Genomic DNA, 46,301 nt, shown 5'->3' with positions numbered 1-46,301 from the left:
CTCGTACTGGATGTACTTGGGTCGGGGCCCGGTGCGGCGAGAGTGCGTGCATGGCGTCGCGCGGCAGACGGGAGTTTGACGACAGGGCCTAGGTGGCCAGCACCCCCTCCGGCTCCCCGCTCACACGCGGCTCCGGCATCTCCCGGTGCGCCGGGTCACGGACCTCGCCCACCAGCAGCTCCAGCACGTCCTCCAGAGCCACCAGCCCCAGCACCTTGCCGGTCGCGTCCGCCACCTGGGCCAGATGCGTGGCCGCCCGGCGCATGACCGTCAGCGCGTCGTCCAGCGGCAGCTCGGCGCGGAGCGTGGCCATCGGGCGCCACACGTGCTGCGGAACGGCCCGGTCGGAGTGCTCCAGGTCGAGGACGTCCTTCACGTGCACGTACCCCATGAAGGGGCCCTTCTCGCCGGCCGCGACCGGGAAGCGGGAGTAGCCCGTGCGGGCGGTCAGCTCCACGATCTCGCCCGGGGTGACCGCCGGGGTCACCGTGACCAGGGCCTCCCGGCGCAGCAGGACGTCCGTCACCGGGCGCGAGCCCAGCTCCAGGGCGTCCTCAAGGCGCTCCTGCTCCTCCGGGTCGAGGAGGCCGGCCTGGCCGGAGTCCTCCAGGAGCCGGTTGAGCTGTTCGGTGGTGACCACCGCCTCCACCTCGTCCTTCGGCTCGACCCGGAACAGCCGCAGGATGCCCTGGGCGCAGGCGCCGAGGGACACCGTGATCGGCTTGCAGAGGCGGGCGAACCAGACCAGGCCCGGGCTGAGCCACAGCGCGGCCTTCTCCGGCGCGGCCATGGCGAGGTTCTTCGGGACCATCTCGCCGATGACGAGGTGGAAGAAGACCACCGCGGCCAGCGCGATGACGTAGCCCAGCGGGTGGATCATGCCGTGCGGGAGGTGGATCCACTCGAACACCGGCTCCAGCAGGTGTGCCACCGTCGGCTCGGCGACCGCGCCGAGCGTCAGCGAGCAGACGGTGATGCCGAACTGGGCGGCGGCCATCATCTGCGGCAGGTGTTCCAGGCCGTACAGCACCTGCCGGGCCCGGGCGGTGCCGAGCGGATCGATCTGGCTGCGGCGGACGGAGACGAGCGCGAACTCGGCGCCGACGAAGAAGCCGTTGGCGACCACGAGCAGCGCCGCGAAGACCAGTTGCAGGACGCTCATCGGGCGGCCTCCATCACGTTCACCGCCGGGGCCGTCCTGACCAGGCGGACCCGTTCGGCGCGGTAGTGGCCGACCTGGCGGACGGAGAGCCGCCAGCCGGGCAGTTCGGCCCGGTCGCCGGGGGCCGGGATCCGGCCGAGCAGGTCGGCGACCAGGCCGGCGACGGTCTCGTACGGCCCCTCGGGCACGTCGAGGCCTATGCGCTGGAGGATGTCGACGCGGCAGCTGCCGTCCACGTCCCAGGCGGGCCTGCCGTCCTCGGGCGGGGCGGGGGCCAGCTCGGGCACGTCCTTGGCGTCGTGCTCGTCGCGGACCTCGCCGACCAGTTCCTCGACGATGTCCTCCAGGGTGACCACGCCGGCCGTGCCGCCGTACTCGTCCACGACGACCGCGATGGGCTGCTCGCTGCGCAGCCGGGCGAGCAGGGGCTGGACCGGCAGCGTCTCGGGGACCAGGAGCGCCTTGCGGGCGATCCGGCTGACCGGCGTGCGCAGCCGGTCGTGCACGGGGACCGCCAGCGCGTCCTTGAGGTGGGCCATGCCGACGATCTCGTCGATCTTCTCCCGGTAGACCGGGAAGCGGGACAGGCCGGTGGCCCGGGTGAGGTTGACGACGTCCTCGGCGGTGGCCGAGTCCTGCAGCGCGCTCACCTTCACGCGCGGGGTCATGACGTGCTGCGCGGTCAGCTCGCCCAGGGACAGGGTGCGGACGAACAGGTCGGCCGTGTCCTGTTCCAGGGCACCGGCCTGGGCGGAGTGCCGGGCCAGGGAGACGAGCTCGCCGGGGGTGCGGGCGGAGGCCAGCTCGTCGGCGGGTTCGACGCCGAGGGCGCGGACCAGCCGGTTGGCCACCGTGTTCAGCGCCGAGATCACCGGGCGGAACAGGCGGGCGAAGCGGTGCTGGGGGCCGGCGACGAAGCGCGCGACCTGCAGCGGCCGGGAGACCGCCCAGTTCTTGGGGACGAGTTCGCCGATCACCATCTGGATCGCGGAGGCCAGCAGCATGCCGACGACCACGGCGACGCCTGAGGCGGCGCCGTCGGGGACGCCGAGCGCGGCGAACGGCCCGCGCAGCAGCTCGGCCAGGGCCGGTTCGGCGAGCATGCCGACGACCAGGGAGGTGATGGTGATGCCGAGCTGGGTGCCGGAGAGCTGGAAGGACAGCTCCTTCAGCGACTCCACGACCGTACGGGCACGGGTGTCACCGTCGGCGGCGGCCTTCTCGGCCTCCGGGCGCTCGACCGTCACCAGGCCGAACTCGGCCGCCACGAAGAAGCCGTTGGCGAGAATCAGCAGGAACGCCGCTCCGAGGAGCAGCAGGGGGATGATCACGCTGCCACCGCCTTCCCGTTCTGTCGGGCAGGGGTGGCGCAGGTACTACAGGACGATCCGTCCATCGCCGGAGGGAATCACTCCTCGGGTAGCAGGAACCCCTGTGCACCGGGCGGCGCGCAGGGGCGGAGGCGCAGCGAGACGGCCTCCGCCCACCAGATTAATCAAGATCTGGGCTCATGCGGCAGGGCGGACGGCGCCGAGTGGGCCTCGGCGAGCGCGCGCAGCGCCGTGGCGTCGGCGATGGCCCGCTGCTTGGCGATGCCCGGCTGGATGCCGAGCGCGGGCAGGCTGGTGCCGTCGCTGAGGTCGAGGAACACCCAGGGGTCACCCGGCCGGAGGTTCACCCGGAGGATCTCCGCCCAGGCCAGACGGCGCTTGCTGGCGATGTTGACGACGGTGACGCCGGACTCGTCGGCGACCACCTTCACCCGGGCAAGCTGGGCCAGGACCCAGAAGATCAGCGCCCCGGTGATGATGAAGCTGAGCCGCGAGCCCGGGCCGAGGTGCTCCAGCAGCATCGCGATCCCGCTTATCACCAGGAAGATCACGACACCGGCGGTGAGCAGGATCGCCCGGGTGTGTCCCGGCCGGAAGGTGACGGGTAGACGGGGAAGAGAGGGCAGGTCGGACATCTCGGGCGTACCTCTTACAGGCGGCAGGCGTGGATGGCCGTGGTCAGGATGGCGCGGGCGCCGATGCCGTAGAGGTCGTCCATGATCCGCTGGGCCTCCTTGGCGGGGACCATGGCGCGGACCGCGACCCAGCCCTCGTTGTGCAGCGGGGAGACGGTCGGGGACTCCAGGCCGGGGGTGAGCGCGACGGCCTTCTCCAGCTGCTCGACCCGGCAGTCGTAGTCCATCATCACGTACGTCCGGGCGACCAGGACGCCCTGGAGGCGGCGCAGGAACTGCTGGACCTTCGGTTCCTCGGCGTCGGCGCCGGTGCGGCGGATGACGATCGCCTCGGACTTCATGATCGGCTCACCGAAGACCTCCAGGCCCGCGTTGCGCAGGCTGGTGCCGGTCTCCACGACGTCGGCGATGACCTCGGCGACGCCCAGCTCGATCGCGGTCTCCACGGCGCCGTCCAGGTGGACGACGGAGGCGTCGATCCCGCGGTCCGCGAGGTGCTTGTCGACGATGCCCTCGTAGGAGGTGGCGACCGTCTTGTCCTTGAGGTCCTCGATACCGCTCGCCGTGCCGGGCTTGGCGGCGAAGCGGAAGGTGGAGCGGGCGAAGCCGAGCGGCAGGATCTCCTCGGCGTCGGCGCCGGAGTCGATCAGCAGGTCACGGCCGGTGATGCCGATGTCGAGGCGGCCGGAGGAGACGTAGATCGCGATGTCGCGGGGGCGGAGGTAGAAGAACTCGACCTCGTTCTCCGGGTCGACGATGCGCAGCTCCTTGGACTCGCGGCGCTGCTGGTAGCCGGCCTCATGCAGCATCTCCGCCGCAGGGCCGGACAGTGAACCCTTGTTGGGGACGGCGATGCGCAGCATGAGGTCGGCTTCCTTTGCGTGAAGGGGTTTTCTACGGCTGTGTGCGGCGGGCGGGTCACAGGTGGGCGTAGACGTCGTCCAGGGAGATGCCGCGGGCGACCATCATCACCTGGACGTGGTACAGCAGCTGCGAGATCTCCTCGGCCGCCGCCTCCTTGCCCTCGTACTCGGCGGCCATCCAGACCTCGGCGGCCTCCTCGACGACCTTCTTGCCGATGGCATGGACACCCTTGCCTACCAGCTCCGCTGTGCGGGAGGTGGCGGGATCGCCGTGGGCGGCCTTCTGCTGGAGCTCGGTGAAGAGCTCCTCGAACGTCTTCTTGGACATGGTGCTGCCCACCCTACGCGGTCTGCCCCACTCCTCAGTGCCAGGGTTCGGATACCGAGCGGAGCGTGGCCGCGGTCGCGACGGCGGCGGTCACCGCCTCGTGGCCCTTGTCCTCGTTGGAGCCCTCCAGGCCGGCCCGGTCCAGGGCCTGCTCCTCGGTGTCGCAGGTGAGCACGCCGAAGCCGACGGGGACGCCGGTCTCGACGGCCACCTGGGTGAGGCCCTGGGTGACGCCCTGGCACACGTAGTCGAAGTGGGGGGTGCCGCCCCGGATGACGACGCCGAGGGCGACCACGGCGTCGTAGCCACGGCCCGCGAGGACCTTGGCGGCGACCGGCAGCTCGAAGGTGCCGGGGACCCTGATCAGGGTCGGCTCGTCGATGCCCAGCTCGCGCAGGGCGCGCAGGGCGCCGTTCACCAGACCGTCCATCACCTGCTCGTGCCACTGCGCCGCGATGACGGCGACCCGGAGGTCGCTCACATTGCGTACGGACAGTTCCGGTGCACCCTTGCCGCTCACGTTTCTCCTCAGTGCTTTCGTGCTTACTGGTTGCCGCAGGTGGCCGCGGACGCGGCCGGGGAAGCCGACACGGCGGGCGTGTCGAGCCAGGGCAGGTCGTGCCCCATCCGGTCCCGCTTGGTGCGCAGGTACCGGAGGTTGTGTTCGCCGGCCTGGACGGGCATCGGCTCCCGGCCGGTGACCTTCAGGCCGTGGCGCAGCAGCGCCTCGGTCTTGTCGGGGTTGTTGGTCATCAGCCGGACGCCGCGCACGCCAAGGTCGGCGAGGATCTGCGCTCCTGCGCCGTAGTCGCGGGCGTCGGCGGGCAGGCCGAGTTCCAGGTTGGCGTCCAGGGTGTCGTGGCCCTGCTCCTGGAGTTCGTAGGCGCGCAGTTTGGACAGCAGACCGATGCCGCGTCCCTCGTGTCCGCGCAGGTAGACGACGACGCCCCGGCCCTCGGCCTGGATGCGTCGCAGGGCGGTGTCCAGCTGGGGGCCGCAGTCGCAGCGCAGGGAGCCGAAGACGTCGCCGGTGAGGCATTCGGAGTGGACGCGGACGAGGACGTCCTCGCCGTCGCCGATCTCGCCGTGGACGAGGGCGACGTGTTCGACGCCGTCGACGGTGGACCGGTAGCCGTAGGCCGTGAAGGTGCCGTGCCGGGTGGGCAGCCGGGTCTCGGCCTCGCGGCGGACGGTGGGCTCGCTGCCGCGGCGGTAGGCGATCAGGTCCGCGATGGAGATGATCGTCAGGCCGTGCTTGCGGGCGAACGGGACCAGCTCGGGCAGCCGGAGCATCCGGCCGTCCTCACCGGCGATCTCCACGATGGCGCCGGCCGGGCGGAGGCCCGCGAGCCGGGCGAGGTCGACGGCGGCCTCGGTGTGGCCGTTGCGCACGAGGACGCCGCCGGTCCGGGCACGCAGCGGGAAGACGTGGCCGGGGCGGACGAAGTCGGTGGGTTCCGCCGCGCCGCCCGCGAGCAGCTGGAGCGTCGTCGCGCGGTCGGCGGCCGAGATGCCGGTGCTCACGCCGTGGGCGGCGGAGGCGTCCACCGAGATGGTGAACGCGGTCTTCATCGACTCGGTGTTGTCCTGGACCATCTGCGGCAGTTGCAGCCGGTCCAGTTCCTCGCCCTCCATGGGGGCGCAGATCAGGCCCCGGCACTCGCTCATCATGAAGGCGACGATCTCGGGGGTCGCCTTCTCGGCGGCGATGACGAGGTCGCCCTCGTTCTCCCGGTCCTCGTCGTCCACGACGACCACCGGGCGGCCCGCCGCGATGTCGGCGATGGCCTGCTCGACCGGGTCGAGGGCGAAGTTCTCGATGTCGTCGGTGCCGTACAGCAGCGGTGCCGAGGTCATGCCGGCGCTCCTTCCAGTGCGGGCTGCGGGCCCCGGCGGGAACGCAGCCACCAGTCGCGCATGCCCCACAGGACGAGTGCGCCGTAGATGACGTAGACGAAGCCGGAGAAGGCGTAGCCGTTGGCGAAGTTGAGGGGGACGCCGACGAGGTCGACGAGCAGCCAGGCGATCCAGAACTCGACCATGCCCTTGGCCTGGGCGTACATCGCGACGATGGTGCCGACGAAGATGTAGGCGTCGGGCCAGGGGTCCCAGGAGAGCTTCGGGTAGGCCGTGAAGAGCAGGGCGACGGCGACCGTGCCGGCGGCGGCCGCGGCGAGCATGACCGCGCGCTCCGGCCAGGTGGCGAAGCGGGGGGCGATGTGGCCGTCGTCGGACCGGTCCTTGGTGCGCTGCCACTGCCACCAGCCGTACAGCGCGACGGCCATGACGACGACCTGCTTGCCGGCGCTGCCGGTCAGGTGGCCGTAGAAGGCGGCGAACAGGACCAGGCCGGACAGGAACTGCACGGGCCAGGTCCACAGGGAACGGCGCCAGCCGAGGGCGAGGGTGATCAGGCCCAGGATGTTGCCGGTCATGTCGGACCAGATGATGTGCTGGCCGAAGAGGGTGAACGCCTCGGAGTTCATCCAGTTCACTTGCCGGCCCCCTGCCCGGCCGCGAGCAGCCGCTCCACGTACTTGGCGAGGACGTCCACTTCGAGGTTGACCGGGTCGCCGGGCTGCTTCACGCCGAGCGTGGTGAGGGCGAGGGTCGTCGGGATGAGGCTGACGCTGAAGTGGTCGGGGCCGGCCTCCACGACGGTGAGGCTGATGCCGTCGACGGTGATGGAGCCCTTCTCCACGACGTAACGGGAGAGGTCCGCGGGGAGGGAGATCTTCACGATCTCCCAGTGCTCGGAGGGCGTGCGCGCGAGGATCTCACCGGTGCCGTCCACGTGTCCCTGCACGATGTGTCCGCCGAGGCGGGCGCCGACGGCGGTGGGGCGCTCGAGATTGACGCGGGAGCCGACGGTGAGCGCGCCCAGGCTGGAGCGCTTCAGGGTCTCGGCCATGACGTCGGCGGTGAACTCGTCGCCCTCGTGCTCGACGACCGTGAGGCAGACCCCGTTCACGGCGATGGAGTCACCGTGGCGTGCGCCCTCGGTCACGACGGGGCCGCGGAGCCGGAAGCGGGAGGAGTCGCCGAGATTCTCGACGGCGGTGACCTCACCCAGTTCTTCGACGATTCCGGTGAACACTTCCCGGGTCCTCCTGCCTCTTCGGGCACGGACTCCGGGGCCTGTCGATGACGACAGAAAGGTACGGATGAGCACACACCGGGAGCGTCGCCGAAAGGACACGCCCGCGCACGGACGCCTCCAGATACGGCGGCGCGCACACGGAGAACGCATGCCCGCCCGCCGCGCACTGCCTCCCATCCGGACTTTAACCGTCGGTCCAGGAATTTCACCTGGTCAACCGGCCGCTGGAGGCGACCGGGTCGCGGACTGTAACCGCCGGTTCGGAGTTTCACCGACCCCGGAGTGCGCTGCTTCTGGTACACGGCCAGTGTGCCACGCCCGGTACGCGTCCATGCGGGTGAAGGGTGTGGGCTCGCTCACAGGGCGTGTCCCCCGCTTTCGCGTCACACCGCCACCGTCGCCAACTGGCCGGTGGGGAAGGAGTATTGGCCTCGGTCCGGACCATTGACCGTACTGGTCTAGTCCTTTTAGGGTGCGGACGGGCCCGGCGGCGGTGACGACGGCCCTTGCCCGCCGCCGGGCCGCCACCGTGCCGAATACAGCCGCCCGCACGACGGCACCGGTGATCCGCGCGATCGAGTGGGACGGGACGGCGCGGGGCGACCCCTCCGAGGACCAACTCCACGATCTGCTCGCGGACATGAGCCTGACCTGGCGCTTCGTCATCGTCGAGCGGCTCGACCGGGAGCCTGCCGGGCACCACCGCATCCAGGTGTATCTCAACGACGATCCGAGTTACCAGGCGGAGTACCGCGAAGGCGGCCCGGACCGGCACGTCCAGGCCCGGGTGCCGGGCGAGCACGAGGCGTTCGCCGTCGAGCCCGTGGCCGAGGGGGTACAGGCCTGGGCGTGCCAACGGCCGGGCTGGCGGGAGGCGCTGCCGCGAGTACCGTGACCACCTTCGGCGGAGCCGCTCGGGCCGCGAGGTCCTGGCAACGGGCAGAGCCGCTCGGGTCCTGCGGGGGAGCCGCTCCGGCCTGAGATTCCGGTGGCGTGTCAGCCGCCCGGACGCTCCGGTGGCGCGAACAGTTCGTCCTGCGCCCGTTCGCGGGCGGTGAGCAGCGCGCCGCGGAGTACGGCCGTTCCGCCGAGGCTGCTCGCCCGCACCTCGGTGACCAGCGGCGACATCCGGCGCAGCCGCTCCTCCACCAGCCCGGCGAGCACCGCGCCCCCGGCCTGGCCGACCTCCCCGCCGAGCACCACACAGCCGGGGTCCAGCACGGCCACCACGGACGCGGCACCGACGGCGATCCGGTCGGCGAGGATGCCGAGGAAACGGGCGGCGGGGAGGCCGCTGGGCAGGGCCACCGTGGGCGTGCCGCTCCCCGCAGGCGCTGAGACAGGGCCCGGTTCGACGCCCGAAGCCCGCGGCGCAGGCCCCGTCTCCGCCGAGGAAGACGCCAAGCCGCCGCCCGACTCCGCGCCCGGACGCCACGCCTCAGGCCCCGCCTCCCCCGAGGAAGACGCCAAGCCGCCGCCCGACTCCGCGTCCGAACGCCACGTCTCAGGCCCCGCCTCCCCCGAGGAAGACGCGGCCACAGCACCCGGCTCCGCGCCCGCCTTCACGTCCGCCCCGCCCGGCCGCGTGGCCACCCCGCCCGGTGGCGCCACCGGCACCGGTACCGGCACCCCCGGCTCCCCCGCCGACGTCTCCCCCGCCTTCTCCACCTCCGCCACAGCCCCCCGCACCGCCTCCGCCGCCCCCGGGCCGTCCGGTGTGGCAGGGGCCGGAAGGCCGCACTCTGTCGCCAGGGAGGCGACCGCCGCCGCGCCGGTGAGGGAGTGGAAGCCGCCGGCGCAGTCGGTCGCCGAGGGCAGCGTGGCCGTTCCCGGGACCGGGAGGAAGCCGATCTCCCCGGTGCCGCCGGAGGCCCCGCGGCGCAGGGTGCCGTCCAGGACGACCGCGGCGCCGACGCCGTGGCCGAGCCAGAGCAGGACGAAGGTGTCCCGGTCGCGCGCGGCGCCCTCGCGCTGTTCGGCCAGGGCGGCCAGGTTCGTCTCGTTCTCGACGGTGACCCGGGCGCCGGGCAGCCGGTCCTGGAGGGTGGCGGCCAGGCTGCGGTGCCAGGCGGGCAGCCCGGCGGAGTCGCGGAGGTCTCCGGTGGCCGGGTCGATCAGGCCCGGCGCGCCGATGCCGACGGTGTGCAGCCGGTCGGCGCCGGCCTCCTTGGCGGCGCTCTCCACCGCCGCCACCGCCTGTTCCACGGCGGGCCCGGTTCCGGCGTCGGGGCCGATCGGCACGGACGCCTCGGCGAGCACCCGCCCGACCAGGTCGGAGACGAGGACGAAGACGCCCTCGGTACGGACGTCGAGCGCGGCGAGGTGGGCGCGGTCGGCGACGATGCCGTAGAGCCGGGCGTTGGGACCCCGGCGCTGTTCGCCGGACTCGCCGACCACCGTGATGAGCCCGGAGGCCGTGAGCCGGTCGACCAGGTCGGCGACCGTGGGCCGTGACAGTCCGGTCAGCTGCTTCAACCGCCCTGCCGTGAGCGGGCCTTCCTGCTGCAACAGCCGCAGGGCCAGCCGGTCGTTGATGGCCCGGGCGGTGCTGGGTGATGCGGGCATGACGGGAATCCTCCCAGATCGCCGTGGCGGGGCCAGGCATGGTGTCCGCTATCTATCAGGCAGGGTTCCTGATAGTTTACGGCGCGTTGCAGCGGAGCGGCGCCCACGGGGCCGGCACTCCCGGGGAGGGGACAGGATCATGAGTGACGTGACGCGCGCGGGCGACGAGGTCAGGCGCGCCCGGTACGCCGTGGCGGCCGTGTTCGCCGTGCACGGCGCCGTGACCGGCTCGTTCGCGACGCGCGTCCCGTGGGTCCAGGACCATGCCTCGCTCGGCGCGGGCCAGTTGGGTTTCGCTCTGGCCTTCACGGCGCTCGGCGCCTCGTGCGCCATGCCGCTGGCGGGCGGGATCACCCACCGTTTCGGCAGCCGTACGGCCCTGCGCGGGCTGCTCGCGCTGTGGACGCTGTCCCTGATCCTGCCGTCGATCGCGCCGAACCTGGTCACCCTGTGCCTGGCGATGTTCGTCTACGGCGCGAGCGCGGGCATGGCCGATGTCGCGATGAACGCGCTCGGTGTGGAGGTCGAGCGGCGGCTCGGGAAGTCGATCATGTCGGGGCTGCACGGCATGTGGAGCGCGGGCGCCCTGATCGGCTCGGCGGCCGGCACCCTCGCGGCGCATCTCGGCGCGGACGCGCGCGTGCACTTCGCGCTGGCGTCGGCCGTCCTCACCGTGCTCGGTCTCGTGGCCTGCACCTGGGTGCTGGGCCTCCAGCCCGCCGAGGACGAGGAGCCGCCGCCGCGGTTCGCGCTGCCGCCGCGCTCGGCGCTGCTGATCGGCGCGGTCGGCTTCTGCGCGGTGTTCGCGGAGGGCGCGAGCCTGGACTGGTCGGCGGTGTTCCTGCGGGACCGGCTGGACAGTTCGGCCGGGCTGGCGGCGGCCTCCACGACCGGGTTCATGCTGACCATGGCGGTGGCCCGGATCGCCGGGGACGCGGTGGTGAACCGCTTCGGCGCCGTCCGCACGGTGCGGGCCGGCGGTGTCCTGGCCGGGCTGGGCGGGCTGCTGATCGTGCTCGCCGGGCATCCGGCGGTGGCGATGGCCGGGTTCGCGCTGATGGGGCTCGGCATCGCGGTGGTCGTACCGCTGTGCTTCGCGGCGGCCGGGCACGCCGGTCCCAACCCCAGCCAGGCCATCGCGGGCGTGGCGACCATCACCTACACCTCGGGGCTGATCGCGCCGAGCCTGATCGGCGGGGTGGCCCAGGCGACGAGCCTGATGGTGTCCTTCGTGGTGGTGACCGCGCTGGCGTGCGGGCTCGCGGTGTTCGCGGGCGTGCTGCGCACCGCCGAGCGCGGCGGCGGCGAGGTCAGCCGGCGGGCCGCAGCAGTTCCCGACCCGCGGCCCTGAAGGTCTCGCTCCAGGGCGCGGGACGCATGGTCGCCGCGTCCAGCCGGACCAGCACCCGGGTGCCGCGGGCGTAGGTCTCGGTCCCGTCGGCCGAGCAGAACCGGAAACCGTAGGTGAGTCCGGTCGTGCCGAGCCGTTCGAGCCAGAGGTGGACGGCGTACGTGCCGGGCCGGGTGACCGGCGCCTCGTAGCCGATGCGCAGTTCGCGGACCGCGTTGCAGGCGTCGCCGGCCGCCGCCCAGTCGCCGTCGAAGCGGACGCCGTGTTCGTTCCACAGCTCGGTCCACGCGCGCTCGACCATCAGCGGGTAGCGGGCGTTGTGCAGCAGCCCGAGCGCGTCGAGGTCGTCGAAGTGGACGGTGACGGGGACCAGCCGGCCGTAGGAGACGGCGGGGGCGGTCGGGGCTTCGGCGGTCACGGGAAGGGCTCCTGAGCAGCGCGCGTTGGGGTGGCGACACCCCCGTACGCCACCATACTAAGCGACCGCTCAGGAGCCCGGCCGGGAAGCCCCCAGGTCAGCGGGGGTCAGCCCGCGATGGAGTCCAGCTGCTCGGCGGCGGGCCGCAGCGCCCAGAGGTCTCCCCCGGGCGGCGCCTCCAGCTTCGGCACGGCCGCCTTGGCCAGTGGGTCACCGGCGTCGGCCGCCGCGTGCACGACATCGGCCGCCGCGTAGCGGTGGAACTCCAGCTCGGGGTGCGGCCAGGCCGCGGCGCCGGTCGCCGCGGGCAGCAGATAGTCGACCGCCTTGAACAGGCTCTGCCCGTCCGGCCCCGCGTAGCCCCACAGATCGACGCCCACGTGCCGACCGATGGCCGCGAGCCGCGTGTAGGCGACCAGGTCGAAGGTCGAGTAGTGCCAGCTGCGGGTGCGGGTGAGCTCCTGGGGCTGGCTGCCGTCGGCCGCGATCTGCGGGTCGATCCGCTTCGCGCGCGCGTCCAGGACGGTCCGCCGGGCGAGCGCGGTGTCACCGGTGGCGTAGGCGAGCGCGGCGAGCTGCATGTCGTAGAAGGTGCCGTGGTTGTTGGCGGCGGCGCCCTCCTGCCGGCCGAAGTCGCTGTTCTTCAGCCAGTCGCGGAAGTCCTCGTTCCACCGGGTCATCGCGGTGCGGTCGGCGGCCGTCCAGCCGGGTGCGCCGGTGGCGAGGACGGCCTGCGCGTCCAGGACGCTGGTGTAGGACTGCGAGAAGTCGATGATGCCGATGGCCCGGCCGTCGTACTTGCACGGGATGAACTGGGCGTGGTTCAGCTCGGGGTTCATCCGGGTGGCCGGGTCGAGGAACCAGGTGCGCAGGATCTGCCCGGCCTTCTCGGCGTAGCTCCGCCTGCCGGTGTAGTACCAGGCGAGCGAGAGGTCGTACGTCGCGTCGAAGACCTTCTCCACGTCCTGCCGGTCGGTCCCGCTGTCGACCTCCGGATTGCGCTGGCCGTCGCGCTGGACGTACGGGCAGCCCCAGGGGTTGTCGGCGGTGGGGGCGGTCGTGGGCCACCAGTAGGGGGCCTGGCTCAGGTAGTCGTGGACGTCGCCGCCGGGGGCGGGCTTCGGCTTGTCGACGACCGTCCAGGGGCCCTGGTCCAGCCAGGCGTCGGCGCGGGTGGTCAGGTCCGCGAGGGCGCGCCGGAGCCGGGGGTCGTGGGGCAGGCGGGCCCGCGTCTGCTGGAGGCGGACGCCGTCGAGGACCGCGGTCCGCGGAACCGCCTTGGACGGGGCCGGTGCCGCGTGGGCGGAGGGGACGAGCAGGGCTCCGAAGGCCACCACGGCGGCGAGGAGCGCGGCCGCACGGGGTCTTCCACTCATTCAGGCACTCCGATCTTCGCTCGACCTGATCAGACACTCGATCAGGTATGTGAACGCAGTTCATGAGTAGGACCGTGTGAGCGTAGAGCCGCCAGGTACCCCTGACAATGGTTCGGACCCTCCTCACGTACAGAGAAAGCGAAACCCCTCATGGATCTCGGCGTGCGCTGGAAGCTGCACGGTGACGGGCGCACGCCCGCGCCCGGAGCGGTGGTACGCCCCGACGAACGGCTGTCCTGGCCCCGCACCGTGGGCCTGGGCGCCCAGCACGTGGTGGCGATGTTCGGCGCCTCCTTCGTGGCCCCCGTGCTCATGGGCCTGGACCCCAACCTGGCGATCATGATGTCGGGCGTGGCGACCATGATCTTCCTCCTCGCCACCCGCGGCCGGGTGCCGAGCTACCTCGGCTGCTCCCTGTCCTTCGTCGGCGTGGCCGCCGTCATCCGCGCCCAGGGCGGTACGAGCGCGACCGTGACCGGCGCGGTCCTCGTCGTCGGCGTCGCGCTGTTCCTGGTCGGCCTCGGGGTGCAGCGCTTCGGGGCGCGGATCATCCACGCCGCCATGCCGCCGATCGTCACCGGTGCGGTCGTCATGCTCATCGGCTTCAACCTGGCCCCGGTGACCGCGTCCACCTACTGGCCGCAGGACCAGTGGACGGCCCTGCTGGTGATGCTGTTCACCGGTCTGGCGGTCGTCTGTCTGCGCGGTTTCTGGTCCCGCGTCGCCATCTTCCTGGGCCTCGTGTTCGGGTACGGCGTCTCCTGGGCGTCCGACCGGGTCTTCGGCAAGATCCACTCGGTGGACGCGAGCGGCAAGCTCACCGACCACTGGCGCCTGGACCTCTCCGGGGTCTCCAAGGCCGACTGGATCGGTCTGCCGTCCTTCCACGGCCCGTCCTTCCAGTGGTCGGCGGTCCTGGTCGCGCTGCCGGTCGTCATCGCGCTGGTCGCCGAGAACGCGGGCCACGTCAAGGCGGTCGGCGAGATGACCGGCGACCCGCTGGACGACCAGCTCGGTACGGCGATCTCGGCCGACGGCGTCGCCTCCGTGCTGTCGACGGCCGTCGGCGGCCCGCCCAACACCACCTACTCCGAGAACATCGGCGTGATGGCCGCGACCCGCGTATACTCCACCGCCGCCTACTGGGCCGCCGCCGGCTTCGCGCTGCTCTTCGGCGTCTGCCCCAAGTTCGGCGCGGTCGTCGCCGCGGTCCCGGGCGGGGTGCTCGGCGGCATCACCGTCATCCTCTACGGCATGATCGGCCTGCTCGGAGCCCAGATCTGGCTGAACGCCAAGGTGGACCTGCGCAACCCGCTGAACCTGGTGCCGGCCGCCGCGGGCATCATCATCGGCGTCGGCAACGTCACCATGAAGTTCACCGACACCTTCTCGCTCAGCGGCATCGCCCTCGGCACGCTGGTCGTCATCACCGGCTACCACGCGCTGCGCGCCTTCGCCCCGGCCCACCTGAAGAAGCAGGAGCCGCTGCTGGACGAGGGCACGTCCTCCTACGACAGGGGGGCGGAGGCCGACACGGCCGCGCCGCGCGCCGAGCCGTAGCCCGGCGTTCCCCCGTTCCGGCGAAGCACCGGGCCGGTCGGCACGCCGGCCGGCCCCGGGCTGGGACCCTTCCCCCATGGTGCAGCTGGAACACCTCACCGCCCCCGTCGACGCCGTCGTCGCACGCATGCGCGCGCTGGACGCGGCCCTGCCCCCACGGGACGGTGTCGCCGTGTTCAACCGGGTCTACCTCGCCGTCACCGAGGAGATCGACCGGCGCCTGGACGACGGGGAGTTCCCGGACCCGCGCGCGGCGACCGCGCTGGACGTGCGGTTCGCCGAGCGCTATCTGGCGGCGGTGGACGCGGCCGCGGCGGACCGCCGCCCGCCCGCCTGCTGGCGGCCCCTGTTCCAGTTCCGCCGCCACCCAGGTGTACGTCCACTGCAGTTCGCGCTGGCGGGCATCAACGCGCACATCGGGCACGACCTGGCCCTGGCCGTGGTCGACGCCTGCCGCACGCTCGGCTGTGAACCGGCCGACCTGGAGGACGAGTTCGACCGCGTGGGCGATCTCCTGGTGTCGCTGGAGGAGCGCATCCGCGAGGACCTGATGCCGGGCCCCGACCTGTTCCAGATCGCCGACCCGCTCACCCATCTGCTGGGCTCCTGGAGCCTGGAGCGGGCCCGGGACGCGACCTGGGCGGCGGCCCGGGCCCTGTGGGCGCTGCGGCACTGCGCCGACGTGGCCGAGGAGTTCACCGAACGGCTGGACGCGGCGGTCGGGTTCGCGGGCCGGATGCTGCTGACACCGCTGGCCGACTGAGCCTCCAGGGGGTTGAATAAGGCGCGGGCGGCCGGAGTCGGTGGCCGGCCGCCCGCGCCTCGGTCCGTCTCCCGGGTCAGTCCTCGGGAAGCTCCACCGGCGCGATCTCGTCGTAGACGTCACCCGGGCCCGGGTTCGCCGCGTCGGTCTCGCCGCCGAAGTGGTGCATGACGCCCCAGACCGCGTTCAGCGCGGTCTGCACGGCGCCCTCGGCCCAGCCGGCCGTCCAGGAGATGTCGTCGCCGGCGAGGAAGATGCCCCGCTTGTCCTCGGGCAGCCGGTCCTGCATGAAGTGCGTGAACAGGCGCCGCTGGTAGCGGTAGTGACCGGGCAGGTTGGCCTTGAACGCGCCCATGAAGTAGGGCTCGTTCTCCCAGGAGACCGTCACCGGGTTGCCGATGATGTGCTTCCTGATGTCGACCTTCGGGTAGATCTCGCCGAGCGACTTCAGCATGACCTCCATCCGCTCGTTCGCGGACAGCGGCAGCCACTTCAGACTGTCGTCGCACCAGGTGTAGGACAGGCAGATCACGGCGGGCTTGTCCGGACCGTCGTCCAGCAGGTAGGTGCCGCGGGTCATGCGGTCGGTGAGCGTCATCGACATGACGTCCCGGCCCGTCTCCTCGTCCTTGTCCAGCCAGAACGGCCGGTCCACGGGCACGAAGAGCTTGCTGGACTCCATGTAGTGGGTGCGCTCGATCGCGGTCCAGTGGTCGATCGGGAACAGCGAGTCGTCGCACTGGATCTTGGACAGCAGCATCCAGGACTGGGCGGTGAAGATCGCCGCCCGGTAGGTGCGGATGTCACCGTTCGCGTCGGTCACGGTGATCCGGTTGCCGGCGGTGCGGTGCAGCCGGGTCACGGCCGGCAGCGGCTTGCCGCCCTCGTGCAGCGTGGCGAGCGAGGTGCCGTACGGCCAGTGGACGATCTTCTCCGGCTCGCGCTCCCACAGGCGCAGCGGCAGCTGCTGGGAGCCGCCGACGATGCCGCGGTGGTGGTCGTCGGCCTCGGTGTAGACGACGCGGAGGATCTCCAGGATGGAGTTCGGGAAGTCGGTGTCCCAGCCGCCGGTGCCGAAGCCGACCTGGCCGAAGATCTCCCGGTGCCGGAAGGACTTGAAGGCCTCCGAGTCGCAGAGGAAGCCGTAGAAGGTCTGGTTGTCGAGCTTCTCGACCAGCTTCGCCCAGATCTCGCGGATGCGCGTCACGTCCCGCTCGCGCATGGCGCGGTTCATGTCGGAGAAGTCGGCGCCCTCCTCCAGGCACTTGTTCCAGGCCTCGGCGACGTCCCGGTACACCTGGGGCAGGTCGTCGATGGTCTCGGCGTAGTGCGACTCGCCCTTGAGGTCGACCACGGTCGACGGGGTCGCCTCGGCCAGCGGGTTCGGGAAGGGCCTGGTCTCCAGGCCGACCAGGTCGATGTAGTGCTGGAGCGCGGTGGAGGACGGCGGGAAGCGCATCGCGCCCATCTCGGCGGTCAGCGAGTCGTCGCAGCCCTCGAAGCCGACCGTACGGAGCCGGCCGCCGATCTGGTCGGCCTCGTAGACGACGGGCTTGAGACCCATCTTCATCAGCTCGTAGGCGGCCACGATGCCGGACAGGCCGCCGCCGATGACCGCGACCTCGGTGCCGTGCTCGGTCGCCGGGATCTGGCCGAGGCCCGCCGGGTGGGCGAGGAAGTCGTCGTAGGCGTAGGGGAAGTCCGGGCCGAACATGGTGATCGGCGGCTGCTGCTCGTCGGTGTGCTCGACGGCGTTGGGCACCGTGGACGTCATGGGGTACGGACTCCTTGCGCGGGGGTGGTTCGGGGGAGGACGCGGGTGTCAGACCAGAGACCCGTACAGACCGGGGCGGCGGTCCTTCAGGTACGGGTTGTGCTCGCGGGAGGCGGCCAGGAAGGCGGGGTCGGCCTCGGCGAGCACGAGCTGCTCGGCGCGGCCGGCGCGGGCGCGGGCGACGCCGTCGGGACCGGCGAGGACGGAGAGGCCGACGAACTCGAACTCGCCTTCCTGGCCGACCCGGTTGACGTAGGCGACGTACATCTGGTTCTCGAAGGCGCGCACCGGGATCATCGACTCGGCGACGAACTGGAAGGGGTGCATCTGCGCGGTCGGCACGACCAGCAGGTCGGTGCCGGCCAGGGCGTGGGCGCGGACGTTCTCCGGGAACTCGACGTCGTAGCAGATGAGCAGGCCCACGGTGAGGCCGTTCAGCTCGGCCTGGACGACCTGCCGCTCGCCCGGCGTGAAGTGGTCGCGCTCGAAGCAGCCGAAGAGGTGGGTCTTGCGGTAGTTCGCGAGCCGGGTGCCGTCGGCGGAGATCAGCTGGGCGGAGTTGAAGACGGCGTCGCCGTCGCGCTCGGGGTAGCCGTAGACGAGGGCGAGGCCGTGCCGGGTGGCGATCTCGGCGATCGCGTCGGCGGAGTCACCGTCGGCGGGCTCGGCGAGGCGGGCGATGTCGTCGCCGATCGCGTACCCGGTGAGGAACATCTCCGGCGCGGCGAGCAGCCCGGCGCCCGCGGCGGCGGCCCGGCCCGCGGCCTCGTCGAGGACCTTGAGGTTCTCGGCGATCGAGCCGGGGCGGCCGGAGCTCTGGAGCAGGGCGGTGCGCATACGTGATCCTCACCGGAACGGGGGTTTGGGGGGCCAGAAAGAAGGTACGTTCGGCGCGCTCGGCCGGACAAGAAGGAGCCGTTGCGCGCCGGTGCGGGGTTTGTTGCGCCGTGGTGGGGCTGGGCGGCGATTCGTTGCGCGGGCCGGTGAGGGTGACGGGAGGAGCGCGGTCCGCTCCTACCCCGGCGCCCCGGAGGAGAAGCGCCGCAGCAGTGGCGACAGCACCAGCACCGACTTGGTCCGCTCCACGAACGGCTCCCCGGCGATCCGCTCCAGGACCCGCTCGAAGTGACGCATGTCGGACGCGAAGACCTGCGCGATCGCGTCCGCGTCCCCGGTGACGGTGGACGCGGCCACGACCTCCTGGTACCGCTCAAGGCCCCGCTGGATCGTCTCCGGCGACGTGTTCCGCCGGCAGTAGATCTCGATGAACCCCTCGGTCTCCCAGCCGAGCGCCGCCGGATCCACCCGCACGGTGAATCCGGTGATGGCTCCGGTGGCCCGCAGCCGGTCCACGCGCCGCTTCACCGCGGGCGCGGACAGGCCGACCATCTGCCCGATGTCCGCGTAGGAGCGGCGGGCGTCCTCGGCGAGGGCGTGCACGATACGTTCGTCGAGATCGTTCAGCACAGGGGGTGGTTCACTTCTTCGGTCCGGTCACTTCTCTGCCGTCACCGCGAGAGCGTCATCGGCCGCGAGACGGGAACGGCGATAGCCGTAGAGGAAGTAGAACACGAGCCCGGCGGCCATCCAGAATCCGAAGACCACCCAGGTGACGGTGTCGAGGCTGAACATGTTGTACGCGCAGAACAGGAAGCCCAGCACCGGCAGGACCGGGCCGAACGGCACCTTGAACGTGCGCTCCAGCTCCGGGCGCTTCACCCGCAGCACGATCACCGCGATGTTGACCAGACCGAAGGCGAACAGCGTGCCGATGCTGGTGGCGTCGACGAGCTTGCCCAGCGGGATGAGCGCGGCGAGCGCACCGCAGAAGAGGGACACGATCACCGTGTTGAGGCGCGGCGCGCCGGTCTTCGGGTGGATCTTGCCGAGCGCCCCCGGCACCAGGCCGTCGCGGGCCATCGCGAAGAGGATGCGGGTCTGGCCGTAGAGCACGGTGAGCACCACGCTCGCGATGGAGATGACCGCGCCGAGTGCGAGCAGCGTGCCCCAGAAGGTCTGACCGCTGACATCGTTCATGATCCCGGCGAGGGAGGCCTCGGAGCCGTCGAACTTCTTCCAGTTCCAGGCGCCTACGGCGACGGCCGCGACCAGCACGTACAGCGCGGTCACGATGATCAGCGACAGCATGATCGCCCGGGGCAGGTCCCGCTTGGGGTCCTTCGCCTCCTCACCGGCGGTGGAGGCGGCGTCGAAGCCGATGTACGAGAAGAACAGCGTGGCACCGGCGGCACTGACCCCGGTCATGCCGAGCGGCATGAAGTCGGCGTAGTTGCCGGACTTGAAGCCCATGACGCCGATCGCGCAGAACAGCACGAGCGCGGCGATCTTCACACAGACCATGATCGTGTTGGCGCGGGCGGACTCCCGCGCGCCACCGAGCAGGAACGCCATCGCCAGCAGGACGACGATCAGGGCCGGCAGGTTGATGATGCCGCCCTCGCCCGGCGCCGAGGACAGGGCGGCCGGGATGGTGACGCCGATGGTGCCGTCCAGCAGCTCGTTCAGGTACTCGCCCCAGCCGACGGCGACCGCGGCCACCGAGACGCCGTACTCCAGCACGAGACACCAGCCGCAGACCCAGGCGACCAGTTCACCCATCGTTGCGTACGCATACGAGTAGGAGGAGCCGGCGACCGGAATGCTGCCGGCCAGTTCGGCGTACGACAGGGCTGAGAACAGTGCCGTGAGGCCGGCGATGACGAAGGCCAGGGTGACCGCGGGACCGGCCTTGGGCACGGCGTCGCCGAGGACGACGAAGATGCCGGTACCGAGGGTGGCACCGATGCTGATCATGGTCAGCTGCCACAGCCCGAGGGAGCGCCGAAGCTGCCCTCCCTCACCGTGGCCGCCCTCCGCGACCAGGTGTTCCACGGGCTTGCGACGCATGAGGCGCGCGGCGACGCCCGGGGACGCGGGGGCGGCCGATATCTGGTTGTGCGGTGGTGCGCCTTGGTCGAGCACGCGCTGGCTCCTTATCGCTGCCGGTGATTGCGGGGCGGGCCGGCAAGAGCGCCGGCCCTCGTGGGCGGGGACCGGTGGAGCCTGCGAGGGCAGGAACCGCCGAGCGGGGTCCCCGCCACGCCACGTACTAGCGCAGCACCCTATGAGGCGGGCCTTCACGGGCGTAATGCAGCAACCTTGCGCATCCCCGCATGATCATTGCGTTCATCGGGGCGGAATGACAAATCGTTGCGCGCGACCTGTCGACCGTTGCACACGAGTCCCGGGCGTCCCGTTCGCTGTCGGTTCCCTTGCCCGGCTCTTGCCGCCGATTTGCCTGCTTTCCTGCGGCTTCCCCGGCGGCGCCGGACACGCCGACGGCCCCCGTCGTTCCCGGGCACGGGAACGACGGGGGCCGTCGGTGCGGAGCGGGGGTCAGCTCCAGCTGTTGTGCAGCGGCTTGCCCTCGGCGTAGCCTGCCGCGCTCTGGATGCCGACGATGGCCTTCTCTGCGAACTCCTCCAGGGAGCCGGCACCGGCGTAGGTGCAGGAGGAGCGGACGCCCGCGATGATCGAGTCGATCAGGTCCTCGACGCCCGGGCGGGCCGGGTCGAGGAACATGCGGGAGGTGGAGATGCCCTCCTCGAACAGCGCCTTGCGGGCACGGTCGTACGCCGACTCCTCCGACGTGCGGTTGGCCACCGCACGCGCGGAGGCCATGCCGAACGACTCCTTGTAGGCGCGGCCGTCCGCGTCGTGCTGGAGGTCGCCGGGCGACTCGTAGGTGCCCGCGAACCAGGAGCCGACCATCACGTTGGACGCGCCGGCCGCGAGGGCCATGGCCACGTCGCGCGGGTGACGGACACCGCCGTCGGCCCACACGTGCTTGCCGTACTTCTTCGCCTCGGCGGCGCACTCCAGGACGGCGGAGAACTGCGGGCGGCCCACGCCCGTCATCATGCGGGTGGTGCACATGGCGCCCGGCCCGACACCGACCTTGATGATGTCCGCGCCGGCGTCGATCAGGTCCTTGACGCCCTCGGCGGAGACGATGTTGCCCGCGGCGACCGGCACCTGCGGGTCGAGCGCGCGCACCACCTTGATCGCGTTGATCATCGACTCCTGGTGGCCGTGCGCGGTGTCGATGACGAGCGTGTCCACGCCCGCGTCGAGCAGCTGCTTGGCCTTGCCCGCGACATCGCCGTTGATGCCGACGGCGGCGGCGATCCGCAGCTTGCCGTTCGCGTCCACGGCCGGGGTGTACAGCGTGGCGCGCAGCGCGCCCTTGCGGGTGAGGATGCCGGCGAGCCTGCCGTCCTTGTCGACGGCCGGGGCGTAGCGGCGGTTGTGCTGGTCGAGGGTGTTGAAGGCCTCGCGCGGGTCGATGTCGGCGTCCAGCAGGAGCAGGTCCTTGGACATGACCACTTCGAGCTGGGTGAAGCGGTCCACACCGGACAGGTCGGCGTCGGTGACGACACCGACGGGCCGGTGGTTCTCGTCCACGACCACGCCGGCGTTGTGCGCCCGCTTGGGCAGCAGCGACAGGGCGTCGGCGACGGTCTGGTGCGGGGCCAGCACGATCGGGGTGTCGAGCACCAGGTGGCGGCTCTTCACCCAGGAGATCACGTCGGTGACGACGTCGATCGGGATGTCCTGCGGGATGACCACCAGACCGCCCCGGCGGGCCACCGTCTCGGCCATGCGGCGGCCGGCGATGGCGGTCATGTTGGCGACGACGAGCGGGATGGTGGTGCCCGTGCCGTCCGGCGAGGCGAGGTCCACGCCCTGACGCGAGCCGACCGCGGAGCGGCTCGGCACCATGAACACGTCGTCGTACGTCAGGTCGTAGGCGGGCTGGATGTCATTGAGGAAACGCACGTGCTGCACATCCCAGTCGATCAGAGGCGACCCCCTGGCAGGTGTGCCAGGGGGAAAGAGCACGTACCTCATTGTCCCATGTCGGGGCCGCTGTCATGCCCTGACGGATCATCCAGGGTCGCCGCCGATCAGCTAGGAGGTTCCTCCAAGGGCGAGGGCGACGGTGAGCGACGGCGTCACGCGCATGGCGTGGGTGAACACCTCCCGGGCGGTCTCCCACTCCTCGGGCCGCTCCTTCGCGTAGCCCTCCCAGCCCCGTACGACGACCAGGAGCCCTCTGCCCTCGGTCTGCTCCGGCCACACGGACAGGTCGGACAGGGAGTCGGCCAGCGCGTCCCAGTTGCGGCCGAACCAGTCGGGCAGTGACAGGGCCCGGGCGGCGCGGTCCATCAGCCCGGCCTTGTCCGTGACGCCGTCGAGGTCGAGCGCGACCACGAAGCGGCCGGTCAGGTCTTCGCTCATCTCAGTACCGCCCGGAACGACTCGTAGTGATCATCGGTGTAGTAGAACTCCCCGCCCTGCCCGGTGACGACGCGCCGGGCACCGCGGTCGTGCGAGCCGGGGGTCGGCACGGTGTACTCGTGGTAGTAGCCGCGCCGGTGCTTCGGCAGACGTCCCTCGAAGTTCCCGAAGACGTTCCCGTCCTTGGCGTACGGGAACGGGCCCCCCTGGTCGATGAGGGCGAGTGTCCTGCGGGCCTCGGCCGGGAGCCGGGACTCCGGGACGGTGGCCATGCCCCGTGCCCAGGCCGGGGACGCTGGGGAGGCGGGGCCGGATCCGCTGGAGCACCCCGTCAGCAGAACGGCGAGACAGACCAGCAGCCCGGCGAGAGCACGGGGGACGAACCGTGGCAGCATGCGGACGATGCTGCCACGGCCGTCCCGCCACGACCGCGCCGCGACCCGCTGCCGGACTCCGCCGGACCCTGCCGCACTCCGCCGAAGGTCCTGACGGCCGGGCGTCAGACCCCGTCGGGGTCCTGACGGCTGAGCGCCGGCTTCGGGGCCGGGCCCGCCGTCATCAGGTAGTCGGCGGCCGAGGTGTCGGTCACCAGGCTGGTGACCAGCCCGGAGCGCAGCACCGCGTCGATCGCGGCGGCCTTGCGCTGCCCGCCCGCGATGGCCACGACCTCCGGGATACGGCGCAGCTGGTCGGCCTTGACCGTGATGCACCGCTCCCCCAGGTCCCGTCCGATGCGGCGCCCCTCGGCGTCGAAGAGGTGTGCCGACATCTCGGCGGCGACCCCGAGCGAGGCGTAGTGCGCGCGCTCCTCGTCGCTGAGCATGTCGTGCACGGTCGAGATGCCCGGCTCCCAGGAGCCGATGGAGACACAGGCGACCGTGACCTTGTCGAAGTACTCGAAGGCCCGGGCGATCCCGGTCTGGTGGCGCAGCGCCTCCGCGGTGGCCGCGTCCGGCAGCAGCATCGGCGCGTAGATGGGGTGCGCGTCGCCGCCCGACACCTGGGCGGCCCGGCGGACGGCCTCCACCGAGCCGCGCTCGGCGGTCCCGGCGTCGTACACGCCCGTCAGCTGCACCACCGTGCACGGCGGCAGCCGGTCGAGCGCCGCCGCCATGTGGATGGTGGACCGGCCCCAGGCCAGCCCGAGCACGTCCCCCTCGTTGACGAGTTCGCCGAGCAGGTCGGCGGCGACCTCGCCGAGGTTCTCGGGGTCGGGCGTCTCCTCGGCCTCGGCCGGGGACTCGACCACGACGGCGTGCCTCAGGCCGTAGCGGGCGCGGAGCGCGTCGGAGCGCTCGGCGTCCAGTTCGGCCGGCACGCGGATCTCGATGCGTACGAGGTCCCTTTCGAGGGCAGTCTCCAGTACCCGGGCCACCTTGAAGCGGCTGACGCCGAACTCCTCCGCGATCTGGATCTTGGACTTGCCCTCGAGGTAGAAGCGGCGGGCCATGGCCGCCGCCTGCACCAGCTCAGCGGGTCCCATCCGCATGGCTGACCGGCCCGCCGACATACCCGACACGGCGATCTCCTCACTGCTGTTCACACTCTGGATTCGCCGTTCATCCTTGCAGATTCGGGGCGACTGATCTGCCCTGATGGGCGCCGTTCACTTAACCGTTCACTTGGCTGTGGCTCAGCGGTCGCATGCCCAGGACGCCTTGGCGGTGGCCGTCTCCGCCTGGGCGCGCAGGGCACGGACGGCCTCCGCCGGGTCCTTCGCACCGTAGACGGCCGAGCCGGCGACGAACACGTCCGCTCCCGCGTCCGCGCACCGCTCGATCGTCGAGGCCGAGACCCCGCCGTCGACCTGCAGCCACAGCTCCAGACCGTGCTTCTTGATCAGCTCACGGGTGCGACGGATCTTGGGCAGCATGATGTCGAGGAACGCCTGCCCGCCGAAGCCGGGCTCCACCGTCATGACGAGCAGCATGTCGAGTTCCGGAAGCAGGTCCTCGAACGGCTCGATCGGCGTCGCCGGCTTGAGCGCCATGGACGCGCGGGCGCCCTTGGCGCGGATCTCCCGGGCGAGGCGCACCGGTGCGGCGGCGGCCTCCACGTGGAAGGTGACCGACGACGCCCCCGCCTCGACGTACTGAGGCGCCCACCGGTCGGGGTCCTCGATCATCAGATGGCAGTCCAGCGGGGTGTCCGTCGCACGCGCCAGGGACTCCACGACCGGCACGCCGAGCGTGAGGTTCGGGACGAAGTGGTTGTCCATGACGTCGACATGGAGGAAGTCGGCGCCCTGGACCGCCTTGGCCTCCTCCGCGAGGCGGGCGAAGTCGGCGGACAGGATGCTGGGGTTGATCTGCACGGCCATGACCCAAGCCTGCCATGTCGCTGCGCTGGGCTGTAGCCGCGGTCGGTTCCCCGCGCCCCTTCGGGGCGCGCCGTCCCGCCCGGCGTCAAGCGGTTCTGCGGATCAGGGACAGGTACATCGCGTCCGTGCCGTGGACGTGGGGCCACAGCTGGATGTCGGGGCCGTCGCCCAGGTCCGGTACACCGGGCAGGAGGGGGCGGGCGTCGATCAGTTCCGTGTCCGGGCGTTGCTTGAGTACGTCGGAGACGACCGCGCGGGTCTCGGCCAGGTGCGGGGAACAGGTGGCGTAGCCGACGACGCCGCCGACGCGGACGGAGTCGAGGGCGGTGCGCAGCAGGCCGCGCTGGAGCGGGGCGAAGGTGTCCAGGTCCTCGGGGCGGCGGCGCCAGCGGGCCTCCGGGCGGCGGCGCAGGGCGCCGAGACCCGTGCACGGGACGTCCACCAGCACCCGGTCGAAGCTGCCGGGCCGCCACGGCGGGCGGGTGCCGTCGGCGGCGATGACCTGGTACGGCCCCGGGTTGCCGTGCAGGGCCCGGGCCACCAGTCCGGCACGGTGCGGCTGCTTCTCCGAGGCGAGCAGCGCGGCCCCGCGCTCGGCGGCGAGCGCGGCCAGCAGCGCGGCCTTGCCGCCCGGTCCGGCGCAGCCGTCGAGCCACTTCTCGTCGGGGCCGTCGAGCGGGGCGTTCGCCAGTGCGAGGGCGACCAGCTGGCTGCCCTCGTCCTGGACGCCGGCGCGTCCCTCGCGCACGGCCTCGACCGCGCCCGGCTCGCCGCCCTCGGCGAGCCGCACGGCGTACGGCGACCAGCGCCCGGGTACGGCGGCGTCCTCGCGGAGCAGTTCCTCGGTGGTGGCCCGGCCCGGGCGGGCGACGAGCGTCACCTCGGGCCGCTCGTTGTCCGCCGCCAGCAGCTGCTCGATGCCGGCCCGGCCGCCGCCGAGGGAGTCCCAGAGCGCGGAGACGACCCAGCGGGGGTGCGAGTGCACGACGGCGAGATGGTCCTCGGGATCCTCGTCGTAGGGCGGCGCGACCTTCTCGATCCAGCCGTCGAGATCGTCCTGGGCCACCTTCCGCAGCACGGCGTTGACGAACTTGGCCCGCCCGTCCCCGAGCACGACCCGGGCCAGCTCGACCGAGGCGGACACGGCCGCGTGCGTGGGGATCCGCGTGCCGAGCAACTGGTGCGCGCCCAGGCTCAGCACGTCGAGCACCGGCGGGTCGACCTCGCGCAGCGGCCGGTCGACACAGGCGGCGATGACGGCGTCGTAGGTGCCCTGCCGGCGCAGCGTGCCGTACACCAGCTCGGTGGCGAGGGCGGCGTCCCGGGTGTCGAAGTCGCCCTGCTCGCGGGCCTTCCGCAGCAGCGGGGGCAGCACGAGGTTGGCGTACGCGTCCCGCTCGTCCACCGCGCGCAGCGCCTCGAAGGCCAGGATGCGGACGGGGTCCTTCTTGGGACGGCGGTAGGGCTTGGCGGGCTTGCGGGGCCGCCGGGACTGCTCGCTCACGAAAAAGGTGCTCCGGGTGTGAAGAGGGGGATGCGCCTCCAGCGTACGTCGCCGCACCGACGGGCCCACCGCCCGGGCTCGACTGTGCAGCCGCCCGGCGTCGCCTGGAAAATGAGTCGCCGCCGTCCGCGGTCACTCACACCGCCGCCCGGCTCAGCGGCGCCGCCCCCGGGGCATCAGCCGCCGGCTTCCGGACTCCGCCCCGCCCCGTGGGGAGGATCAGCGCCATCATCCGGCTCAGCGGCATCATCGGCTCACCAGGCGCCCACCACGTCAGCCGCCGTCGGCCCCTCTCATCCCTCGCCACCGGGAGGTGAGCCACCGTCACCCGGCCTCGCCCGCGCCGCGGCCCGACAGCCGCCGCCCTCCGGGCTCAGCCCCACGCCACCCGGGGCGTCGTCCCCCCGGCATCCGCCGTCCGCGTGCGCGCCCGGCGCACCCAGTCGCCCGGTGGCACCGGCGCCGCCCGGAGCGTCATCCGGCCGTCGTCCGGGCGCGCCCCGCGCCCCGGGGTGTCAGCCGCCGCCGTCAGGCTCACCGCGGCGCCGCCCAGGGCGTCAGCCGCCCACGCCGTCAGATGCCCAGCGTCTCGCCGTCCGCGATGCGTACCCCGCGGGCCCAGTCGGCCGCGCGCATCGGCTTCTTGCCCTGGGCCTGCACCCAGAGCAGCTCGACGGCGTACGACCCCGTGCCCACGTGCACGCTGTTCTTGCCCACCGCCAGCCGGCCCGGTGCGAGGTCCGTCCGCTCGGGCACCGGCCTGACCTGGACGAGCTTGAGCCGCTCACCGCGGAAGGTGGTCCAGGCGCCGGGCGCGGGCGTGCAGCCGCGCACGACCCGGTCGACGCGGAGCGCGGGCGCCGCCCAGTCCACCTGGGCGTCCTCGACGGTGATCTTCGGCGCGACGGTGATGCCCTCGGCGGGCTGCGGTACGGCCTTCAGCGTGCCGTCCTCGATGCCGTCCATGGTCGCGGCGAGCAGGCCGGCGCCCGCGAAGGCGAGCCGGGTGAGCAGGTCGCCGCTGGTGTCGGTGGGGCGGATCTCCTCGGTCACGGTGCCGTAGACGGGCCCGGAGTCCAGCCCCTCCTCGATGAGGAAGGTGGACGCCCCGGTGATCTCGTCGCCCGCCATGATGGCGTGCTGCACCGGCGCGGCGCCGCGCCAGGCGGGCAGCAGCGAGAAGTGCAGGTTGACCCAGCCGTGGGCGGGGATGTCCAGGGCGGCCTTCGGCAGCAGGGCGCCGTAGGCGACGACCGGGCAGCAGTCCGGGGCGATCTCCCGCAGCCGCTCCAGGAACTCCGGGTCCCGGGGCTTCAGCGGCTTCAGCACCTCGATCCCGGCCTCCTCCGCCCGCTCGGCCACGGGCGACGCGACCAGCCTGCGCCCGCGCCCGGCCGGCGCGTCGGGCCGCGTGACGACGGCGGCCACCTCGTGCCGCCCGGAGTCGAGCAGAGCGTCCAGAGCGGGAACGGCGACCTCGGGGGTACCGGCGAAGACGAGCTTCATGGGCGGGATCGGGCCTCTCGGGCGGGGGTTGGCGGGCAGCGCACCAGTCTATGACCCCGGCCGTGGGCACGCCGACGGCGACGGGCCCCCACAGGTGGCCCGGGCTCCCGGCCGGGTCGATGAGAACCTCCCGGCCGGTTCGATGGGAAACGGGGGTGCGCGGGCGGGAGAACGGCGTACGCATATGCCCGTACGCCCCCACCCCGTGACCAGCGGAGCGTAAGCGCGTTGGTCAAGACAGAGTTGACCACATCGGGCCGCTGTCGCGGCCCAATTCCTTTCAACGCCGGTTCGAGAGGCTTGTTCATGGCCGACCACGCAACCCACGACGCCCAGGCCCGGGCCAGCCTGCACTTGCTGGTGCGGGACATCGAGAGGGTCCGCCGGCAGGTGGACGCGTTGCGCACGCTCACCGCCCAGCTGGGCAACGTCTACCGCCCGCGCCGCTCCGGCCCGTCCACGGGCTTCGTCGTCTACGGACGCGCTCCCGCCCCGACGGTCCGCCTCGCCCAGGAGCTCCGGGACAGTGTCGAAACCCTGGTCACGGCCGCCGTGGACTTCGACCGCTCGCTCGGCTTCTCGTGGGACGCGGTGGGCTCGGCGCTCGGGGTCACCAAGCAGGCGGTGCACCGCCGGTACGGCGCCCGCCGCGCCGCGGCCCAGGCGGCGACGGAGGCGGAGCGGACGCCGGAGCCGTCCGGCACCCGCACGATCAATGTGAACACGGGGCTGCCCACGGTCCCCGCGGCCCGCTCGATGCCCACGCAGCCGACGGCGGGCAGCCCGACACTGCGCGACGACGCCCTCCCGACGGCCTTCCCGGGCCCCCGCAACGGCTGACACCCCCCCCCCGCCCTGCCCTCCCGGGCCGGATCCGGGAGGGCAGTCATGTCTCCACACCCGCTCCGGACCGTCGCGTGTGCCGGGGACTTCGCTGCTCAGCGTTCCTCCGTCACCCGATGTCCGGCGGATCGATCCGTACCCGGACCGCCTCCCCGCTCCCCCGTGCCATGCGCGCCGCCTGGGCGGTCTTCAGGGCCGTGGCCAGTGCGGAGCCGCTGCCGGGCGGTACGCGGACCAGTGCCCGGTCCCAGTGTTCGCCGGGCGGCGGGGCGCCGGGTCTGCGTGATCCGCCGGGCGGGGGCGGTGGCAGCGGCACCGGCCCCAGCACCTCGGCGTCCGCCGGCAGGTCGACCGCTGCGAGGAACTCGGCGACGGCCGCGGGCGGCCCGGACACGGCCGCCATCCGGGACACCGGCGGAAAGCCCAGCTCGGCCCGCTCGGCCAGCTCCCGTACCGCGTGCCCGACGGGGTCCCACCGCACCAGCGCCTGGACGGGCCGCAAGGTCGGCTCGGCCACCACGACCACCGTGCCGCCCTCGCTCTGGGGCCGCACCAGCGCCCCGGCCGCGATCCACCGGCGCAGCGCGTCCTCGCCGGCCCGCAGGTCGGGTCGTACGAGCATGGCCCAGCCGTCCAGCAGCAGGGCCGCCGCGTAGCCGCCCTCGGCGACCGGTTCGGCGCCCGGGGTGCTGACGACCAGCGCGGGCGTGTCCGGGACGGTGTCCAGCACATGCTCGCGCCCCGAGGTGCGCACCGGTACGGCGGGGAAGGCCCGCCCCAGCTCCTCGGCGGTCCGGCGCGCGCCCACGACCTGGGCGCGGAGCCGGAAGCCGCCGCACTCCGGGCAGTGCCAGGCGCCCTCCTCGCGCCCGCACCACCCGCAGCGCAAGACGCCCGCGTCCTGTCCCTGGAGGGGGCCGGAGCAGTGCCGGCACCGGGCGGGCGCCCGGCAGCGGGCGCAGGCCATGCGGGGCGCGTAACCACGCCGGGGCACCTGTACCAGCACCGGTCCGTGCCGCAGCCCCTCGCGGGCCGCCTGCCAGGCGAGCGTGGGCAGCCGGGCGGCGCGGGCGGCCTCGTCACGGGCGAGGTCGTCGTCCCCGACCGTCCGGACGAGGGGCGCGGTCCGGCGCACCTGCTCCCGCCCGGCGACCAACGGCCGCGCCCAGCCGCTCTCGACGAGCTGGGCGGCCTCCACGGTGCAGCTCCAACTCCCCAGCAGGAAACCGCACTTGTCGAGGGCGGCGCGCAGCAGGAGGACATCACGGGCGTGCGGCTGCGGGGCGTGCGGCTCGCTGTGGCTGTCGTCGCCGTCGTCCCAGATCGCGACGAGCCCCAGATCCTGGACGGGCGCGAACATCGCCGCCCGGGTCCCGACGACGGCACGCACGGAACCGCGCCGCACCGCCAGCCACTGCGCGTACCGCTTCTCGGGCCCGGCGTCGGCGGTGAGCAGCGCGTGCCGGCCGGTGCCGAGCAGCGCGGTGAGCGCGGCGTCCACGCGCGCGGCGGAGCGCCCGTCCGGGACGACGACGAGGGCGCCGCGTCCGGAGGCGAGGGCGGCGGCGACGGCCCGGGCCAGCTCCTCGCTCCACAGCGGCCCGGGCAGCGCGTTCCACACGGCCCTGGGCGCCCCTCCGGAGGCCAGGGCGTCGAGGAAGGCGCCCCCGTGCTCGTACCGGCTCCAGGAGCCGTGGTCCGGTGCCTGGGGCAGGGGCAGCGGCTCGGGGGACGGGCGCTGCTCGGCGCGGGCGCTGCGCGGGGGCACGGCCAGCTGGAGGACATCGGCGAGGCTGCCCGCGTACCGGTCGGCGACGGCCCGGGCGAGGCCGAGCAGTTCCTCGCTCAGCACCGGCTCGGGCGACACGACCTGGGCGAGCGCGGCCAGCGGCCCGGAGTAGTCCGACGCGGCCCGTCGCTCGATGAGGAAGCCGTCGATGAGCCCGCCGCCCTCCCGGCGTCCGTCGCGCACCCGGTGCCGCCCGGCCCCGAACCGCACCCGCACCCGCACCCCGGGCTGCGCGTCGGCGTCCAGCTCCGCGGGCACGGCGTAGTCGAAGTACCGGTCGAGGTGCAGCACACCCTTGTCGACCAGCACCCGTGCGACGGGCAGCTCCTCGGCGAGCGCGGCCCCCCGCCAGGTCCGCGGCTTGGCCCGCGGCACCTTCGCCTTCCGCACGCTCTCCCGGATGAGCGCGAGCTGCTCCGGCGGCGCCCCCTCGGCCCCGCCACCCCCCGACCCGTTCTCGCTGCTCACGCTTGCATTCTTGCAAACCCCACTGACAACGCCGCCGGTCCGCCGGTCCGGAGCGACGCCGGGGCCCGGCCCCCCGAAGGGAGCCGGGCCCCGGCGACAGCGGGTGGGCCGGGGTTACAGGCCCGCGGCCTCGCGGAGGGCGTCCACGCGGTCCGTCCGCTCCCAGGTGAAGTCGGGCAGCTCGCGGCCGAAGTGGCCGTAGGCCGCCGTCTGGGCGTAGATGGGCCGGAGCAGGTCGAGGTCGCGGATGATCGCGGCCGGGCGGAGGTCGAAGACCTCGTCGATGGCCTTCTCGATCTTCTCGGGCTCGATCTTGTGGGTGCCGAAGGTCTCGACGAACAGACCCACGGGCTCGGCCTTGCCGATCGCGTAGGCGACCTGGACCTCGCAGCGGGAGGCCAGGCCCGCCGCCACCACGTTCTTCGCCACCCAGCGCATCGCGTACGCCGCCGAGCGGTCCACCTTGGACGGGTCCTTGCCGGAGAAGGCGCCGCCGCCGTGCCGGGCCATGCCGCCGTAGGTGTCGATGATGATCTTCCGGCCGGTCAGGCCCGCGTCACCCATCGGACCACCGATCTCGAAACGGCCGGTCGGGTTGACCAGCAGCCGGTAGCCCTCGGTGTCCAGCTTGATGCCCTCCTCCAGCAGCGCCTTCAGCTCCGGCTCCACGACGAACTCGCGGATGTCGGGGGCGAGCAGCGACTCCAGGTCGATGTCGGAGGCGTGCTGGGAGGAGACCACCACCGTGTCCAGACGGACGGCCTTGTCACCGTCGTACTCGATGGTGACCTGCGTCTTGCCGTCCGGACGCAGGTAGGGGATCGTGCCGTTCTTGCGGACCTCGGACAGACGCTTGGACAGCCGGTGCGCCAGGAAGATCGGCAGCGGCATCAGGGTCGGCGTCTCGTCGGACGCGTAGCCGAACATCAGGCCCTGGTCGCCCGCGCCCTGCCGGTCCAGCTCGTCCTCGTCACCCTCGACCCGGGCCTCGTACGCCGCGTCCACGCCCTGCGCGATGTCCGGGGACTGCGCGCCGATGGACACCGAGACACCACAGGAGGCGCCGTCGAAGCCCTTCTTGGAGGAGTCGTAGCCGATCTCCAGGATCGTGTTGCGGACGAGGGTCGCGATGTCCGCGTACGCCTTCGTCGTCACCTCGCCGGCCACATGCACCAGGCCGGTGGTGATGAGCGTCTCCACGGCGACCCGGGAGGCCGGGTCCTCGCGCAGGAGCGCGTCGAGAATGGTGTCGCTGATCTGGTCAGCGATCTTGTCGGGGTGACCCTCGGTCACGGACTCCGAGGTGAACAGGCGACGGGACACAACGCTCCCTGTGGTTGCAGCGGCTGCTGGCTGATCATTTACGGTCGACACGGGGCTGCGCCCGGCGTCGACCGTGAACAGTTTATCGGTCGCACTCGACCGGCGGGCCACTGTCTCGCCTCTCGGGAGCGCTGTGACCTGCGGCACCGGCATTCTGCACAATGGCGAGCGGCCTGGCCAGGGCCGCCACACCCGATTTCGGCGTGGCGTGAACCTGACGTCGAGTTCGCCCGATCGCCTGCCGGACGTTAGTCCAGACGCCGTACGACCAAGTCCCAGACGGTGTCGGCCAGGGCTTCCTTGGGACCGTGCGGCACCGGCGTCTCGCTGCCGTCGGCACCCAGGACGACGGCCTCGTTCTCCTCGGAGCCGAAGGTCTTGCGCTCCCCCACCTCGTTGACCACGAGCAGGTCGCAGCCCTTGCGGGCGAGCTTGGCGCGGCCGTTGGCGAGGACGTCGTCGGTCTCGGCGGCGAAGCCGACGACGACCTGTCCCGGCCGGGCGTGGTCGGCGGAGATCTCCGCGAGAATGTCCGGATTCCGCACCAGGACGATGGGGTCCGGGTCCTGTCCGTCCTTCTTCTTGATCTTCCCGGCAGCGTAGGCGGCCGGGCGGAAGTCGGCGACGGCGGCGGCCATCACCACGGCGTCGGCGTCCGCAGCGGCCTTCAGGACGGCCTCGCGCAGCTGCACGGCGGTGCCGACCCGGACGACGTCCACGCCCGCCGGGTCGGGCAGGCCGGCGTTGGCGGAGACCAGGGTCACCCGGGCGCCACGGGCCGCGGCGGTGCGGGCGAGGGCGTAGCCCTGCTTGCCGGAGGAGCGGTTGCCGAGGAAGCGGACCGGGTCCAGGGGCTCGCGGGTGCCGCCGGCGGAGACGACGACGTGCCGCCCCTTGAGGTCGGGCTCGGTGACACCGCGGACCAGCACCCGGCGGCAGACCTCGAAGATCTCCGCAGGGTCGGGCAGCCGGCCCTTGCCGGTGTCGACGCCGGTGAGGCGGCCGACGGCGGGCTCGATGACGACGGCGCCGCGGCGGCGCAGCGTGGCCACGTTCTCCTGGGTGGCCGGGTGCTCCCACATCTCGGTGTGCATGGCCGGGGCGAAGACGACCGGGCAGCGGGCGGTGAGGAGGGTGTTGGTCAGCAGGTCGTCGGCGAGGCCGTGGGCGGCCTTGGCGAGCATGTCCGCGGTGGCCGGGGCCACGACGACCAGGTCGGCGTGCTGGCCGATGCGGACGTGCGGCACCTCGTGGACGTCGTCCCAGACCTCGGTGGCGACGGGGTTGCCGGACAGCGCGGACCAGGTGGCGGCGCCGACGAAGTGCAACGCGGAGGCGGTCGGCACGACGCGGACGTCATGGCCCGACTCCGTGAACCTCCTCAGCAGCTCACAGGCCTTGTAGGCGGCGATGCCACCGCTGACCCCCAGCACGACCTTCGGCTTGTCCACCATGGCTCCTCGCGTTCGAGAATCTGCAACACCCATGACACACCACAGGCCCGGCAGCATGACTGCCGGGCCTGTGGATAAGTCAGTCGCGATCTGAAAGTACTACTGCGCCGGGCCGTCCACGGCCTCGGAGGTCAGCAGACCGGCGTTGATCTCGCGCAGGGCGATCGACAGCGGCTTCTCGTGGACGTGGGTGTCGACGAGCGGACCGACGTACTCGAGCAGGCCCTCACCGAGCTGGGAGTAGTACGCGTTGATCTGGCGGGCACGCTTGGCCGCGTAGATCACGAGGCTGTACTTCGAGTCGGTCGCCTCGAGAAGCTCGTCGATCGGCGGGTTGATGATGCCCTCGGGCGCGGTGATGGAAGAGGACACGCTCTACCTTCCGATGGATGGGAAAGAATCAGACATCGTGATCACAGTCACGATCACACAACGTCCATCAAGGCTAGCAGCTCGCGGGCCACGTCCTCGACGGAGGTGTTGACCAAGGTCGTATCGAACTCCGGCTCGGCCGCCAGCTCGGTCTTCGCCGCCGCCAGGCGGCGCTCGATGACCTCGGGCGGCTCGGTCCCCCGGCCGGTCAGTCTGCGCACCAGCTCCTCCCAGGAGGGCGGAGCGAGGAACACCAGCTGGGCGTCGGCCATGGACTCGCGGACCTGCCGGGCGCCCTGGAGGTCGATCTCCAGCAGGACGGGCTCGCCGTTCTCCAGCCGCTCCAGCACCGCCGCACGGGGGGTGCCGTAGCGGTTGCCGGCGAACTCGGCCCATTCCAGGAGCTCGCCGTTGGCGATCAGCTTGTCCATCTCCTCGTCGGTGACGAAGAAGTAGTGGACTCCGTGCTGCTCGCCGGGGCGCGGCCTGCGGGTGGTCGCCGACACCGAGAGCCAGACCTCGGGGTGTTCCTTGCGCATATGGGCGACGACCGTGCTCTTACCGACCCCCGAGGGGCCGGAGAGCACGGTCAGCCGCGGACGTTCACTCATGCAGCGATTATTCCAGCAATCCCGGAGTGCCCGGGACTCCCGGTCCGCCGGGCGGCGGACTCAGGAGCCGGTGCTGCCGAACTCACGCTCCAGGGAAGCGATCTGGTTGGAACCGAGACCGCGCACGCGGCGGCTCTCGGAGATGCCCAGACGCTCCATGATCTGCTTGGCGCGGACCTTGCCCACGCCCGGCAGGGACTCCAGCAGGGCGGAGACCTTCATCTTGCCGATGACGTCGTTTTCCTGGCCCTGCTTGATGACCTCGTGCAGGGAGGCGCCGGAGTGCTTGAGTCGATTCTTGACCTCGGCCCGCTCCCGGCGAGCCGCGGCGGCCTTTTCGAGCGCGGCTGCGCGCTGTTCAGGGGTAAGGGGCGGAAGAGCCACGCCTACGTCACCTCGGATGTCGAACTGTCGGATACGGACCGGTGAGGAACCTAGTCGCCCCACACCTGGGGAGCTACGAGCAACACGCTGCCCGTTCTCCCCCACTGCCTGAGGGGCGCGGGAGGTGCCCCCACTGCTCGGAGACTAGCGGGCAAGTCCGCCAGAGTCAGCGAGAACAGCGGAAAAGTCCTGGTCAGCCTCCGTCAGGCCGGACATTTCAGACATATTGCCCTCGATTTGAGCATGTATTCAAGCTCAAGTCGGCGCGATACCGCTCAGCCGAGCACGCGGCGGGGGGTCAGGCGGCGGCGACGGCGGCCTGGATCTCCGCCGCGAACCGCTCCGCCGCCCCGCGCAGCGCGCTGACGTCGGGACCGTGACGCAGAACACCCCGGCTGACGTTGGGCACGACGTTGCGGACGGCCGCCCCGAAGACCCGCGGAAGATCGGCCGGGGTCGCGCCCTGGGCACCGATGCCCGGCGCGAGAAGCGGGCCGTTGACGGCGAGGTCGTACGAGGACAGGTCGCCGAGCGTGGCCCCGACGACCGCGCCGAAGGAGCCCAGCGGCTCCTCCCCCGCGTTCTCGGCCGCCAGGTGGGCCAGCATGGTCGCCCCGACGGTGCGGCCGTCGGCGCGGACCGCGTGCTGCACCTCGCCGCCCTCCGGGTTCGAGGTAAGCGCCAGCACGAACAGGCCGGTCCCGCTCTCCCGGGCGAGCGCGACGGCCGGGCTCAGCGAGCCGTAGCCGAGGTACGGCGAGACGGTCAGGGCGTCGGAGAACAGCGGGGCGTCGGGGCGGAGGAACGCCTCGGCGTAGGCGGCCATGGTCGAGCCGATGTCGCCCCGCTTGGCGTCCATCACGACCAGGGCGCCGGCCGCCCGCGCCTCCTGGACCGACTTCTCCAGGACGGCGAGGCCGCGCGAGCCGAACCGCTCGAAGAAGGCGCTCTGCGGCTTGAGGACGGCCACCCGGTCGGCCATGGCCTCGACGACCGTGCGGCTGAACCGCTCCAGGCCGGCGACGTCGTCGTCCAGGCCCCACTCGGCGAGCAGGGAGGCGTGCGGGTCGATGCCGACGCACAGCGGACCGCGCTCGTCCATGGCGCGGCGCAGCCGGGCGCCGAAGGGCTCCAACGGGCTCATACGGGCTTCCTCACGTCGGCGCCGACCGCGTCGGCGAGGGTGGCGTACGGGCTGGTGCGCAGGCGGGCGGCGAGACCCTTGTGGATGGCGCGGCACCAGAAGGGGCCCTCGTAGACGAAGGCGCTGTAGCCCTGGACCAGCGTGGCACCGGCCAGGATGCGCTGCCAGGCGTCCTCGGCGGTCTCGATGCCGCCGACGCCCACCAGGGTGATCCGGTCGCCCACGCGCGCGTACAGGCGGCGCAGGACCTCCAGGGAGCGCTCCTTGAGGGGGGCGCCGGACAGTCCGCCGGTCTCCTTGACCAGCGCGGCGGAGGACCGCAGGCCGAGGCCCTCGCGCGCGATGGTGGTGTTGGTGGCGATGATGCCGTCGAGGCCCAGCTCCACGGCGAGGTCGGCGACCGCGTCGATGTCCTCGTCGGCGAGATCGGGGGCGATCTTCACCAGCAGCGGGACGCGCCGGTTCGCGACCGTGCGGTCGGCGGCCTCGCGCACCGCGGTGAGCAGCGGGCGCAGGTGGTCCACCGCCTGGAGGTTGCGCAGACCGGGCGTGTTCGGCGAGGAGACGTTGACGACCAGGTAGTCCGCGTACGGCGCGAGGCGCTCGGCGGACTTCACGTAGTCGGCGGCGGCCTCCGCCTCGGGGACGACCTTGGTCTTGCCGATGTTGACGCCGACCACCGTCTTGAAGACCGGCTCACGGGTGGCCAGGCGGGCCGCCACGGCCAGGGAGCCGTCGTTGTTGAAGCCCATACGGTTGATCAGCGCGCGGTCCGCCACGAGCCGGAACAGCCGCTTCTTGGGGTTGCCGGGCTGCGGTTCCCCCGTCACCGTGCCGATCTCGACGTGGTCGAAGCCCAGCATCGCCATCCCGTCGATGGCCACCGCGTTCTTGTCGAATCCGGCCGCGAGCCCGAACGGGCCGTGCATGCGCAGCCCGAACGCCTCGGTGCGCAGCTCCTTGTGGCGGGGCGCGAGGGCTGCGGCGACGAAGGTGCGCAGCACCGGGATGCGGACGGCGAGGCGGATCCAGCGGAAGGCCAGGTGGTGGGCCTGCTCCGGGTCCATCCGCCGGAAGACCAGACGGAAGAAAAGCTTGTACATGTACATGTCCTCTTGAAGCTTCAGGGAGCCCTCATGAAGAGGGGGACACCGTTTCCGGTGTCCCCCTCGGGGCTGCTAGTCGCGGGCCGCGGTCAGGTGTTCCGCGTGTTCCTGGAGCGAGCGGACGCCCACGTCACCGTGGTTGAGGGCGTCGATGCCCTGGACGGCCGCGGCGAGCGCCTGGACGGTCGTCAGGCACGGCACGGACCGCGCCACGGCCGCCGTACGGATGTCGTAGCCGTCGAGGCGGCCACCGGTGCCGTACGGGGTGTTGACGATGAGGTCGACCTCGCCGTCGTGGATGAGCTGGACGATGGTCCGCTCGCCGTTCGGGCCGGTGCCCTCGGACTGCTTGCGCACGACCGTGGCGTTGATGCCGTTGCGCTTGAGGACCTCGGCGGTGCCCGAGGTCGCGAGCAGCTCGAAGCCGTGCGCGACCAGCTCGCGCGCCGGGAAGATCATCGAGCGCTTGTCGCGGTTGGCGACCGAGATGAACGCGCGGCCCTTGGTGGGCAGCGGGCCGTAGGCACCGGCCTGCGACTTGGCGTACGCCGTGCCGAAGACCGAGTCGATGCCCATGACCTCGCCGGTCGAGCGCATCTCCGGGCCGAGGACGGTGTCCACACCGCGGCCGTGGATGTCGCGGAACCGCGACCACGGCATGACGGCCTCCTTGACGGAGATCGGCGCGTCCAGCGGCAGCTCGCCGCCGTCGCCGTTCTTCGGCAGCAGGCCCTCGGCGCGCAGCTCGGCGATGGTCGCGCCCAGCGAGATCCGGGCGGCGGCCTTGGCCAGCGGTACGGCGGTCGCCTTCGACGTGAAGGGGACCGTACGGGAGGCGCGCGGGTTGGCCTCCAGGACGTACAGGATGTCCCCGGCCATCGCGAACTGGATGTTGATCAGGCCGCGCACGCCGACGCCCTTGGCGATGGCCTCCGTGGAGGCGCGCAGCCGCTTGATGTCGAAGCCGCCCAGGGTGATCGGGGGCAGGGCGCACGCCGAGTCGCCGGAGTGGATGCCGGCCTCCTCGATGTGCTCCATGACACCGCCGAGGTACAGCTCCTCGCCGTCGTAGAGCGCGTCGACGTCGATCTCGATGGCGTCGTCCAGGAAGCGGTCGACGAGGACCGGCCGGGAGGGGCTGATCTCGGTCGACTCGGCGATGTAGGAGGCGAGGCGGGTCTCGTCGTAGACGATCTCCATGCCGCGCCCGCCGAGGACGTACGACGGCCGGACCAGGACCGGGTAGCCGATCTCGTCGGCGATGGCCTTGGCCTCCGCGAAGGTGGTGGCCGTGCCGTGCTTGGGCGCCGGCAGGCCCGCCTCCGCGAGGACGCGGCCGAAGGCACCGCGGTCCTCGGCGGCGTGGATGGCCTCGGGGGAGGTGCCCACGATGGGCACGCCGTTGTCCTTCAGGGCCTGCGAGAGGCCCAGCGGGGTCTGGCCGCCCAGCTGGACGATGACGCCCGCGATCGGGCCGGCCTGCTGCTCCGCGTGGACGATCTCCAGTACGTCCTCCAGCGTGAGCGGCTCGAAGTAGAGGCGGTCGGAGGTGTCGTAGTCCGTGGAGACGGTCTCCGGGTTGCAGTTGACCATCACGGTCTCGTACCCGGCGTCGGACAGCGCGAAGGAGGCGTGGACGCAGGAGTAGTCGAACTCGATGCCCTGGCCGATGCGGTTGGGGCCGGAGCCCAGGATGATCACCGCGGGCTTCTCGCGGCGCGCGACCTCGGTCTCCTCGTCGTAGGAGGAGTAGAAGTACGGCGTCTTCGCGGCGAACTCGGCGGCGCAGGTGTCGACCGTCTTGTAGACCGGGCGGACGCCGAGGGCGTGCCGGACCTCGCGGACGACGTCCTCGCGCAGGCCGCGGATCTCGGCGATCTGCTGGTCGGAGAAGCCGTGCCGCTTGGCCTCGGCGAGCAGGTCGCGGGTCAGCTCGGCGGCCTCGGCCAGCTCGTCCGCGATCTCCTTGATGAGGAAGAGCTGGTCCACGAACCAGGGGTCGATCTTCGTGTACTCGAAGACCTCCTCGGGCGTGGCCCCGGCGCGGATGGCCTGCATGACCGTGTTGATGCGGCCGTCGGTGGGCCGTACGGCCTCGCGCAGCAGGGTGTCCTTGTCGCCCGGTTCGCCGACGAAGGTGAACTGGCTGCCCTTCTTCTCCAGGGAGCGCAGCGCCTTCTGGAAGGCCTCGGGGAAGTTGCGGCCGATGGCCATGGCCTCGCCGACCGACTTCATGGTGGTGGTCAGTGTGGAGTCGGCCTGCGGGAACTTCTCGAAGGCGAACCGCGGGGCCTTGACGACCACGTAGTCGAGCGTGGGCTCGAAGGAGGCCGGGGTCTCCTGCGTGATGTCGTTCGGGATCTCGTCCAGGGTGTACCCGACGGCGAGCTTGGCGGCGATCTTGGCGATCGGGAAGCCGGTCGCCTTGGAGGCGAGCGCGGAGGAACGCGACACGCGCGGGTTCATCTCGATGACGATGACCCGGCCGTCCTCGGGGTTCACCGCGAACTGGATGTTGCAGCCGCCGGTGTCGACGCCGACCTCGCGGATGACGGCGATGCCGATGTCCCGCAGGATCTGGTACTCGCGGTCGGTCAGCGTCATCGCGGGCGCCACGGTGATGGAGTCACCGGTGTGCACGCCCATCGGGTCGAAGTTCTCGATGGAGCAGACGACCACGACGTTGTCGTTCTTGTCGCGCATCAGCTCCAGCTCGTACTCCTTCCAGCCGAGGATGGACTCCTCCAGGAGCACCTCGGTGGTCGGGGAGAGCGTGAGGCCCTGGCCGGCGATGCGGCGCAGCTCCTCCTCGTCGTGCGCGAAGCCGGAGCCGGCACCGCCCATGGTGAAGGACGGGCGGACGACGACCGGGTAGCCGCCGAGGGTCTCGACGCCCTTGAGGACGTCGTCCATGGAGTGGCAGATGACCGAGCGGGCGGACTCGCCGTGCCCGATCTTGCGGCGGACCTCCTCGACGACCTCCTTGAACAGGTCGCGGTCCTCGCCCTTGTGGATCGCCTCGGGCTTGGCGCCGATCAGCTCGACGCCGTACTTCTCCAGGACGCCGTTCTCGTGCAGGGAGATGGCGGTGTTCAGGGCCGTCTGGCCGCCCAGGGTGGGCAGCAGGGCGTCGGGGCGCTCCTTGGCGATGATCTTCTCGACGAACTCGGGGGTGATCGGCTCGACGTAGGTGGCGTCGGCGATCTCCGGGTCCGTCATGATCGTCGCCGGGTTGGAGTTGACGAGGACGACGCGCAGCCCCTCGGCCTTGAGCACACGGCACGCCTGGGTGCCGGAGTAGTCGAACTCGGCGGCCTGGCCGATGACGATCGGGCCGGAGCCGATGACCAGGACGGACTGGATATCGGTGCGCTTAGGCACGCTGGCCCTCCATCAGGGAAACGAAGCGGTCGAAGAGGTAGGCGGCGTCGTGCGGGCCGGCTGCCGCTTCGGGGTGGTACTGGACGGAGAAGGCGGGCTGGTCGAGCAGCTGCAGCCCCTCCACGACGTCGTCGTTCAGGCAGACGTGCGAGACCTCGGCGCGGCCGAACTTGGTCTCGCTGACCTTGTCGAGCGGCGCGTCCACGGCGAAGCCGTGGTTGTGCGCGGTGACCTCGACCTTGCCGGTCGTACGGTCCTGGACCGGCTGGTTGATGCCCCGGTGGCCGTACTTCAGCTTGTAGGTGCCGAAGCCGAGGGCGCGGCCGAGGATCTGGTTGCCGAAGCAGATGCCGAACAGCGGGGTCCTGCGCTCCAGGACGGCGGTCATCAGCGCGACCGGGCCGTCGGCGGTCGCGGGGTCGCCGGGGCCGTTGGAGAAGAACACGCCGTCCGGGTCGACGGCGTAGACGTCGTCGGCGGTGGCGGTGGCGGGCAGCACGTGCACCTCGATGCCGCGCTCGGCCATGCGGTGCGGGGTCATGCCCTTGATGCCGAGGTCGATGGCGGCGACCGTGAACCGCTTCTCGCCGACGGCCGGGACGACGTACGCCTCCTTGGTCGCGACCTCCTGGTAGAGGCTCGCGCCCTTCATGTGCGGCTGGGCCTGCACGCGCTCCAGCAGCTCGGCGTCCGGGGCGGTGCCCCCGCCGGAGGCGCTGTCGAGCGCGGTGCCGGAGAAGATGCCGGCGCGCATGGAGCCGCGCTCGCGCAGGTGGCGGGTGAGGGCCCGGGTGTCGATGCCGGAGATGCCGACGACGCCCTGCCGCTCCAGCTCGTCGTCCAGGGAGCGCTTGGCCCGCCAGTTGGACGGCACGCGCGCGGGGTCGCGCACGACGTAGCCGGAGACCCAGATGCGGCTGGACTCGTCGTCCTCGTCGTTCCAGCCGGTGTTGCCGATCTGGGGGGCGGTCGCGACGACGATCTGGCGGTCGTAGGACGGGTCGGTGAGGGTCTCCTGGTAGCCGGTCATGCCGGTGGAGAAGACGGCCTCGCCGAAGGTCTCCCCCACGGCCCCGTAGGCACGGCCGCGGAAGACCCGGCCGTCCTCCAGGACGAGTACGGCGGGAACCTTGCCAGCTCCCCTTGTGGAGGTCGTCATCGTGCGCCTTCCGTGTCGTTGATCATCTGGTTCAGGGTGTCGACCCACTCGGTGTGCTCGGCCGCGCGGTCCGAGCGGAAGCCGGAGTCGATCAGTTTGTCGCCGAGCGCCCAGGTCACCACCAGCAGTCCGCCCTCGGTGAGGACCTTGCCGGCGATGCCCTTGTCCAGCCGGGCTCCGCGCAGTGCGGCCGTGGGGACGAAGAAGTCGGTCGCGCCGGGGCGCTCGACCTCCAGGCCCGCGTCGGTCAGGGTGAGCTCGGCGCGGCTGCGGGTGCCCAGGCCGTGGGCCACGATGCGGTCCAGCCACTGTCCGGCGGTGGTGGAGCCGTGGTAGCGGCCGCTCATGCTCAGTCTGGCCGGGCCGGTCTCCTCCGGCGCGCCTGGCAGGTCGGGCAGGTCGCTCTGCAGGGTGCCGCGCCACTTCCAGCCCTCGCGCATCAGCCAGTAGACGAGCGCGATGAACAGGACCAGTCCGACGAGCCAGCCGATACGGGCCGGCCAGTCGGTGACGTCGGCCGACCGCTTGGCCTCGGCCAGCAGGATTACAGGTGTCACGTGAGCTTCCCGTCGACGAGCGTGGCCTTGCCCCGCAGCCACGTGTGCGTCACACGGCCCGGCAGCTCACGCCCCTCGTACGGGGTGTTGCGGCTGCGCGAGGCGAAGCCCGCGGGGTCCACCTGGCCACGGTATTCCGTGTCGACCAGGGTGAGGTTGGCGGGCTCACCAGCCGAGACGGGACGGCCGTGGCCGGTGGCCTGTCCGATCCGCGCGGGCTTGAAGGACATGCGGTCGGCGACGCCGGCCCAGTCCAGCAGGCCCGTGTCCACCATGGTCTCCTGGACCACTGACAACGCGGTCTCCAGGCCGACCATGCCCATGGCGGCGGCGGCCCACTCGCAGTCCTTGTCCTCGTGCGGGTGCGGGGCGTGGTCGGTGGCGACGATGTCGATCGTGCCGTCGGCAAGCGCCTCGCGCAGGGCCAGCACGTCGCGCTCGGTGCGCAGCGGCGGATTGACCTTGTAGACCGGGTTGTAGGTGCGCACCAGCTCGTCGGTGAGGAGCAGGTGGTGCGGGGTGACCTCGGCGGTGACCTGGATGCCCCGGGACTTGGCCCAGCGGACGATCTCGACGGAGCCGGCGGTCGACAGGTGGCAGATGTGGACGCGGGAACCGACGTGGTCGGCGAGGAGGACGTCGCGGGCGATGACCGACTCCTCGGCGACCGCCGGCCAGCCGCCCAGGCCCAGCTCGGCGGAGACGACGCCCTCGTTCATCTGGGCGCCCTCGGTGAGCCGCGGCTCCTGCGCGTGCTGGGCGACGACACCGCCGAAGGCCTTCACGTACTCCAGCGCGCGGCGCATGATCACGGCGTCGTCCACGCACTTGCCGTCGTCGGAGAAGACGGTGACGCCGGCGGCGGACTCGTGCATGGCGCCCAGCTCGGCGAGCTTCTTGCCCTCCAGGCCGACGGTGACGGCGCCGATGGGCTGGACGTCGCAGTAGCCGTGCTCCTGGCCGAGCCGCCAGACCTGCTCGACCACACCGGCGGTGTCGGCGACCGGGAAGGTGTTGGCCATGGCGAAGACGGCCGTGTAGCCGCCGCTCGCCGCCGCGCGGGTGCCGGTGAGGACGGTCTCGGAGTCCTCGCGGCCCGGCTCGCGCAGGTGGGTGTGCAGGTCGACCAGGCCCGGCAGCAGCACCTTGCCGCCGGCCTCGATCACCTCGGCGCCCTCGGCGGACAGCCCGGTACCCACCTCCGCGATGGTCTCGCCGTCGATCAGGACGTCCCGCGGCGCGCCGCCGAGCACCTTCGCACCACGGATCAGGATCTTGCTCATCGTCTTACTTCTCCTCGGTACGGGTGTGGGTGACGGCGGGCTCGTTGCCGCCGAGCAGCAGGTACAGGACGGCCATCCGGATGGAGACGCCGTTGGCGACCTGCTCGACGGCGGTGCAGCGGTCGGAGTCGGCGACCTCGGCGGTGATCTCCATGCCGCGCACCATCGGGCCGGGGTGCATCACGATGGCGTGCTCGGGCAGCTTGGCCATGCGGTCACCGTCGAGGCCGTAGCGCCGCGAGTACTCGCGCTCGGTCGGGAAGAAGGCGGCGTTCATGCGCTCGCGCTGGACGCGGAGCATCATCACGGCGTCGCACTTGGGCAGCGTGCTGTCGAGGTCGTACGACACCTCGCACGGCCAGGTCTCGACGCCGACCGGCACCAGGGTGGGCGGGGCGACCAGGGTGACCTCGGCGCCGAGGGTGTGCAGCAGGTCGACGTTGGAGCGGGCGACCCGGCTGTGCAGGACGTCACCGACGATGGTGATCCGCTTGCCGGACAGGTCCTGGCCGAGCCCGGCGTCGCGGCCGACGAGCCGGCGGCGCATGGTGAAGGCGTCCAGCAGGGCCTGGGTGGGGTGCTGGTGGGTGCCGTCGCCGGCGTTGATGACGGCCGCGTCGATCCAGCCGGAGTTGGCCAGGCGGTACGGGGCTCCGGAGGCACCGTGCCGGATGACCACGGCGTCGACGCCCATGGCCTCCAGGGTCTGCGCGGTGTCCTTCAGGGACTCGCCCTTGGAGACCGAGGACCCCTTGGCGGAGAAGTTGATGACGTCCGCGGACAGGCGCTTCTCGGCGGCCTCGAAGGAGATGCGCGTGCGCGTGGAGTCCTCGAAGAAGAGGTTGACGATCGTCCGGCCGCGCAGGGTCGGCAGCTTCTTGATCGGCCGGTCCGCGACCCGGGCCATCTCCTCGGCGGTGTCGAGGATCAGGACGGCGTCGTCGCGGGTGAGGTCGGCGGCCGAGATGAGATGACGCTGCATCTGTCAGGCTCCGTAAGGCAGTTCATTCGGGAGATTTCGGGCAGGCGGGCGCGTGTTCGCGGCGTGCCGGAGCGGCCGTGCGCCTGACTTGCTACTGAGCGGCCGGCTTCGCACCGAGCAGCACGGTGTCGCGACCGTCCTCCTCGGCGAGCTGGACCTTGACCGTCTCCCGCAGCGACGTGGGGAGGTTCTTGCCGACGTAGTCGGCACGGATGGGCAGTTCGCGGTGACCGCGGTCGACCAGGACCGCGAGCTGCACCGCGCGCGGGCGCCCGATGTCGTTGAGGGCGTCGAGGGCCGCGCGGATGGTGCGCCCGGAGAAGAGCACGTCGTCGACGAGGACGACCAGCCGGCCGTCGATGCCGTCACCGGGGATCTCGGTGCGGGCCAGCGCGCGCGGCGGGTGCATGCGCAGGTCGTCGCGGTACATGGTGATGTCGAGCGAGCCGACCGGGACCGCGCGGTCGGTGATCTGCTCCAGCTTGGCGGCGAGCCGCTGGGCGAGGAAGACGCCCCGGGTCGGAATGCCGAGGAGCACCACGTCGTCGGCGCCCTTGGCGCGCTCGACGATCTCGTGGGCGATACGGGTGAGCACCCGTGCGATGTCGGGGCCTTCGAGAACGGGCCGCGCATCGGACGCTTGCGTCTGCGCAGACGTGACGTGCTTGTCCATAGGAAACGGACCTCCTTCTCCGCCTCACGGGACGGACCTTAAAGGACGTCGGAATTGCGCCATCTACCGTAGCAGGTCACCCGACCGGCCTCGGACGCCCCCCTGTCACCCGCTTGGGCTAATCGGGTGTCACTACCACGGAAGAGTCGGTGTGGACCATTCGGCTTGACGCACAAGAGTCACGCTGCGTAACCTCACAGTGAGTTACCAGCCGCGCGGCGGGAAACCAGCCGGCCGCGTCGACACAGTGTCCGGGGAGCTATATGTCCAGCGAATACGCCAAACAGCTCGGGGCCAAGCTCCGGGCCATCCGCACCCAGCAGGGCCTTTCCCTCCACGGTGTCGAGGAGAAGTCCCAGGGTCGCTGGAAGGCCGTGGTGGTCGGCTCGTACGAGCGCGGCGACCGTGCCGTGACCGTGCAGCGCCTGGCCGAGCTGGCCGATTTCTATGGCGTTCCGGTGCAGGAGCTCCTGCCGGGCACCACGCCGGGCGGAGCCGCCGAGCCGCCGCCGAAGCTGGTCCTGGACCTGGAGCGGCTGGCCACCGTGCCGGCCGAGAAGGCGGGCCCCCTGCAGCGCTACGCGGCGACGATCCAGTCCCAGCGCGGTGACTACAACGGCAAGGTGCTCTCCATCCGCCAGGACGACCTGCGCACACTCGCCGTCATCTACGACCAGTCCCCCTCGGTCCTCACCGAGCAGCTGATCAGCTGGGGTGTCCTGGACGCGGACGCGCGCCGCGCGGTGGCCGCGCACGAAGAGGCGTAACCGCGCTCAGAGGCCTCAGCAGAAACGTGCCGCCGGGGTGGCCGGAACTCTACGGTTCCGGCCCCCCCCCCGCCCGTTAAGCGACCGGGGGGACAACCCCCGCGGGCCCCCCCACACACGCGGGGGCGGGCCCACCCCCCAGGGGGCC

General features: G+C 71.9%; 43 protein-coding genes and 1 riboswitch. Of the genes, 6 read left to right on the top strand and 37 right to left on the bottom strand.

The features are described from left to right. Positions 1-88: 88 nt before the first annotated feature. The 9 genes from AB0L21_RS36230 to AB0L21_RS36190 form a co-directional block, all read right to left on the bottom strand. Positions 89-1,162, bottom strand: coding sequence for a hemolysin family protein (locus AB0L21_RS36230; RefSeq protein ID WP_365788399.1), 1,074 nt, complete (start codon positions 1,160-1,162; stop codon positions 89-91). After that, positions 1,159-2,493 carry a hemolysin family protein gene (locus tag AB0L21_RS36225; RefSeq protein WP_365704685.1) on the bottom strand — a complete coding sequence of 445 codons (1,335 nt, stop codon included), beginning with the start codon at positions 2,491-2,493 and terminating at the stop codon, positions 1,159-1,161. Before AB0L21_RS36225 ends, AB0L21_RS36230 begins: the two co-directional genes overlap by 4 nt. A gap of 164 nt (positions 2,494-2,657) precedes the next feature. After that, on the bottom strand, positions 2,658-3,128 hold the full coding sequence (locus AB0L21_RS36220) for a PH domain-containing protein (protein ID WP_365704687.1): 471 nt from the start codon (positions 3,126-3,128) through the stop codon (positions 2,658-2,660). Positions 3,129-3,142: 14 nt separating this feature from the next. Continuing rightward, positions 3,143-3,991: an ATP phosphoribosyltransferase gene (gene hisG, locus AB0L21_RS36215; protein ID WP_365704689.1), complete on the bottom strand. Its 849-nt coding sequence runs from the start codon at positions 3,989-3,991 to the stop codon at positions 3,143-3,145. 55 nt (positions 3,992-4,046) lie between these two features. Then, positions 4,047-4,319 (bottom strand): phosphoribosyl-ATP diphosphatase, encoded by a 273-nt coding sequence (locus tag AB0L21_RS36210; protein ID WP_023552153.1) that lies wholly within the window; start codon positions 4,317-4,319, stop codon positions 4,047-4,049. A 34-nt stretch (positions 4,320-4,353) separates the two neighbouring features. Beyond that, positions 4,354-4,839, bottom strand: coding sequence for a 6,7-dimethyl-8-ribityllumazine synthase (gene ribH / locus AB0L21_RS36205; protein WP_365704691.1), 486 nt, complete (start codon positions 4,837-4,839; stop codon positions 4,354-4,356). 23 nt (positions 4,840-4,862) lie between these two features. Then, positions 4,863-6,176, bottom strand: coding sequence for a bifunctional 3,4-dihydroxy-2-butanone-4-phosphate synthase/GTP cyclohydrolase II (locus AB0L21_RS36200; protein WP_365704693.1), 1,314 nt, complete (start codon positions 6,174-6,176; stop codon positions 4,863-4,865). Then, positions 6,173-6,814 carry a nicotinamide mononucleotide transporter family protein gene (locus tag AB0L21_RS36195; RefSeq protein WP_365704696.1) on the bottom strand — a complete coding sequence of 214 codons (642 nt, stop codon included), beginning with the start codon at positions 6,812-6,814 and terminating at the stop codon, positions 6,173-6,175. Before AB0L21_RS36195 ends, AB0L21_RS36200 begins: the two co-directional genes overlap by 4 nt. After that, positions 6,811-7,416, bottom strand: a complete 606-nt coding sequence (locus AB0L21_RS36190; RefSeq protein ID WP_365704699.1) for a riboflavin synthase — start codon at positions 7,414-7,416, stop codon at positions 6,811-6,813. Before AB0L21_RS36190 ends, AB0L21_RS36195 begins: the two co-directional genes overlap by 4 nt. Positions 7,417-7,578: 162 nt before the next feature. Continuing rightward, positions 7,579-7,709: riboswitch (FMN riboswitch) on the bottom strand. A 203-nt stretch (positions 7,710-7,912) separates the two neighbouring features. Here AB0L21_RS36190 and AB0L21_RS36185 point away from each other — a divergent pair. Beyond that, positions 7,913-8,314, top strand: a complete 402-nt coding sequence (locus AB0L21_RS36185) for a hypothetical protein (RefSeq protein ID WP_365788398.1) — start codon at positions 7,913-7,915, stop codon at positions 8,312-8,314. A gap of 101 nt (positions 8,315-8,415) precedes the next feature. Here the strand turns inward: AB0L21_RS36185 and AB0L21_RS36180 are convergent, their stop codons facing one another. Then, complete coding sequence (locus tag AB0L21_RS36180; protein ID WP_365788397.1) at positions 8,416-9,984, bottom strand: ROK family protein; 1,569 nt, start codon at positions 9,982-9,984, stop codon at positions 8,416-8,418. Between the two features lie 139 nt (positions 9,985-10,123). Here AB0L21_RS36180 and AB0L21_RS36175 point away from each other — a divergent pair, with 139 nt between their 5' ends. Beyond that, on the top strand, positions 10,124-11,335 hold the full coding sequence (locus tag AB0L21_RS36175; RefSeq protein ID WP_365788396.1) for an MFS transporter: 1,212 nt from the start codon (positions 10,124-10,126) through the stop codon (positions 11,333-11,335). Here the strand turns inward: AB0L21_RS36175 and AB0L21_RS36170 are convergent. Next, a complete protein-coding gene (locus AB0L21_RS36170; RefSeq protein WP_365704710.1) occupies positions 11,295-11,753 on the bottom strand; it encodes a thioesterase family protein in 459 nt (152 codons plus the stop codon). The genes AB0L21_RS36175 and AB0L21_RS36170 overlap by 41 nt on opposite strands. A 107-nt stretch (positions 11,754-11,860) precedes the next feature. Then, positions 11,861-13,129, bottom strand: a complete 1,269-nt coding sequence (locus AB0L21_RS36165; RefSeq protein ID WP_365788395.1) for an alginate lyase family protein — start codon at positions 13,127-13,129, stop codon at positions 11,861-11,863. Positions 13,130-13,279: 150 nt separating this feature from the next. Between AB0L21_RS36165 and AB0L21_RS36160 the strand changes: the two genes are divergently transcribed. Together AB0L21_RS36160 and AB0L21_RS36155 are read left to right on the top strand one after the other, a co-directional pair. Beyond that, positions 13,280-14,689: a solute carrier family 23 protein gene (locus AB0L21_RS36160; protein WP_365704715.1), complete on the top strand. Its 1,410-nt coding sequence runs from the start codon at positions 13,280-13,282 to the stop codon at positions 14,687-14,689. Positions 14,690-14,765: 76 nt separating this feature from the next. After that, the gene (locus AB0L21_RS36155) at positions 14,766-15,452 is read left to right on the top strand and encodes a DUF5995 family protein (RefSeq protein WP_365704717.1); all 687 of its coding nucleotides are present in this window, start codon (positions 14,766-14,768) and stop codon (positions 15,450-15,452) included. A 76-nt stretch (positions 15,453-15,528) separates the two neighbouring features. Here AB0L21_RS36155 and AB0L21_RS36150 read toward each other — a convergent pair whose 3' ends face one another. The 11 genes from AB0L21_RS36150 to fmt all read right to left on the bottom strand — a co-directional run bounded on the left by AB0L21_RS36150 (position 15,529) and on the right by fmt (position 27,857). Beyond that, the gene (locus tag AB0L21_RS36150; RefSeq protein WP_365788394.1) at positions 15,529-17,226 is read right to left on the bottom strand and encodes an NAD(P)/FAD-dependent oxidoreductase; all 1,698 of its coding nucleotides are present in this window, start codon (positions 17,224-17,226) and stop codon (positions 15,529-15,531) included. Positions 17,227-17,274: 48 nt separating this feature from the next. Next, complete coding sequence (locus AB0L21_RS36145) at positions 17,275-18,063, bottom strand: carbon-nitrogen hydrolase family protein (protein WP_365704722.1); 789 nt, start codon at positions 18,061-18,063, stop codon at positions 17,275-17,277. Between the two features lie 177 nt (positions 18,064-18,240). Beyond that, positions 18,241-18,693 (bottom strand): Lrp/AsnC family transcriptional regulator, encoded by a 453-nt coding sequence (locus tag AB0L21_RS36140; protein ID WP_030644771.1) that lies wholly within the window; start codon positions 18,691-18,693, stop codon positions 18,241-18,243. Between the two features lie 27 nt (positions 18,694-18,720). After that, positions 18,721-20,208, bottom strand: coding sequence for an amino acid permease (locus AB0L21_RS36135; RefSeq protein WP_365788393.1), 1,488 nt, complete (start codon positions 20,206-20,208; stop codon positions 18,721-18,723). 414 nt (positions 20,209-20,622) lie between these two features. Further along, positions 20,623-22,065, bottom strand: a complete 1,443-nt coding sequence (locus AB0L21_RS36130; RefSeq protein ID WP_365704726.1) for a GuaB1 family IMP dehydrogenase-related protein — start codon at positions 22,063-22,065, stop codon at positions 20,623-20,625. A gap of 132 nt (positions 22,066-22,197) precedes the next feature. After that, complete coding sequence (locus tag AB0L21_RS36125; RefSeq protein ID WP_365704728.1) at positions 22,198-22,527, bottom strand: barstar family protein; 330 nt, start codon at positions 22,525-22,527, stop codon at positions 22,198-22,200. Further along, positions 22,524-22,922: a ribonuclease domain-containing protein gene (locus tag AB0L21_RS36120; RefSeq protein WP_365788392.1), complete on the bottom strand. Its 399-nt coding sequence runs from the start codon at positions 22,920-22,922 to the stop codon at positions 22,524-22,526. The genes AB0L21_RS36125 and AB0L21_RS36120 overlap by 4 nt, the downstream gene beginning before the upstream one ends. Positions 22,923-23,026: 104 nt before the next feature. Then, positions 23,027-24,070: a sugar-binding domain-containing protein gene (locus AB0L21_RS36115; RefSeq protein WP_365704732.1), complete on the bottom strand. Its 1,044-nt coding sequence runs from the start codon at positions 24,068-24,070 to the stop codon at positions 23,027-23,029. A 90-nt stretch (positions 24,071-24,160) separates the two neighbouring features. After that, entirely contained in the window at positions 24,161-24,847 is a 687-nt protein-coding gene (rpe, locus tag AB0L21_RS36110) for a ribulose-phosphate 3-epimerase (RefSeq protein WP_365788391.1), read from the bottom strand. A gap of 85 nt (positions 24,848-24,932) precedes the next feature. Further along, positions 24,933-26,351, bottom strand: coding sequence for a transcription antitermination factor NusB (locus AB0L21_RS36105; RefSeq protein WP_365788390.1), 1,419 nt, complete (start codon positions 26,349-26,351; stop codon positions 24,933-24,935). A gap of 573 nt (positions 26,352-26,924) precedes the next feature. Continuing rightward, positions 26,925-27,857, bottom strand: coding sequence for a methionyl-tRNA formyltransferase (fmt, locus tag AB0L21_RS36100; RefSeq protein ID WP_365788389.1), 933 nt, complete (start codon positions 27,855-27,857; stop codon positions 26,925-26,927). 306 nt (positions 27,858-28,163) lie between these two features. Between fmt and AB0L21_RS36095 the strand changes: the two genes are divergently transcribed. Continuing rightward, positions 28,164-28,697: a hypothetical protein gene (locus AB0L21_RS36095; protein WP_365704739.1), complete on the top strand. Its 534-nt coding sequence runs from the start codon at positions 28,164-28,166 to the stop codon at positions 28,695-28,697. Between the two features lie 112 nt (positions 28,698-28,809). Here AB0L21_RS36095 and AB0L21_RS36090 read toward each other — a convergent pair whose 3' ends face one another. The 14 genes from AB0L21_RS36090 to pyrR form a co-directional block, all read right to left on the bottom strand. Then, positions 28,810-30,957 (bottom strand): primosomal protein N', encoded by a 2,148-nt coding sequence (locus tag AB0L21_RS36090; RefSeq protein ID WP_365788388.1) that lies wholly within the window; start codon positions 30,955-30,957, stop codon positions 28,810-28,812. Between the two features lie 114 nt (positions 30,958-31,071). Next, the gene (gene metK / locus AB0L21_RS36085; protein WP_365704743.1) at positions 31,072-32,280 is read right to left on the bottom strand and encodes a methionine adenosyltransferase; all 1,209 of its coding nucleotides are present in this window, start codon (positions 32,278-32,280) and stop codon (positions 31,072-31,074) included. 248 nt (positions 32,281-32,528) lie between these two features. Continuing rightward, positions 32,529-33,731 carry a bifunctional phosphopantothenoylcysteine decarboxylase/phosphopantothenate--cysteine ligase CoaBC gene (coaBC, locus tag AB0L21_RS36080; RefSeq protein WP_365788400.1) on the bottom strand — a complete coding sequence of 401 codons (1,203 nt, stop codon included), beginning with the start codon at positions 33,729-33,731 and terminating at the stop codon, positions 32,529-32,531. A 102-nt stretch (positions 33,732-33,833) separates the two neighbouring features. Continuing rightward, on the bottom strand, positions 33,834-34,106 hold the full coding sequence (gene rpoZ, locus AB0L21_RS36075) for a DNA-directed RNA polymerase subunit omega (RefSeq protein WP_030620214.1): 273 nt from the start codon (positions 34,104-34,106) through the stop codon (positions 33,834-33,836). 53 nt (positions 34,107-34,159) lie between these two features. Next, a complete protein-coding gene (gene gmk, locus AB0L21_RS36070; RefSeq protein WP_365704746.1) occupies positions 34,160-34,717 on the bottom strand; it encodes a guanylate kinase in 558 nt (185 codons plus the stop codon). Between the two features lie 60 nt (positions 34,718-34,777). Next, positions 34,778-35,101 carry an integration host factor gene (locus AB0L21_RS36065; RefSeq protein ID WP_003977346.1) on the bottom strand — a complete coding sequence of 108 codons (324 nt, stop codon included), beginning with the start codon at positions 35,099-35,101 and terminating at the stop codon, positions 34,778-34,780. A 298-nt stretch (positions 35,102-35,399) separates the two neighbouring features. Continuing rightward, positions 35,400-36,245: an orotidine-5'-phosphate decarboxylase gene (gene pyrF / locus AB0L21_RS36060; RefSeq protein WP_365788387.1), complete on the bottom strand. Its 846-nt coding sequence runs from the start codon at positions 36,243-36,245 to the stop codon at positions 35,400-35,402. Next, on the bottom strand, positions 36,242-37,348 hold the full coding sequence (locus AB0L21_RS36055) for a quinone-dependent dihydroorotate dehydrogenase (protein ID WP_365704750.1): 1,107 nt from the start codon (positions 37,346-37,348) through the stop codon (positions 36,242-36,244). Before AB0L21_RS36055 ends, pyrF begins: the two co-directional genes overlap by 4 nt. A 75-nt stretch (positions 37,349-37,423) precedes the next feature. Then, complete coding sequence (gene carB, locus AB0L21_RS36050; RefSeq protein WP_365704752.1) at positions 37,424-40,732, bottom strand: carbamoyl-phosphate synthase large subunit; 3,309 nt, start codon at positions 40,730-40,732, stop codon at positions 37,424-37,426. Then, positions 40,725-41,891, bottom strand: coding sequence for a glutamine-hydrolyzing carbamoyl-phosphate synthase small subunit (gene carA, locus AB0L21_RS36045; RefSeq protein ID WP_365788386.1), 1,167 nt, complete (start codon positions 41,889-41,891; stop codon positions 40,725-40,727). Before carA ends, carB begins: the two co-directional genes overlap by 8 nt. Further along, the gene (locus AB0L21_RS36040) at positions 41,888-42,448 is read right to left on the bottom strand and encodes a hypothetical protein (RefSeq protein WP_365704756.1); all 561 of its coding nucleotides are present in this window, start codon (positions 42,446-42,448) and stop codon (positions 41,888-41,890) included. Before AB0L21_RS36040 ends, carA begins: the two co-directional genes overlap by 4 nt. Continuing rightward, entirely contained in the window at positions 42,445-43,731 is a 1,287-nt protein-coding gene (locus AB0L21_RS36035) for a dihydroorotase (protein ID WP_365788385.1), read from the bottom strand. The genes AB0L21_RS36040 and AB0L21_RS36035 overlap by 4 nt, the downstream gene beginning before the upstream one ends. Before the next feature lie 4 nt (positions 43,732-43,735). After that, entirely contained in the window at positions 43,736-44,713 is a 978-nt protein-coding gene (locus tag AB0L21_RS36030) for an aspartate carbamoyltransferase catalytic subunit (RefSeq protein ID WP_365788384.1), read from the bottom strand. Positions 44,714-44,804: 91 nt separating this feature from the next. Beyond that, positions 44,805-45,386 carry a bifunctional pyr operon transcriptional regulator/uracil phosphoribosyltransferase PyrR gene (gene pyrR, locus AB0L21_RS36025; RefSeq protein WP_365788383.1) on the bottom strand — a complete coding sequence of 194 codons (582 nt, stop codon included), beginning with the start codon at positions 45,384-45,386 and terminating at the stop codon, positions 44,805-44,807. A gap of 263 nt (positions 45,387-45,649) precedes the next feature. Here pyrR and bldD point away from each other — a divergent pair, with 263 nt between their 5' ends. Further along, on the top strand, positions 45,650-46,153 hold the full coding sequence (gene bldD / locus AB0L21_RS36020; protein WP_019984640.1) for a transcriptional regulator BldD: 504 nt from the start codon (positions 45,650-45,652) through the stop codon (positions 46,151-46,153). Positions 46,154-46,301 lie beyond the last annotated feature (148 nt).

The sequence above is a fragment of the Streptomyces sp. NPDC052721 genome (assembly GCF_040678315.1).
In the GTDB taxonomy this organism is placed as follows: Bacteria; Actinomycetota; Actinomycetes; order Streptomycetales; family Streptomycetaceae; genus Streptomyces.
Note: the sequence above shows the minus strand (reverse complement) of the source record. Positions and strands in the feature narration are given on the sequence as shown.

What these genes read in the sequence shown, in the direction of transcription:
- AB0L21_RS36125 (WP_365704728.1), bottom strand. Translation starts at nt 22,527, where the DNA reads ATGAGCGAAGACCTGACCGGCCGCTTCGTGGTCGCGCTCGACCTCGAC.
- AB0L21_RS36200 (WP_365704693.1), bottom strand. Translation starts at nt 6,176, where the DNA reads ATGACCTCGGCACCGCTGCTGTACGGCACCGACGACATCGAGAACTTC.
- rpe (WP_365788391.1), bottom strand. Translation starts at nt 24,847, where the DNA reads ATGGCCGTGCAGATCAACCCCAGCATCCTGTCCGCCGACTTCGCCCGC.
- AB0L21_RS36150 (WP_365788394.1), bottom strand. Translation starts at nt 17,226, where the DNA reads ATGACGTCCACGGTGCCCAACGCCGTCGAGCACACCGACGAGCAGCAG.
- AB0L21_RS36095 (WP_365704739.1), top strand. Translation starts at nt 28,164, where the DNA reads ATGGCCGACCACGCAACCCACGACGCCCAGGCCCGGGCCAGCCTGCAC.
- AB0L21_RS36145 (WP_365704722.1), bottom strand. Translation starts at nt 18,063, where the DNA reads ATGCGCACCGCCCTGCTCCAGAGCTCCGGCCGCCCCGGCTCGATCGCC.
- gmk (WP_365704746.1), bottom strand. Translation starts at nt 34,717, where the DNA reads ATGAGTGAACGTCCGCGGCTGACCGTGCTCTCCGGCCCCTCGGGGGTC.
- AB0L21_RS36210 (WP_023552153.1), bottom strand. Translation starts at nt 4,319, where the DNA reads ATGTCCAAGAAGACGTTCGAGGAGCTCTTCACCGAGCTCCAGCAGAAG.
- AB0L21_RS36165 (WP_365788395.1), bottom strand. Translation starts at nt 13,129, where the DNA reads ATGAGTGGAAGACCCCGTGCGGCCGCGCTCCTCGCCGCCGTGGTGGCC.
- AB0L21_RS36055 (WP_365704750.1), bottom strand. Translation starts at nt 37,348, where the DNA reads ATGTACAAGCTTTTCTTCCGTCTGGTCTTCCGGCGGATGGACCCGGAG.
- AB0L21_RS36120 (WP_365788392.1), bottom strand. Translation starts at nt 22,922, where the DNA reads ATGCTGCCACGGTTCGTCCCCCGTGCTCTCGCCGGGCTGCTGGTCTGT.
- AB0L21_RS36180 (WP_365788397.1), bottom strand. Translation starts at nt 9,984, where the DNA reads ATGCCCGCATCACCCAGCACCGCCCGGGCCATCAACGACCGGCTGGCC.
- carA (WP_365788386.1), bottom strand. Translation starts at nt 41,891, where the DNA reads ATGACGACCTCCACAAGGGGAGCTGGCAAGGTTCCCGCCGTACTCGTC.
- AB0L21_RS36160 (WP_365704715.1), top strand. Translation starts at nt 13,280, where the DNA reads ATGGATCTCGGCGTGCGCTGGAAGCTGCACGGTGACGGGCGCACGCCC.
- AB0L21_RS36230 (WP_365788399.1), bottom strand. Translation starts at nt 1,162, where the DNA reads ATGAGCGTCCTGCAACTGGTCTTCGCGGCGCTGCTCGTGGTCGCCAAC.
- pyrR (WP_365788383.1), bottom strand. Translation starts at nt 45,386, where the DNA reads ATGGACAAGCACGTCACGTCTGCGCAGACGCAAGCGTCCGATGCGCGG.
- AB0L21_RS36220 (WP_365704687.1), bottom strand. Translation starts at nt 3,128, where the DNA reads ATGTCCGACCTGCCCTCTCTTCCCCGTCTACCCGTCACCTTCCGGCCG.
- fmt (WP_365788389.1), bottom strand. Translation starts at nt 27,857, where the DNA reads ATGAAGCTCGTCTTCGCCGGTACCCCCGAGGTCGCCGTTCCCGCTCTG.
- AB0L21_RS36155 (WP_365704717.1), top strand. Translation starts at nt 14,766, where the DNA reads ATGGTGCAGCTGGAACACCTCACCGCCCCCGTCGACGCCGTCGTCGCA.
- AB0L21_RS36030 (WP_365788384.1), bottom strand. Translation starts at nt 44,713, where the DNA reads ATGCAGCGTCATCTCATCTCGGCCGCCGACCTCACCCGCGACGACGCC.
- hisG (WP_365704689.1), bottom strand. Translation starts at nt 3,991, where the DNA reads ATGCTGCGCATCGCCGTCCCCAACAAGGGTTCACTGTCCGGCCCTGCG.
- AB0L21_RS36175 (WP_365788396.1), top strand. Translation starts at nt 10,124, where the DNA reads ATGAGTGACGTGACGCGCGCGGGCGACGAGGTCAGGCGCGCCCGGTAC.
- bldD (WP_019984640.1), top strand. Translation starts at nt 45,650, where the DNA reads ATGTCCAGCGAATACGCCAAACAGCTCGGGGCCAAGCTCCGGGCCATC.
- pyrF (WP_365788387.1), bottom strand. Translation starts at nt 36,245, where the DNA reads ATGAGCCCGTTGGAGCCCTTCGGCGCCCGGCTGCGCCGCGCCATGGAC.
- AB0L21_RS36035 (WP_365788385.1), bottom strand. Translation starts at nt 43,731, where the DNA reads ATGAGCAAGATCCTGATCCGTGGTGCGAAGGTGCTCGGCGGCGCGCCG.